Annotated in this window: 55 protein-coding genes, 1 tRNA gene, 1 pseudogene and 1 riboswitch (1 of these 58 only partly in view); of the genes and pseudogenes, 15 read left to right on the top strand and 42 right to left on the bottom strand. The window is 73.5% G+C overall.

The annotated features are described in order from the left end of the window. On the top strand, positions 1-1,101 hold the 3' portion of the coding sequence (locus ABLM29_RS14185; protein ID WP_349714767.1) for a glycosyltransferase family 2 protein. It extends 12 nt beyond the left edge of the window; the window shows 1,101 of its 1,113 coding nt (coding positions 13-1,113); the start codon falls outside the window, past its left edge; it ends in the stop codon at positions 1,099-1,101. 21 nt (positions 1,102-1,122) lie between these two features. Here ABLM29_RS14185 and ABLM29_RS14180 read toward each other — a convergent pair whose 3' ends face one another. From ABLM29_RS14180 to dacB, 11 genes are all read right to left on the bottom strand, one after another. Next, entirely contained in the window at positions 1,123-1,725 is a 603-nt protein-coding gene (locus ABLM29_RS14180; protein ID WP_349714766.1) for a hypothetical protein, read from the bottom strand. 116 nt (positions 1,726-1,841) lie between these two features. After that, positions 1,842-2,330: a DUF3180 domain-containing protein gene (locus ABLM29_RS14175; RefSeq protein WP_349714765.1), complete on the bottom strand. Its 489-nt coding sequence runs from the start codon at positions 2,328-2,330 to the stop codon at positions 1,842-1,844. Further along, entirely contained in the window at positions 2,327-2,896 is a 570-nt protein-coding gene (folK, locus tag ABLM29_RS14170; RefSeq protein WP_349714764.1) for a 2-amino-4-hydroxy-6-hydroxymethyldihydropteridine diphosphokinase, read from the bottom strand. Before folK ends, ABLM29_RS14175 begins: the two co-directional genes overlap by 4 nt. Next, a complete protein-coding gene (gene folB, locus ABLM29_RS14165; RefSeq protein WP_349714763.1) occupies positions 2,893-3,300 on the bottom strand; it encodes a dihydroneopterin aldolase in 408 nt (135 codons plus the stop codon). Before folB ends, folK begins: the two co-directional genes overlap by 4 nt. A gap of 35 nt (positions 3,301-3,335) precedes the next feature. Continuing rightward, on the bottom strand, positions 3,336-4,181 hold the full coding sequence (gene folP / locus ABLM29_RS14160; RefSeq protein WP_349714762.1) for a dihydropteroate synthase: 846 nt from the start codon (positions 4,179-4,181) through the stop codon (positions 3,336-3,338). 138 nt (positions 4,182-4,319) lie between these two features. Continuing rightward, a complete protein-coding gene (folE, locus tag ABLM29_RS14155) occupies positions 4,320-4,919 on the bottom strand; it encodes a GTP cyclohydrolase I FolE (protein ID WP_349714774.1) in 600 nt (199 codons plus the stop codon). Between the two features lie 33 nt (positions 4,920-4,952). Beyond that, on the bottom strand, positions 4,953-7,067 hold the full coding sequence (gene ftsH, locus ABLM29_RS14150; protein WP_349714761.1) for an ATP-dependent zinc metalloprotease FtsH: 2,115 nt from the start codon (positions 7,065-7,067) through the stop codon (positions 4,953-4,955). 85 nt (positions 7,068-7,152) lie between these two features. Further along, positions 7,153-7,704 (bottom strand): hypoxanthine phosphoribosyltransferase, encoded by a 552-nt coding sequence (gene hpt / locus ABLM29_RS14145; protein WP_349714760.1) that lies wholly within the window; start codon positions 7,702-7,704, stop codon positions 7,153-7,155. A gap of 69 nt (positions 7,705-7,773) precedes the next feature. Beyond that, positions 7,774-8,820: a tRNA lysidine(34) synthetase TilS gene (gene tilS / locus ABLM29_RS14140; protein ID WP_349714759.1), complete on the bottom strand. Its 1,047-nt coding sequence runs from the start codon at positions 8,818-8,820 to the stop codon at positions 7,774-7,776. 23 nt (positions 8,821-8,843) lie between these two features. Continuing rightward, entirely contained in the window at positions 8,844-9,911 is a 1,068-nt protein-coding gene (locus ABLM29_RS14135) for an Rv3626c family coenzyme F420 biosynthesis-associated protein (RefSeq protein ID WP_349714758.1), read from the bottom strand. A gap of 58 nt (positions 9,912-9,969) precedes the next feature. Then, positions 9,970-11,421, bottom strand: coding sequence for a D-alanyl-D-alanine carboxypeptidase/D-alanyl-D-alanine endopeptidase (gene dacB, locus ABLM29_RS14130; protein WP_349714757.1), 1,452 nt, complete (start codon positions 11,419-11,421; stop codon positions 9,970-9,972). 169 nt (positions 11,422-11,590) lie between these two features. Here dacB and ABLM29_RS14125 point away from each other — a divergent pair, with 169 nt between their 5' ends. Beyond that, the gene (locus tag ABLM29_RS14125) at positions 11,591-12,079 is read left to right on the top strand and encodes an inorganic diphosphatase (protein WP_136592974.1); all 489 of its coding nucleotides are present in this window, start codon (positions 11,591-11,593) and stop codon (positions 12,077-12,079) included. A gap of 51 nt (positions 12,080-12,130) precedes the next feature. On the opposite strand, the gene ABLM29_RS14120 is transcribed toward ABLM29_RS14125, so the two are convergent. The 10 genes from ABLM29_RS14120 to ABLM29_RS14075 form a co-directional block, all read right to left on the bottom strand. After that, positions 12,131-14,089 (bottom strand): acyl-CoA dehydrogenase family protein, encoded by a 1,959-nt coding sequence (locus ABLM29_RS14120; RefSeq protein ID WP_349714756.1) that lies wholly within the window; start codon positions 14,087-14,089, stop codon positions 12,131-12,133. 131 nt (positions 14,090-14,220) lie between these two features. Continuing rightward, positions 14,221-15,570, bottom strand: a complete 1,350-nt coding sequence (locus ABLM29_RS14115; protein WP_349714755.1) for a C40 family peptidase — start codon at positions 15,568-15,570, stop codon at positions 14,221-14,223. 285 nt (positions 15,571-15,855) lie between these two features. After that, positions 15,856-17,058: a phosphatase PAP2 family protein gene (locus tag ABLM29_RS14110; protein ID WP_349714754.1), complete on the bottom strand. Its 1,203-nt coding sequence runs from the start codon at positions 17,056-17,058 to the stop codon at positions 15,856-15,858. A gap of 70 nt (positions 17,059-17,128) precedes the next feature. After that, positions 17,129-18,115, bottom strand: a complete 987-nt coding sequence (locus ABLM29_RS14105; RefSeq protein WP_349714753.1) for an ABC transporter ATP-binding protein — start codon at positions 18,113-18,115, stop codon at positions 17,129-17,131. Positions 18,116-18,174: 59 nt separating this feature from the next. Continuing rightward, positions 18,175-19,878 carry an ABC transporter permease gene (locus tag ABLM29_RS14100; RefSeq protein ID WP_349714752.1) on the bottom strand — a complete coding sequence of 568 codons (1,704 nt, stop codon included), beginning with the start codon at positions 19,876-19,878 and terminating at the stop codon, positions 18,175-18,177. Between the two features lie 32 nt (positions 19,879-19,910). After that, positions 19,911-20,927 (bottom strand): thiamine ABC transporter substrate-binding protein, encoded by a 1,017-nt coding sequence (locus ABLM29_RS14095; protein WP_349714751.1) that lies wholly within the window; start codon positions 20,925-20,927, stop codon positions 19,911-19,913. A gap of 134 nt (positions 20,928-21,061) precedes the next feature. Beyond that, positions 21,062-21,172: riboswitch (TPP riboswitch) on the bottom strand. Between the two features lie 347 nt (positions 21,173-21,519). Beyond that, the gene (locus ABLM29_RS14090) at positions 21,520-22,626 is read right to left on the bottom strand and encodes an MBL fold metallo-hydrolase (protein WP_349714750.1); all 1,107 of its coding nucleotides are present in this window, start codon (positions 22,624-22,626) and stop codon (positions 21,520-21,522) included. Further along, positions 22,623-23,432, bottom strand: a complete 810-nt coding sequence (locus ABLM29_RS14085) for an SDR family oxidoreductase (RefSeq protein ID WP_349714749.1) — start codon at positions 23,430-23,432, stop codon at positions 22,623-22,625. The genes ABLM29_RS14090 and ABLM29_RS14085 overlap by 4 nt, the downstream gene beginning before the upstream one ends. Beyond that, the gene (locus tag ABLM29_RS14080; protein WP_349714748.1) at positions 23,429-24,538 is read right to left on the bottom strand and encodes an NAD(P)H-dependent amine dehydrogenase family protein; all 1,110 of its coding nucleotides are present in this window, start codon (positions 24,536-24,538) and stop codon (positions 23,429-23,431) included. Before ABLM29_RS14080 ends, ABLM29_RS14085 begins: the two co-directional genes overlap by 4 nt. Before the next feature lie 171 nt (positions 24,539-24,709). After that, a complete protein-coding gene (locus tag ABLM29_RS14075) occupies positions 24,710-25,939 on the bottom strand; it encodes an oxidoreductase (protein ID WP_349714747.1) in 1,230 nt (409 codons plus the stop codon). Positions 25,940-25,992: 53 nt separating this feature from the next. Between ABLM29_RS14075 and ABLM29_RS14070 the strand changes: the two genes are divergently transcribed. Then, on the top strand, positions 25,993-26,913 hold the full coding sequence (locus tag ABLM29_RS14070; protein ID WP_349714746.1) for an oxygenase MpaB family protein: 921 nt from the start codon (positions 25,993-25,995) through the stop codon (positions 26,911-26,913). Here ABLM29_RS14070 and ABLM29_RS14065 read toward each other — a convergent pair. Further along, positions 26,814-27,941 (bottom strand): acyltransferase family protein, encoded by a 1,128-nt coding sequence (locus tag ABLM29_RS14065; RefSeq protein ID WP_349714745.1) that lies wholly within the window; start codon positions 27,939-27,941, stop codon positions 26,814-26,816. The two genes, ABLM29_RS14070 and ABLM29_RS14065, sit on opposite strands and share 100 nt — an antisense overlap. A gap of 124 nt (positions 27,942-28,065) precedes the next feature. Between ABLM29_RS14065 and ABLM29_RS14060 the strand changes: the two genes are divergently transcribed. Further along, positions 28,066-28,809, top strand: a complete 744-nt coding sequence (locus ABLM29_RS14060) for a hypothetical protein (RefSeq protein ID WP_349714744.1) — start codon at positions 28,066-28,068, stop codon at positions 28,807-28,809. Positions 28,810-28,999: 190 nt separating this feature from the next. On the opposite strand, the gene ABLM29_RS14055 is transcribed toward ABLM29_RS14060, so the two are convergent. The 5 genes from ABLM29_RS14055 to nth all read right to left on the bottom strand — a co-directional run bounded on the left by ABLM29_RS14055 (position 29,000) and on the right by nth (position 33,273). Continuing rightward, positions 29,000-29,782, bottom strand: a complete 783-nt coding sequence (locus ABLM29_RS14055) for an enoyl-CoA hydratase/isomerase family protein (RefSeq protein WP_349714743.1) — start codon at positions 29,780-29,782, stop codon at positions 29,000-29,002. Positions 29,783-29,955: 173 nt separating this feature from the next. After that, complete coding sequence (locus ABLM29_RS14050) at positions 29,956-31,143, bottom strand: MarP family serine protease (RefSeq protein WP_349714742.1); 1,188 nt, start codon at positions 31,141-31,143, stop codon at positions 29,956-29,958. Continuing rightward, the gene (locus ABLM29_RS14045) at positions 31,140-31,892 is read right to left on the bottom strand and encodes an NUDIX hydrolase (RefSeq protein ID WP_349714773.1); all 753 of its coding nucleotides are present in this window, start codon (positions 31,890-31,892) and stop codon (positions 31,140-31,142) included. The genes ABLM29_RS14050 and ABLM29_RS14045 overlap by 4 nt, the downstream gene beginning before the upstream one ends. Then, positions 31,892-32,557 (bottom strand): TlpA family protein disulfide reductase, encoded by a 666-nt coding sequence (locus tag ABLM29_RS14040; protein WP_349714741.1) that lies wholly within the window; start codon positions 32,555-32,557, stop codon positions 31,892-31,894. Before ABLM29_RS14040 ends, ABLM29_RS14045 begins: the two co-directional genes overlap by 1 nt. Beyond that, entirely contained in the window at positions 32,557-33,273 is a 717-nt protein-coding gene (gene nth / locus ABLM29_RS14035; RefSeq protein ID WP_349714740.1) for an endonuclease III, read from the bottom strand. The genes ABLM29_RS14040 and nth overlap by 1 nt, the downstream gene beginning before the upstream one ends. A 147-nt stretch (positions 33,274-33,420) precedes the next feature. Here nth and ABLM29_RS14030 point away from each other — a divergent pair, with 147 nt between their 5' ends. After that, complete coding sequence (locus ABLM29_RS14030) at positions 33,421-34,098, top strand: Crp/Fnr family transcriptional regulator (RefSeq protein ID WP_502889239.1); 678 nt, start codon at positions 33,421-33,423, stop codon at positions 34,096-34,098. 157 nt (positions 34,099-34,255) lie between these two features. Here ABLM29_RS14030 and ABLM29_RS14025 read toward each other — a convergent pair whose 3' ends face one another. The 4 genes from ABLM29_RS14025 to sp36 are packed head-to-tail and all read right to left on the bottom strand — an operon-like array spanning position 34,256 to position 36,633. Further along, the gene (locus ABLM29_RS14025; RefSeq protein WP_349714739.1) at positions 34,256-35,101 is read right to left on the bottom strand and encodes an MBL fold metallo-hydrolase; all 846 of its coding nucleotides are present in this window, start codon (positions 35,099-35,101) and stop codon (positions 34,256-34,258) included. After that, complete coding sequence (locus tag ABLM29_RS14020; RefSeq protein ID WP_349714738.1) at positions 35,098-35,988, bottom strand: NUDIX hydrolase; 891 nt, start codon at positions 35,986-35,988, stop codon at positions 35,098-35,100. Before ABLM29_RS14020 ends, ABLM29_RS14025 begins: the two co-directional genes overlap by 4 nt. Further along, positions 35,985-36,473, bottom strand: a complete 489-nt coding sequence (locus tag ABLM29_RS14015; RefSeq protein ID WP_349714737.1) for a RidA family protein — start codon at positions 36,471-36,473, stop codon at positions 35,985-35,987. Before ABLM29_RS14015 ends, ABLM29_RS14020 begins: the two co-directional genes overlap by 4 nt. 4 nt (positions 36,474-36,477) lie before the next feature. Beyond that, a complete protein-coding gene (gene sp36 / locus ABLM29_RS14010) occupies positions 36,478-36,633 on the bottom strand; it encodes a Sp36 family protein (protein WP_136592777.1) in 156 nt (51 codons plus the stop codon). A 133-nt stretch (positions 36,634-36,766) separates the two neighbouring features. On the opposite strand from sp36, the gene bagA reads away from it, so the two are divergent. Further along, the gene (gene bagA, locus ABLM29_RS14005; protein WP_349714736.1) at positions 36,767-37,765 is read left to right on the top strand and encodes an ATPase BagA; all 999 of its coding nucleotides are present in this window, start codon (positions 36,767-36,769) and stop codon (positions 37,763-37,765) included. Continuing rightward, positions 37,762-38,979: an ATPase BagB gene (gene bagB / locus ABLM29_RS14000; RefSeq protein WP_502889238.1), complete on the top strand. Its 1,218-nt coding sequence runs from the start codon at positions 37,762-37,764 to the stop codon at positions 38,977-38,979. The genes bagA and bagB overlap by 4 nt, the downstream gene beginning before the upstream one ends. Positions 38,980-39,061: 82 nt before the next feature. Here bagB and ABLM29_RS13995 read toward each other — a convergent pair whose 3' ends face one another. Continuing rightward, on the bottom strand, positions 39,062-39,343 hold the full coding sequence (locus ABLM29_RS13995; RefSeq protein ID WP_349714735.1) for a WhiB family transcriptional regulator: 282 nt from the start codon (positions 39,341-39,343) through the stop codon (positions 39,062-39,064). A 237-nt stretch (positions 39,344-39,580) separates the two neighbouring features. Between ABLM29_RS13995 and ABLM29_RS13990 the strand changes: the two genes are divergently transcribed. Then, entirely contained in the window at positions 39,581-41,956 is a 2,376-nt protein-coding gene (locus ABLM29_RS13990; protein ID WP_349714734.1) for a penicillin-binding protein, read from the top strand. Between the two features lie 80 nt (positions 41,957-42,036). Here ABLM29_RS13990 and ABLM29_RS13985 read toward each other — a convergent pair whose 3' ends face one another. Further along, positions 42,037-42,498: a GatB/YqeY domain-containing protein gene (locus ABLM29_RS13985; protein ID WP_349714733.1), complete on the bottom strand. Its 462-nt coding sequence runs from the start codon at positions 42,496-42,498 to the stop codon at positions 42,037-42,039. 36 nt (positions 42,499-42,534) lie between these two features. Here ABLM29_RS13985 and ABLM29_RS13980 point away from each other — a divergent pair, with 36 nt between their 5' ends. Beyond that, positions 42,535-43,470 (top strand): metallophosphoesterase, encoded by a 936-nt coding sequence (locus ABLM29_RS13980; protein WP_349714732.1) that lies wholly within the window; start codon positions 42,535-42,537, stop codon positions 43,468-43,470. A gap of 87 nt (positions 43,471-43,557) precedes the next feature. Continuing rightward, a tRNA-Pro gene (locus tag ABLM29_RS13975) sits at positions 43,558-43,631 on the top strand. Positions 43,632-43,707: 76 nt separating this feature from the next. Here ABLM29_RS13975 and ABLM29_RS13970 read toward each other — a convergent pair. Continuing rightward, positions 43,708-44,184 (bottom strand): META domain-containing protein, encoded by a 477-nt coding sequence (locus tag ABLM29_RS13970; protein ID WP_349714731.1) that lies wholly within the window; start codon positions 44,182-44,184, stop codon positions 43,708-43,710. Positions 44,185-44,353: 169 nt separating this feature from the next. Between ABLM29_RS13970 and ABLM29_RS13965 the strand changes: the two genes are divergently transcribed. Continuing rightward, complete coding sequence (locus ABLM29_RS13965) at positions 44,354-44,938, top strand: NAD-dependent epimerase/dehydratase family protein (RefSeq protein WP_349714730.1); 585 nt, start codon at positions 44,354-44,356, stop codon at positions 44,936-44,938. A gap of 19 nt (positions 44,939-44,957) precedes the next feature. Here ABLM29_RS13965 and ABLM29_RS13960 read toward each other — a convergent pair whose 3' ends face one another. Further along, positions 44,958-45,857: a sigma-70 family RNA polymerase sigma factor gene (locus tag ABLM29_RS13960; protein ID WP_349714729.1), complete on the bottom strand. Its 900-nt coding sequence runs from the start codon at positions 45,855-45,857 to the stop codon at positions 44,958-44,960. Between the two features lie 110 nt (positions 45,858-45,967). Between ABLM29_RS13960 and ABLM29_RS13955 the strand changes: the two genes are divergently transcribed. The 3 genes from ABLM29_RS13955 (at position 45,968) to ABLM29_RS13945 (ending at position 48,329) form a co-directional block, all read left to right on the top strand. Next, entirely contained in the window at positions 45,968-46,885 is a 918-nt protein-coding gene (locus tag ABLM29_RS13955) for an alpha/beta fold hydrolase (protein WP_349714728.1), read from the top strand. Between the two features lie 127 nt (positions 46,886-47,012). Continuing rightward, positions 47,013-48,050 (top strand): permease, encoded by a 1,038-nt coding sequence (locus tag ABLM29_RS13950; RefSeq protein WP_349714727.1) that lies wholly within the window; start codon positions 47,013-47,015, stop codon positions 48,048-48,050. Between the two features lie 36 nt (positions 48,051-48,086). Beyond that, positions 48,087-48,329, top strand: a complete 243-nt coding sequence (locus ABLM29_RS13945; RefSeq protein ID WP_349714726.1) for a thioredoxin family protein — start codon at positions 48,087-48,089, stop codon at positions 48,327-48,329. A 24-nt stretch (positions 48,330-48,353) separates the two neighbouring features. Here the strand turns inward: ABLM29_RS13945 and ABLM29_RS13940 are convergent, their stop codons facing one another. Further along, positions 48,354-48,719 (bottom strand): DUF1330 domain-containing protein, encoded by a 366-nt coding sequence (locus ABLM29_RS13940; protein WP_349714725.1) that lies wholly within the window; start codon positions 48,717-48,719, stop codon positions 48,354-48,356. Positions 48,720-48,819: 100 nt separating this feature from the next. On the opposite strand from ABLM29_RS13940, the gene ABLM29_RS13935 reads away from it, so the two are divergent. Continuing rightward, positions 48,820-49,647, top strand: a complete 828-nt coding sequence (locus ABLM29_RS13935) for a hypothetical protein (RefSeq protein ID WP_349714724.1) — start codon at positions 48,820-48,822, stop codon at positions 49,645-49,647. A gap of 213 nt (positions 49,648-49,860) precedes the next feature. Here ABLM29_RS13935 and ABLM29_RS13930 read toward each other — a convergent pair whose 3' ends face one another. The 6 genes and pseudogenes from ABLM29_RS13930 to ABLM29_RS13905 form a co-directional block, all read right to left on the bottom strand. Beyond that, positions 49,861-50,904, bottom strand: coding sequence for an aspartate-semialdehyde dehydrogenase (locus tag ABLM29_RS13930; protein ID WP_349714723.1), 1,044 nt, complete (start codon positions 50,902-50,904; stop codon positions 49,861-49,863). A 5-nt stretch (positions 50,905-50,909) separates the two neighbouring features. Beyond that, positions 50,910-52,187: an aspartate kinase gene (locus ABLM29_RS13925; RefSeq protein WP_349714722.1), complete on the bottom strand. Its 1,278-nt coding sequence runs from the start codon at positions 52,185-52,187 to the stop codon at positions 50,910-50,912. 75 nt (positions 52,188-52,262) lie between these two features. After that, positions 52,263-52,901 carry a DUF5063 domain-containing protein gene (locus ABLM29_RS13920; RefSeq protein ID WP_349714721.1) on the bottom strand — a complete coding sequence of 213 codons (639 nt, stop codon included), beginning with the start codon at positions 52,899-52,901 and terminating at the stop codon, positions 52,263-52,265. 67 nt (positions 52,902-52,968) lie between these two features. Continuing rightward, entirely contained in the window at positions 52,969-53,565 is a 597-nt protein-coding gene (gene recR, locus ABLM29_RS13915; protein WP_349714720.1) for a recombination mediator RecR, read from the bottom strand. A gap of 34 nt (positions 53,566-53,599) precedes the next feature. Continuing rightward, on the bottom strand, positions 53,600-54,028 hold the full coding sequence (locus ABLM29_RS13910) for a YbaB/EbfC family nucleoid-associated protein (RefSeq protein WP_349714719.1): 429 nt from the start codon (positions 54,026-54,028) through the stop codon (positions 53,600-53,602). A 57-nt stretch (positions 54,029-54,085) separates the two neighbouring features. After that, positions 54,086-54,438, bottom strand: a pseudogene (locus ABLM29_RS13905) (hypothetical protein); the annotation flags it as partial.

Below are 54,438 nucleotides of genomic sequence, written 5' to 3'. Positions count from 1 at the left end.
CGGCGGCCGCCGCTGCTCTCCGTGGTGGTCCCCGCGTACGGCGTCGAGGAGTGGCTTCCCGAGTGCCTCGCGTCGCTGGTCGGTCAGACCTTCCGGCGCTGGGAGGCGATCGTCGTCGACGACGGCTCCACGGACCGGTCGGGCGCGATCGCGGACGAGTGGGCCGCGCGGGACGCCCGGATCAGCGTGGTCCACACCCCGAACCGCGGCCTCAGCGTGGCCCGCAACCACGGCGCGACCCGCGCGAGGGGCGAGTACCTGGCGTTCCTCGACTCCGACGACGCCCTCCCGCCCGACGCCTACGAGCTCCTCGTCGGGTCGCTGGCCCGCACCGGCTCGGACTTCGCCGCGGGGTCGATGGCCCGCTGGGAGGGGGGCGGGCTCACCGAGCCGCGCTGGATGCGCCGGACGCACCGACCCGCCGAGGGCATCCGGATCGAGGACCGGCCCGAGCTGCTCGGCGACGTGTTCGCGTGGAACAAGGTGTGGCGTCGGTCCTTCTGGGAGTCCGCCGGGCTCACCTGGCCGGTGGGCCTGCGCTACGAGGACCAGCCGACGCTGACCCGCTCCTTCCTCCGCGGGCGGTTCGACGTCCTCGACCCCGTCGTCTACCACTGGCGGATCCGCTCCGACGGGTCCTCCGTCACCCAGCAGCGCGGCACCGTCCGGGACCTGCGCGACCGCTGGACCACCAAGCGGATGTCGCTCGACGAGGTGCGGGAGCACGGCTCGGCCGAGGTCGAGGAGGTCTTCCGGAGGCGGGTACTGCCGGGCGACATGGGGCGCTACTTCGAGGCGATCCCCGGCTGCGACGACGCCTGGTGGCGGCTGCTGCACGAGGGCGTCGCCGAGTTCTGGGGCGAGCGGTCGCTCACCGAGAGCGACATGCTGCCGACCCAGCGCCTGACCGGGTGGCTGGTGGAGCAGGATCGGCGCGCCGACGCCACCGCGCTCGTCACCTGGCTGGACGCGCTCCCCGGCCGACCGCCGCGGGAGTTCGACCCGGTCACGGGCGAGGCCCGCCTGGCGATCCCGGCCGACGTACTGGCGCCCGGGACGATCGCACCGCGCGCGCTGCACGTGCGCCCCGACGAGGTCTGACCCCGGTCGGGGCGGCGCTTCTCAGGCGGAGCGGTTGACCTTGCCGCCGCGCCAGGCGGCGAGCTCGCCGCGCAGGCCCTCGACCTCGGACTCGAGCTCGGCGACCCGGACGACGGCCTGGGCGGCGCGCTCCTCGGCCTCGGCGAGCCGGGCGGCCAGCGAGGACGACTCGTTCTCGGCGGTCATCGCGCGCTCGGCAGCCGCGGCGACGCGCTCGGAGGCGTCGGCCAGCCGGCGGCGCGCGTCGACCAGCTCGGCAGCGGCACCGGAGAGGCGCTTCTCCAGCCGGGTCACGGCAGCCTCGCGCTGGGCCACCTTCGCCTGCATGCCCGCGACGAACTCGAGGTTCTCCTGCGCCCGCTCGTCCGCGAGGCGGCGGTAGGCCTGCGCCTGGGTCGCGCGGTCCAGCGCGGCGTCGCGGCGCGTCGCGAGGAGCTCGGAGTGGGTGATCTTGGTGGCGGCGGCGCCGAGCACCACGGCGCCGGCCGCGGCCGCTGCCAGTGCCACCCAGGAACCGGACACCGCGGTGCCCGCCACTGCTGCGGCGGCCACCAGGAGGAGGACCACGGCGGCGGCGACCCGGGCCGACCGCTGGCGACGACGGGAACCGACAGAGGTAGTCATGCTCGCACCGTAAGCGGAGTTCGGTCGGGGGCGCCGCAGACTCGCCGCACTGGTCCAGAGATTAGTTGTCACCGCAGGTGGGGTGCGGGACAATACCGCGCGGTCAATCGTTCCCGTCAGTCATCCTGGGAGCGGACCCGGCAGGCCCGCTCCAGCAGGACGGCGGCCACCGACGCGAGAAAGCCGCAGGCCGCGGCCACCACCGAGCGCACCAGGCGCTCATCGGCCCACTCGGCCGGATCGCCCAGCCAGGTCAGCGCGTAGCCGAGGTAGCCCGCCCCGATGAAGGCGCCCACGATGGCCGAGGCGCGCGCGAGGAGCAGCCGGTTGACGGCCTGGTGCGGCAGGAGCCGCTCCCGCCGTACGTGCACCGCACGGTGCGTGGCCCAGGCGGTGTAGCCGAGGATCGCCGCGAGCAGCAGCAGGGCCAGCGGCTGCGCCCACGAGACGAGCGGCGGTACGACGCCCAGCCGCTCGAGCACGACGCGGAACGCCCAGCCGGCGGCCAGGCCGGCGGCCGCCCAGCCGAGCAGGGTCGGCACGGACGTCGGCGGGATCGCCCCCGGGCCGGGGCCCGGCTCGTCCTCCTGACCCTCAGGGGTCACTCGAACTCGAGCGCCAGGTCGTCGCGCCGGGTGATGCCCTCGGTGCCGATCTTGGCCAGCAGGTCGGCGACCGGGCCGTGGTCGAGCAGGAGGGCGTCGGGCTCGAGGTCGAGCCAGGGCTGGAGCACGAAGGCGCGCTCCGCGGCGCGCGGGTGCGGCAGGATCAGCGACGGCTTGTCACTGCGGCGGTCGCCGACGACGATCAGGTCCACGTCGAGGGTCCGCGGGGCGTTCTGCTCCTCGCCGCGCATCCGGTCGAAGGCGTCCTCGACGGCGAGCGCCCGGTCGAGCAGTCGGCTCGCGGACAGCGTCGTGTCGGCCAGCAGCACGGCGTTCAGGAAGGTGCCGGCACCGGCCGGGGAGTCCACCGGCTGGGTCTCGTAGACCGGGGAGACCGACGTCAGCCAGACGTCGGGGGTGTCCGCGAGCGCCTCCACGGCGCCCTGCAGGTTGCCGAAGCGGTCCCCGAGGTTGGACCCGAGCGCGATCACCACCCGCCGGATCGGCCTCATCTCGCCGGTCAGCGTGTCGGCGTCGATGATGTTCGGATTCGGGGTCTCGGTCATCGGTGGCCCTCTCCCTTTCCGCGTGCGCTCGCGTCTCGTGTTCGGGTGATGCAGAGTGTGACGTCGCCGAAAGGGTTCTCGATCGGAGCATCAGGCTTGTGCACGGTCACCCGCGCCCATTCAACACGGGTGTCCAAGAGGCACACCTCGGCGATCCGCGCGGCCAGTGTCTCGATCAGATCCACCGGGTCGCGGCCCACCGCGGCGGCCACTTCGGCGACGAGGCTTCCGTAATCGACGGTGTCGCGCAAGTCGTCCGAGGCCGCCGCTGGACGGGTGTCCACCGCGAGCGTGAGATCGACGACGAAGCGCTGGCCCTCGCGGCGCTCGTGCTCGAACACCCCGTGGTGACCCCAGCACTCGATGCCGGTGACCGACAGCTCGTCGAGGGGGCGGGACGTCATGGCCCGAAGCCTCCCATCCACCGCCCCCGGCGTGGTCACCGGGTCCGCTGGCCGGACCTCCAGTGGGCCGCCACCCGGACCGCGTCGGCGTGGCCCCGCACGTCGTGGACCCGCACGCACCACACCGGAGCGCCGCCCGCGCCGGCGGCCAGCATGGTGGTCAGCGCCAGCCCGGCGGCCTCCCGCTCGTCGACCGGCCGTGGCGTGCCGTCGGGGCCGGCCAGCAGCCGCCCCAGGAACGTCTTCCTGCTGGCCCCGACCAGCAGCGGGAAACCGAGGTCGGCCAGCCGGTCCAGGCGGCGCAGCAGCTCCCAGTTGTGCTCGGGGCCCTTGGCGAAGCCCAGGCCGGGGTCGAGCACGATCCGGTCCTCGGCCACGCCCGCGGCGCGGATCGCGGCCACCCGGTCGGCCAGCTCGGCACGGACCGCCTCCACGACACCGCCCGGGCCGTCGTACTGGGCGAAGTCCTGCATCCGGTCGCTGTGCGCGCGCCAGTGCATCGCCACGTAGGTGGCCCCCGCGGCCGCGGCGACGTCCAGGATCGCGGGGTCGGCCAGCCCGCCGGAGACGTCGTTGACGATCGTCGCCCCGGCCCCGAGCGCGGCCGCGGCCACCTCGGCGCGCATGGTGTCGACCGAGACGGTCGCCCCGGCGTCGGCCAGCGCGGCGATCACCGGGACCACCCGGTCCAGCTCCTCGCCGACGAGCGGGCGCGTGGCCCCGGGCCGGGTCGACTCACCGCCGACGTCGAGGATGTCCGCGCCGTCGGCGAGCAGCCGCTTCCCGTGCGCGACGGCGCGGTCGACGTCGTCGTACCGGCCCCCGTCGGAGAAGGAGTCGGGGGTGACGTTGACGATCCCCATCACCGACGGCGCGCTCATGGCAGGAGGCTATCCACCGCCACCGGCGAACTGCCGGTTTCCGCCCCTCGACCTGCCGGTCCCTGACCAACCAACGGCCGGTTTCCACACCTCCGGACGAAGACCGGCAGGTCGGGGGTCAGGGACCGGCAGGTCGGGCTAGGAGCGGGGGCTGTGGATCAGCGCCATCGCCTCGGCGCGGGTGGCGGGGTCGCGCATCTGGCCGCGGACGGCGGAGGTCAGCGTCCGCGCGCCCGCCTTGCGGACCCCGCGCATCGTCATGCACAGGTGCTCGGCCTCGATCACCACGATCACGCCGCGCGCCTCGAGGATCTCCACCAGGGCGTCGGCGACCTGCGTGGTCAGCCGCTCCTGGACCTGCGGGCGCTTGGCGTAGACGTCGACCAGGCGGGCCAGCTTGGACAGCCCCGTGATCTTGCCGGACTCGGCCGGGATGTAGCCCACGTGGGCGACGCCCGTGAACGGCACCAGGTGGTGCTCGCACATCGACCACAGCTCGATGTCGCGGACCAGCACCATCTCGTCGTGGCCGAGGTCGAAGGTGGTGGTGAGGACGTCCTCGGGGTCCATCCGCAGGCCGGCGGTGAGCTCGGCGTACGCGCGGGCGACCCGGGCCGGGGTCTCCAGCAGGCCCTCCCGGTCGGGGTCCTCACCGATCGCGGCGAGGAGCTCGCGCACGGCGGCCTCGGCCCGGTCCTGGTCGAACGCCGCGACGTCGGTGCCGCGGCGCTGGGGCATGGCGATGGGGTCGGTCAATGCATCCGTCTCTGGTCAGGACGCCGACGGCGGTGTCGGGTCGCTCGGCGGCACCGGCGGCATGCCCCCCAGCACGTCGCCGCCGGGGCCCGGAGGGGTGAGCACCTGGCCCGCTTCGGCGACCGGCTTGGTGCCGTTCTGGGCCCGGCGGCGGATCTCCTCGGGGATCTCCACCGGCGGGATCGCCGACGGCACGCGGGTCGGGGAGCCGGTCCAGGCCGGGCGCTCCGGGCGCAGGCGCAGCGGCTCGAAGATCGAGGCCACCTCCGCCTTGTCCAGCGTCTCCCTGTCCAGGAGCGCGAGGACCAGGGCGTCGAGGACGTCCCGGTTCTCCTCCAGGATGTCGAAGGCCTCCTGGTGGGCGTGGGCCAGCAGCAGCTTGGTCTCCTCGTCGACCATCGCGGCGACGTCCTCGGAGTAGTTGCGGGAATGGCCCAGGTCGCGGCCCAGGAACGGCTCGGAGTTCGACTCGCCCAGCTTGATCGCGCCCAGGCGCTCGGTCATGCCGAACTGGGTGACCATCGCGCGGGCCACGTTGGTGGCCTTCTCGATGTCGTTGCCGGCGCCGGTGGTCGGGTCGTGGAAGACCATCTCCTCCGCGGCGCGGCCGCCCAGCATGTACGCGAGCTTGTCGAGCATCTCGCTGCGGGTCTGGGAGTACTTGTCCTCGTCGGGCAGCACCATCGTGTAGCCCAGCGCCCGGCCGCGCGGCAGGATCGTGATCTTGTGGACCGGGTCGGTGCCCGGCAGCGCCGCCGCGACGAGGGCGTGGCCGCCCTCGTGGTAGGCGGTGATCAGCTTCTCCTTCTCCGTCATCAGACGGGTACGCCGCTGCGGGCCCGCGATCACGCGGTCGATCGCCTCGTCGAGCAGGCCGGCGGTGATCACCTTCTGGTTGCTGCGCGCGGTGAGCAGCGCAGCCTCGTTGAGCACGTTGGCCAGGTCCGCGCCGCTGAACCCGGGGGTCCGGCGGGCGACCGACATCAGGTCGACCTCGGTCGCGATCGGCTTGCCGCGGGAGTGGACCTCCAGGATCCGCTTGCGGCCGGACAGGTCCGGCGCGTCGACCTGGATCTGGCGGTCGAAGCGGCCCGGGCGCAGCAGCGCCGGGTCGAGCACGTCGGGACGGTTGGTGGCAGCGATCAGGATGACCCCGCCGCGCACGTCGAAGCCGTCCATCTCGACCAGCAGCTGGTTCAGGGTCTGCTCGCGCTCGTCGTGACCGCCGCCCATGCCGGCGCCGCGGTGGCGGCCGACGGCGTCGATCTCGTCGATGAAGACGATCGCCGGGGCGTTCTCCTTGGCCTGCTCGAACAGGTCGCGGACCCGGGAGGCGCCGACGCCGACGAACATCTCGACGAAGTCCGAGCCGGAGATCGAGTAGAAGGGGACGCCCGCCTCGCCGGCCACGGCCCGCGCCAGCAGGGTCTTGCCGGTGCCCGGCGGGCCGTACAGCAGCACACCCTTGGGGATCTTGGCGCCGACGGCCTGGAACTTGGCGGGCTCGGAGAGGAACTCCTTGATCTCGCCGAGCTCCTCGATCGCCTCGTCGCAGCCGGCGACGTCGGCGAAGGTCGACTTGGGCATGTCCTTGGAGATCAGCTTCGCCTTGGACTTGCCGAACTGCATCACGCCGCGGCCGCCGCCCTGCACGTTGTTCATCAGGAAGATGAAGAGCAGGATGATCAGCGCGAACGGCAGCAGGGTGGCCAGGATCGAGCCGAGCAGGCTGGGCTGCGGGTTCTCCGAGTTGAACTTCTCGATGGTGCCGTCGGCGTACTGCTTGTCGACCTGGTCGAGCAGGCGCTCCTGCTGGCCCTGGATGTAGTACGTCGACACCTGGTCGCCGGCGTCACGGGTGCCGTCGTCGAGGGTGGCCTCGATCTTCTGGTCACCGTCGATGAAGGTGATCTCCTTGACCTCGCCCTTGGTGATGTAGGACGACATCTGGGAGGTCGAGACCTCGTCGTACCCCCCACCGGGCGCGAGGAACTCCAGGGCGAGGAGAACGGCCAGCACCGCCACCACGATCCACAGCCAGGGTCCCCTGAACACGCGCTTCACAGACTTTCCGCTCCCGCCGACGACACATTGGTCCCGATGACGGTACACGCCACCGGGGCTCTCCATTGTTCCCGGTCCATGGTGACCGGGTACTGCGAAAACGCGCCGGGTTCGCCCAGGGTTCCGGTGCGGGGCCCGTTACCTCAGGTGATCAGGAGTACACGTGGGGCGCGAGGGTGCCGATGTCACGCATGTTGCGGTAGCGCTCGCGGTAGTCGAGGCCGTAGCCGACCACGAACTCGTTGGGGATGTCCCAGCCGACGTACTTGGCCTGGACCGCCATGGTCAGCGCCTCCGGCTTGCGGAGCAGGGTGAGGATCTCGACGCTCGCCGGGTTGCGCGAGGCCAGGTTCTTGGTGAGCCACGACAGGGTCAGCCCGGTGTCGATGATCTCGTCGACGATCAGCACGTGCCGGCCGGCGATGTCGGCGTCGAGGTCCTTGAGGATCCGCACCACGCCCGAGGACTTCGTGCCCGAGCCGTAGGAGGAGACGGCCATCCAGTCCATCTCGACGTGGCGGTTCAGCGACCGGGCCAGGTCCGCCATCACCATCACCGCGCCGCGCAGCACGCCGACGATCACCAGGTCCTTGCCCGCGTAGTCGCGCTCGACCTCCCCGGCCATCTCCGCCAGCCGATCCTGGATCTGCTTCTCAGTGAAGAGAATGTCGGTGAGGTCCTTCTCGACGTGCGAGGAATCCATGGGGGCAATCGTGGCACACCCACTGGGCCCGCACCGGATCGCCGACGCCTCGCCGCGGGGTGCTCCGGGTCACGTGCCGGCGTCGTCCCCGGACCGGCCCGCGGTCCCGTCCCCGGGCCCACCGACGACGCCGGTACGACGGAAGCGGACCGCCCCGCCGGCGCGGACCGCGCTGAGGTGGCCGGGCAGCTGCACCTCACCCGAGATCGCGGCGGTCGCGAGGTCGAGCAGCGCGGTGACGTGGACGTGGAACAGCTCGCCGTCGATCGCCCCGGCCTCGACCGCGGCGCGGCGCAGCACGCGGGTGGCGACGGCGCGGTGCTCGGCCCGCAGCCCCGGCACCGGGAGGGCCAGCTCGTCCGCCTCGTCCCCGGCCTCGCGCAGCCGGGCGAACGCGGCGTCGGCGAGGGCGTCCAGCGCCTCGACGTCGTCGCGGACCTGGTCGGCGGTGCGGGCCAGGGTCGCCGCGACGCCCGGACCGAGCTCCTCCTCCAGCACCGGCAGCACCCGCTGCCGGACCCGGACCCGGGTGTAGCCGGGGTCGCTGTTGTGGGGGTCGTCCCAGAACCGGATGCCCTCGACGTGGCAGGCGGTGACGGTGTCGTCGCGGGCCACGTCGAGCAGCGGCCGCCGGTAGTGGTCGAACCCGCGCCGCATCCCGGCCAGCGACCGCGCGCCCGAGCCGCGGGTCAGGCCCAGCAGCACCGTCTCGGCCTGGTCGTCCCGGGTGTGGCCGAGCAGCACCAGCGCCGCGCCGAAGTGCTCGCGCATCTGCTCGAGCACCGCGTAGCGGGCGCGCCGCGCGGCGGCCTCCGGGCCGATCCCGGCGGGGTCCACCTGCACCCGGGCCGCGGCGGTCTCGTCGACCCCGAGGCCGGCCATCTGCACCACCACGGCGTCGGCGTGGGCCGCCGAGCCCTCCTGCAGGCCGTGGTCGACCGTCGCCCCGACCACCCGCACCCTGCGCTTGCGGGCCTCGAACAGGGTCGCCGAGAGGAGCGCGAGCGAGTCGGGGCCGCCGGAGCAGGCGACCAGGACGGTCTCCCCCGCGCCCAGCTCCTCCAGGCTGCGCCGCACGCCGCGGCGCACCGCGGCGAGCGACGGGTGCAACGCCATCGGGGCGCGTCCCGCGCCCGGGCTCAGCCGAGGACCCGGCGCACCCAGGCGTCGGGGTCGGCGAGCTCGTCCTTGCCGGGCAGGTGCTCCGGCGACTCCCAGACGGCGTTGAACTCGGTCATGCCGACCTTGTCCACCACGGCGCGGACGAACCCGGCGCCGTCGCGGTACTGGGCCATCTTCGCCTCGAGGCCGAGCAGGCGGCGCAGCATCCGGTCCAGCGTGCCCACGCCCTGGCGGCGCTTGGTGAACTTGCGGCGGATCTCGGCGACCGACGGGATCACGGTCGGGCCCACGTCGTCCATCACCACGTCCGCGTGGCCCTCCAGCAGCGACATCATGCCGGTCACCCGGTCCAGGACGACCCGCTGCTCGGGGGTGCTGAACATCTCCACGATGCTGCCGCCGTTGCGGCCCGCGGCCATCGCCTCGCGGACCCGCTCCAGGCCGCCCTCGAGGAACGACGCGGGCTCGACGGTGTCGCTGATCTCCTGGATCGTCGACTGCAGGTGCTCGCGCATCCAGGGCACCGCGGTGAACTGCACCCGGTGCGTCTCCTCGTGGAGGCAGACCCAGAGCCGGAAGTCGTCGGGGTCGACGCCGAGCTCGCGCTCGACGTGGACGATGTTGGGGGCCACCAGCAGCAGCCGGCCGTGCGGCGCGGTCTCCGGCTGGCCGAACGGGTCGAACTGGCCGAGCACCTTGCCGGCCAGGAAGCCGAGCAGCCCGCCGACCTCGGCGCCGGTCACCTTCGAGCCGATCGTGCGGCCCATGCCGCTGGGCGTGTTGGCCGCGATCTTGTCGACCAGCGGCCGGGTGGCGACCGCGAAGCCCTCGGCGTTGGCCCGCACCCAGCCGGAGCGGTCCACGACCAGCACCGGGGCCGTGTCGTCGGGGGCGTCCAGGCCGGTGAACTCGCGGACCAGTCCGGTCGAGCGGCGGGCGCCGGCGCGCAGCTCCGCGACCGCGCGGTCCGCCTCCTCCCGGGTGACCTGCGGGCCCTCGCCGGCCAGCCGGGTGCCGAGCGCGACGGCGACCTTCCAGTCGATCATCGCGGGCACGCTGGCGGAGACGGTGGCGGGCACGCTCATGGGTGAAGCCTAGGGTGTGCCACCCAGCCGGGCCGGTTGATCGCGACCCGCGCGCGACTCACGCGGCGCAGCGGCAGGCGCCGAGCGCGGCGGCGGCGTTGTCCATCGCCACCCGCGCCAGCAGGTCCTTCTCCTTCGGCACCCGGTCGGCCATCAGCGCGAAGACCATCAGGTCGCCGTTGCGGTCCACCGCGATCCCGGCCAGCGAGGTGACCCCGGTCAGCGTGCCGGTCTTGGCGCGGACCCGGCCCAGCCCGTCGGGGTCGGCGCGGTCCATGCGGTCGGTCAGCGAGCCGGTGTAGCCGGCCACCGGCAGGCCCGAGAGCACCGGCCACAGGTCCGGCTGGTCGTCGCGGCCGGCGAGCCGCAGCACCCCGAGCAGCGTCATCGGCGACATCCGGTTCTGCCGGGAGAGCCCGCTGCCGTCGTACAGGACCGTGCCGGCGAGCGGTACGTCGTGGGCGCGCAGCAGGCCGGAGACGCCGGCCCGGCCGCCGTCGAAGGAGCCCTCGCCGCCCTCGGCGAGGCCGACGTGGCGCAGCAGCACCTCGGCCGCCTCGTTGTCGCTGACCTCGAGCACCCGGGCCACGACCTGGGCCAGCGGGGCACCGGAGACGGCGGCGACGCGGCGGGCGCCCCGCGGCGCGGCCTGCGCCGCGGGGGTGCCGGCGACCTTGATCCCCCGCTCGCGCAGGGCGGCGGCGAAGACCTCGGCGGCACGCGCGGACGGGTCGGCGACCCGGCCGTAGCCGGAGGGTCCGCGGCCCTCGTCGACCCAGAGCGCGGTGATCGGGGCGACGATCCCGTCGGGGAGGTAGTCCGGCTCCCAGGTCGGGTTCTCGGCCGGCCCGGAGAAGAGGGTGTCGTCGTACGCGAGCCGGACCCTGGCGACGCCGTCGCGGTCGAGGCGCCGCGCGGTGCGCGCCGCGAGGGTGGCCAGGTCGGCCTTCTCGGGGGTGACCGTCGCCGACACCGTGGCGGTCGTCGCGGGCACCGGCGCGGCCGTCAGGAACGGGTCGCCGCCGCCGACGAGGGTCAGGGTGGGGACGCCACCGCCGTTGCCGCCGTCGCCGCCGGAGCGCACGGTGCGGGTGGTGAAGGTGTGGTCGGCGCCGAGCGCCAGCAGGGCCGCGGCGGAGGTCACCACCTTGGTGGTGGAGGCGGGGATCGCGACGTCCTTGCGGCCGCCGCTGCGGTAGGCGACGCCGGTGCCGTCCATCGGCCCGACGGCGGCCAGCACGTGGCGACCGAGATCCTGGTTCGCGAGCGGGCGCCGTACGGCGTCGGCGATCGCGGCGCGGCTCAGCTCCGCCGCGGCGTCGGCCGGCGGGGCCAGCGCGGCCGGGACCGCGACCTCGGGCAGGTCGACCTCCGGCGGCGGGGCGACGGCGGCCGGGTCGGTGCTCGCCGCGGTCTCGTCGGCGGTCCACTCGTGCCAGGCGTCCTCGGCCCAGCCGGTGCGCCAGGCGGCCACGCCACCGCCCGCGACGGCGGCGACCAGGAGCAGCACGAGAAGGGTGCGCAGGGGTCGCCGGCGGGGCTCCCCACGTCGACGTGACACTGGCCCACCCCTTGAGAAGACCGCCTCGATAGCGATGTCTGGCCCATTGTGCGCGACAATGGCCGCGCCCCGCGCAGGTGGGTGCCCGCTGATCTTGAGTGTGTGGAGGAAGCACGTGCTGGAATTCGATGTCCTTGTGGAGATCCCGAAGGGGAGCCGCAACAAGTACGAGGTCGACCACGAGACCGGCCGGATGCGCCTGGACCGGTTCCTCTTCACCTCGACGATGTACCCGGCCGACTACGGCTACATCGAGGACACCCTGGGCCAGGACGGCGACCCGCTGGACGCTCTCGTCCTGCTGCAGGAGCCGACCTTCCCGGGCTGCCTGATCAAGTGCCGCGCGATCGGCATGTTCCGGATGACCGACGAGGCCGGCGGCGACGACAAGGTCCTGTGCGTGCCTGCGGGCGACCCGCGGATGGAGCACCTGCGCGACATCAACCACGTGCCGAACTTCGACCGCCTGGAGATCCAGCACTTCTTCGAGGTCTACAAGGACCTCGAGCCGGGCAAGTCCGTCGAGGGCGCCGACTGGGTCGGCCGCACCGAGGCCGAGGACGAGATCGCGGCCTCCTTCGAGCGCTTCAAGACCTCGGGTCACTGAGTCACTGACCCGCGAGTCGGCAGAAACTCTCTGCCGACTCGCGGTCGTTTTTCAGCCGATCAGGGCCTCGGCGCGCAGCAGCGGGCGCGGTACGCCGAAGGCGGCCACGAGGTCGCCGGCCAGCGGGCGGGTACGCCGGCACAGGGCCGCGACCTCGCGGGTGATCGCCTTCGAGCGCTGGACCGACAGCCGGCCGTGCTCGATGAACCAGGCCCGGTCCGCCTCGATGCCGGCCAGCGCGTGCAGGTCGCAGAGCAGGTTGAGTGCGTCGCGGACCGGACCCTCCGGCTGCGCCTCGACCTTCTCCACGAACGCCTCGAGCACCAGCCGCTCGACGTGCGCGCGGGCCGCGGCGATGACGTGGTCCTGGACCCGGGAGAAGACCTGTCCGGGCTCCAGGCCGGCGTCGACGCCGCGCTTGAGCCGCCGCGCGACGCCGCCGATCAGGTGCTCCTCGCGGAACCGGTAGAGCGCCAGGTGGTAGACGGGGTCGAGCAGTCCCGCGTCGTCCGCCTTGCCGGGCTCGGGGTCGCCGCCCGGCAGCGCGTCCCTGATCTGCTCCAGGAGCCGGTGCACCCGGGTCCGCTCCAGCACGGTCTCCACGGCCAGGCCCGCCACGAACCGGACGGTGCCGAGCTGGTCGAGGTCGGAGAAGTCGCTGGCGTAGTCGGTGAGCAGCCCCTTGGCGACCAGCTGCAGCAGCACGTGGTTGTCGCCCTCGAAGGTGGTGAACACGTCCGTGTCGGCCTTGAGCGCCGCGAACCGGTTCTCCGCCAGGTAGCCGGCGCCGCCGCAGGCCTCGCGGCACTCCTGGATGGTGCGGGTGGCGTGCCAGGTGGCGAGCGCCTTGGTGCCGGCCGCCCGGGACTCGAGCAGCCGGCGCGACTCCTCGTCGTCCCCCTTCTCGCTCGCGGTACCGGAGAAGACGTCGTCGAGCCGGGAGACCAGCACCTCCTGGGCGCAGTGGAAGGCGTAGGTCCGCGCCAGCAGCGGGAACAGCCGCCGCTGGTGCATGCCGTAGTCGAGGAGCAGCTCCTCGGGGGCGCCCTCGCCGGCCTGGAACTGGCGGCGCCGCAGCCCGTACTCGACGGCGATCGTGAGCGCGACCTTCGACGCCGACGTGGCCGCGCCGCCCACGCTGACCCGCCCCTGGACCAGGGTGCCGAGCATCGTGAAGAAGCGCCGGCCGGGGTTCTCGATCTCGCTGCGGTAGACGCCGTCGGCGTCGACGTCGGCGAACCGGTTGAGCAGCGCCGTGCGCGGCACCCGGACGCCGTCGAAGGAGATCCGGCCGTTGTCGACGCCGTTGAGGCCCATCTTGGGGCCGTCGTCGGTGATCGTCACGCCGGGCAGTACCGCGCCGGCGTCGTCGCGGATCGGGACCAGCAGCGCGTGCACCCCGTGCCGCTCGCCGGCGACCTCGAGCTGGGCGAAGACCACCGCCATCCGGCCGTGGGCGGCGGCATTGCCGATGTAGTCCTTCGTCGCCGCCGGCGTCGGCGTGGTGACCACGAACTCGGCCGCGGCCGGGTCGTAGGTGGCGGTCGTGCCGAGCGCCTGGACGTCGCTGCCGTGGCCGGTCTCGGTCATCGCGAAGCAGCCGAGCAGCCGGCCCGCGACGACGTCGGCCAGGTGGGCCTCGTGGTGGCGCCGGGTGCCGAGCTGCAGGATCGCCCCGCCGAAGAGCCCGAACTGGACGCCGACCTTGGTCATCACCGACAGGTCCCCGAACGCGAGAGTCTCGAACGAGGCGATCGAGGCGCCGATGTCGTCCGCGCCGCCGTACTCGGCCGGGAAGCCGAGCCCGGACAGCCCGGTGCCGGCGATCTCCAGCACCACGTCGCGCACCCGTTCGCGGAACTCCGCGCGCGGCAGCTCCTCGGCGTCCTCCAGCACGGAGGCGTACGGCGCCAGCGACTCGCGCACCCGGCGGCGGACCTCGGCGTGCTCCCCGTCGAGCACCGCGGCCAGCGCGGCGACGTCGAGGCCGGGGGTGTCGGTGTCGGTCATGCGCGCATCCTGCCCGGGCGGGGCAAGGCCGAACCTCCCGTCCGGCCGCGTCACATGGATTTTCGTCGGGTCCGACGGCCGGAACCGACCAGAATCCATGTGACGCGGGGCCGCCCCGGCACCGAGGGCGGTCAGGGGCGGGCGTAGAAGTCCGGGGTGCGCCAGTAGTACATGGACTCCTCGGTGACCGGGCGGCCGGTGCGGGGCGCGTGGATGATCACCCCCGAGCCCGCGTAGAGCGCCACGTGGTAGATCGAGGAGGGCGAGCCGCCGGAGCCCCAGAAGACCAGGTCGCCGGGGCGCAGCGCGGCGGCCGGGATCGGGGTGGAGGCCTCGTACTGGGCGACCGAGTAGTGCGGCAGGTACTTCCCGCCGGCCCGCCAGGCGCCCGCGGTCAGGCCCGAGCAGTCCCACGCGTCCGGCCCGGCCGCGCCCCACCGGTAGGGCTCGCCGATCTGCGCCCGGGCGAAGGCGATCGCGGCGGAGGCGCCGCCGGACGGCGCGGGCGGGTCGGCCGGCGTCGGCGTGGCCGGCTCCGGGTCCTCCGCGACGGGCTGCGGGTCGGGCTGCGGGTCGGGCTGCGGGTCCTGGGCGACCGGCTGGGGGTCGGGCTGCTGCCCGGGGTCCTGGGCGACCGGCTGCGGGTCGGCCTGTGCTGGCTGCCGCTCCGCCGCCTGCGCCTCCCGCTCGGCCCGTGCCTGCTCCCGGGCCGCCTCGGCGGCCCGGTCCCGGCGCTCCTGGACCAGCGCGGCGGTGACGCCCTGCAGGCTGGCGAGGCGTCGTACCAGGCGAGTACGGGTGACCTCGACGGCCCGCGCGGTGTCCGCGGCGTCCGCCTCGGCGGCGAGCGCGGCGTCCCGGGCGGCGAGTGCCTCCGACGCGGCGTCGGTGGCCCGGGCTGCGGCCCGGTCCGCCGCCTGCTCGGCCTCCTCGGCCTCGTCGGACGCCACCAGGTAGGCCTCGCGCTGGACCTGCAGCGCCGCCTGGACGCGGTCGACCGCGCTGGAGTCGGCCAGCAGCGACGCGACGCCGTCGGCCTCGACGAGGGCGGTGAAGGCGCTGAGGTCGAGGTCGGTGCCGACCGTTGAGATCAGGGTCCGGCGGTAGGTCTCGCGCTGCGCCTCCAGGGTGGCGGCCGCGCGCCGCGACTTGGCCTCCGCGGTGCGCAGCTCGGCCCGCGCCTTCTGCGCGCGCCAGCGAGCGCCGTTGTAGGCCTCCGCCGCCCGTCCGGCGGCCTCGGCCGCGGCGTCGAGCTCGGCGTACGCCGCCGCCAGCGCGTCCTGGATGCGGGTGACCTGGTCCGCGGCGCCGGCCTCGGCCGCCCGCGCGTCGCGGACGTCCTGGCGGCTGGGCCCCTCGTCGGGGTCGGCCTGGGCCGGCGCCACCAGCGAGGCCGCGAGGGCGCACACGAGCAGGGGCGCGCACAGGCGCGCCAGCCGCGCTCGGCGGGCGAGCGGGCGAGTGCGATCGGGGCGGCGCACCGGGGCTCCTGTTCGTCGCGGACGTCGGGCGTCGTCCCGGTGGATCCGGTGATTCACGCGAGACAACTCGCGGAACGCTAATCAACTTTCGTCACAGAAGGAACCTTTTGCCCCAGAAATCTCTGAATCGTCGGCGTGTCGGCTTGACTAACTACACCGTTGTAATTCTCGGTCGAACGACGAAGCCCGCCCCGCCGGCAGGGCGGAGCGGGCGCGGCGAGGGCGCGGGGCGGGCGCGGCGAGGGCGCGCGGGACGTGCGCACCGGGGCGTCGTACGGACCCGGCTCAATCGACGTTGATGGGGACCTTCGACGTGGTCGTCGTCGGGTGGGCGTGCATGCCGCGATCGAACTTCTGCCCGCTAGCGACGCCGCCCAGGTAGAAGGAGACGATCGCGATCGCGATGCCGGCGATGTCGTCGGCCACGTAGTGCCAGCCGAAGTAGATGGTGGCGATGACCGTCAGGCCGAAGTTGACCCAGAAGACGATCTGCAGCCAGCGGCTGCGGATCGTGTACTGCACCATCAGCGCCCACAGCAGGGTGATCCCGCAGTGCAGGCTGGCGAAGCCCGCCACCGAGTTCAGCGAGTCGGTCACCGTCGGGTCGTAGAGCACCGCGCTGCGGCCGTTGGTGATGGACTCCATCAGGTCCGTCGTGGCGGTACTCGCCAGGTCGGTGTACTCCGACGGGTACTGGATGCCCGGGCCCAGCGTCGGCAGCAGGTAGTAGGAGAGCGTGCCCAGTGTCCAGGCCAGCGCCTGGGAGGTCACGAACCAGTACCCGTAGGAGACGTTGCGCGACCAGACCAGCCAGAAGATCACCATCAGGATCACCAGCGGCAGGAAGGTCACGTAGACCTGCGAGAGCACGTGCGCGCTGTAGTTGGTGCCGAAGACGGCGTGCAGCACATCGGACGGGTCGTGCCCGAAGAAGAGCACCCGGTCCATCACGTGCAGCTCACGGTCGAAGAGCAGCGCCTTCACCTCGCCCACCGCTCGATCGGGATCCGGGCGCACGAACGGCAGGTTCGACTTCAGGTTCCGGTAGCAGACGTAGGTGATGTAGAAGCAGACCGTGCCGAGGACGACCAGCGTCATCCGCTCGCGCGTCCAGTGCGTGCTCCAGCGCTCGCGCACCAGCTCGCGCAACGGCTCCGGCCCCTCCGCGTCCGCGTCGTCCCCCGCACGCTGGGCGCGCACCGAGCCGACCACCCGCAGCACCAGCGAGCGGACCACGAGATCGACGGCCAGCGCGGCGATCAGGATCGTCACCGCCCGGAAGAGCATGTCGATCAGCAGGACGATCGCCAGGACCGTCTGGTTCGTCGGCGTCACGCCGACCAGCTCCAGCAGCCAGCTCAGCGACGGGCCGAGGAGCTTGCCCTCCGGCTCGACCAGCGGACGGTCGTAGCGGAGCGCGACGACGTAGGCGCAGACGAAGATGGTCGCGGCCGTGCCGATGAGGAGCGTATAGGCGCGGCGGTACACCCGACGGATTCTAGGGTGTTGCCCCAGCGTCTCAGCCCCGTTACCCACCAGACCTCCGTCCGGCAGTGGCTCAGGTCTCAGGGAGCCGGGCGACGCCGGCCGCCTCGATGCGGAGCCGGATCTCGTCTCCGGGCGCCGGCGACCAACCCGCCGGGCCCGTCGCGTCGAGCTCGCCGACGCCCTCGACATCGACCACCAGCCGCGCCCCGTCCGGGGTCCCGACCACGCCCCGCACGGACCCCGCGAGCTCGCCGTCGACGCCCGCCCGCAGCGCCGAGGGCCGTACGGCGACGCGCGCCGCCCCGCCCCCGGTCAGCAGCGCCGCGGCCGACCCCGTCAGCACGCGCGTGAATCCGAGGAACCGGGCCGTCTCCTCGTCGGCGGGCGCGGACCACACCTGGCGGGTGCTGCCCTCCTGCACGATCCGGCCGTCCCGCATCACCGCCAGCCGGTCCGCGATCCCGAACGCCTCCTCCTGGTCGTGGGTGACCAGCAGCGCCGTGGTGCCGGCCGCGGTCAGGATCCGCCGCAGGTCGCCCGCCAGCCGGGCGCGGAGCGAGGCGTCGAGGGCGCTGAGCGGCTCGTCCAGCAGGAGCAGCCGCGGCCGCGCGGCCAGCGACCGGGCCAGGGCGACCCGCTGCCGCTCGCCGCCCGAGAGCGTGCGCGGCAACCGGTCGTCGTACCCCTCCAGGCCGACGAGCGCGAGCAGCTCGGCGACCCGCTCCCGGCGCGGCCCGCGCGGCAGCCGGTTCCGGCGCTGGCGCAGCGCGTAGTCGACGTTCCGGGCGACCGTGAGGTGGTCGAAGAGCTGGCCGTCCTGGAACATGAGCGCGAAGCCGCGGCGGTGCGTCGGCACCCGGGCCAGGTCGCGGCCCTCCCACGAGACGCGGCCGCCGGTGAGCGGCTGCACGCCCGCGACCGCCCGCAGCAGCGTCGACTTGCCGCAGCCCGACGGGCCCAGCACGGCGAGCACGTGCCCCGGCTCCAGCGCCAGGTCGACGCCGTCGACGGCCGGGTGGCCGTCGAGGTCGACCCGCGCCCCACTGACCTCCAGCACCGGCGTGCCCACCTCGCTCCCCGTGTCCCTATCTGTCCCTGCGTGTCCCTCGGTGACCGTCACAGCGCCCCCACCCCCGGCACCCGCAGCCGCTCCACCACCAGGATCACCCCGGCGGTCACCGTGGCCAGCACCACCGAGGCGGCCATCGCGACCCCGTAGTTGGCCGGGTCCGGCGTGCCGATCAGGCGGAAGATGACCACCGGCAGCGTCGGGGTGTCCGGCCGCACCAGGAACGACGTCGCGCCGAACTCGCCCAGCGAGACCGCGAAGGCGAACCCCGCGGCCGCGAGCAGCGGCCGCCACAGCACCGGCGCCTCCGCGGTCAGCGCCGTCCGCACGGCGCCCGCGCCGAGGGTCGCAGCCGCCTGGCGCTGGCGGTCGTCGATCCCGTTGAGGACCGGCACCAGGACCCGCACCACCAACGGCAGCGCCACCAGCGCCTGCGCCACCGGTACCAGGAGCGGGCTCGACCTCAGGTCCAGCGGCGGGGAGTCCAGGGTGATCAGGAAGCCGAAGCCCAGCGTCACCGCCGAGACCCCGAGCGGGAGCATGAAGAGTCCGTCGAAGAGCCCGCGCAGCCGCCGGCCCGCTCGCGAGCGGGTACGCCGGGTAACCACGACCGCGACCAGCAGGCCGAGCAGCACCGCCATCCAGGTGGCGTCGACCGCGATCCGCAGCGAGTTCGCCAGCGCCTCGGTGACCGGCACCCGGAGCAGGCCCTGGGCGAACGCCCCGCCCGCGTCGGTGCCCGTCCCGGCCAGCCCGCGGTAGCCCGCCAGCGTCCAGCCCGCGTCGGCCCCCTGGCCCCGGAACGAGGAGACCACCAGCGTGACGATCGGCGCCGCGATCGCGGCGAGCACGACGGCGGTGGCCGCCAGCAACGGCAGGTCCCGGGCTCGCGGCCGCGCCGGCACGGCCGGCACCCGCCGTACCGTCGGGTCGGCGGTGCGCCGCAGCCGCCCGGCCAGCGCGAGCAGCACGATCACGGTGACCAGCTGGACCAGGCTCAGGGCCGCGGCCGCGCTCAGCTCCGGGGAGCCCGTGATCGCGCCGGTGGTCAGCAGGTAGATCTCGGTCTCCACCGACGAGTAGCGGACCCCGCCGAGGGTGAGCACCACGCCGAAGCCGGTGGCGCAGAACAGGAAGACGACCGAGGCCGCGGAGACCACCGCGGGGCGCAGCGCCGGCACCGTCACCGTCCACCAGACCCGCCACGGCGTCGCACCCAGCGCCGCGGCCGCCTCGGCCGGGCGCCGGTCGAGGGACTCCCAGGCGCTGCCGACCGTCCGGATCACCACCGCGACGTTGAAGAAGGCGAGGCCGGCGACGATCGCGACCGCGGTGCCGTCGAGGTCGAGGAAGCCCAGCGGCCCCGACGGGCGGAGCAGCTGGCGGATCGCGATGCCGACCACGACCGTGGGCAGCACGAACGGCACCAGCAGCGCCGCGCGGACGACGCCGCGGCCGGGGAACCGCAGCCGGTAGAGCACGTACGCCGCCGGCAGGCCGCCCACGAGCGCGACCGCCGTCGCGGAGAGCGAGGTCCAGACGGTGAACCACACCACCCGGCCGGTGCGCGGCCAGCCGAGCACCTCCAGCACCGCGCCGGGGTCGAAGGTGCCGTCGGGCCAGAAGCCGCGCTGCACCATGCCGGCCACGGGCAGCACGAAGAAGACCGCGAGCACCGCGGTCGGCACCAGCGCCAGCCCGGCCAGCCCCAGCCGGCCGACCCAGGGACCCCCGGGCCGGCCGGCCGGCATCGGCGCCGGCCTCGGTGTCGTCCTCGCCGCGGTCAGCGGCTGGTGAGCTCGGTCCACGTCGTCAGCCAGTCCCGGCGGTTGTCGGCGATCTCCTCCGGGGAGACCTCCAGCGTCTCCGCGGGCTGCTCGGCGAAGCGCGCCCACTGCTTCGGCAGCGGCGCGGCCGGGTCGACCGGGAAGACGTACATGCTCGTGGGCAGCGCCGCCTGCACCTCGGGGCTGACCAGCCAGTCGACCAGCGCCTCGGCGCCGGCCGGGTTCTCGGCGCCGTCCAGCACGCCGGCGTACTCGACCTGGCGGAAGCAGGTGTCGAGCAGGGCCTTCGTGGAGGACTCGCCGTCCTTCACGGTGTAGGCCGGCGAGGTGTCGTAGGAGAGCACGATCGGCCGGTCGCCGCCGGAGTAGGTGAAGTCGACGAAGTAGGCGTCCTCCCAGCCCTTGACGACCTGGGCGTCGTTGGCGAGCAGGTCGCCCCAGTAGTCGGTCCAGCCGTCGCCGTACTCGCCGATCGTGGCCAGCAGGAACGCCATGCCCGGGGTGCTGGTCGTGGCGCCCGGGGTCACGAACAGGCCCTCGTACGCCGGGTCGGTCAGGTCGTCGAGCGAGGCCGGCGGGGCGAGGTCGTGGTCGGCGAACCAGGCCGTGTCCACGTTGACGCAGACGTTGCCGGTGTCGACCGGGGTGAGCGCGTGGTCGTCGTCGCCGGGCAGGCGGAAGTCCTCGACGCCGTCGGGCAGCGGGGCCTCGTACGGCGCGAAGACACCGGCGTCCAGTGCCGAGGCGGCGAAGGTGTTGTCGACGCCGAACGCGACGTCGCCCAGCGGCTCGCCCTGGGTCAGCTCGAGCTTGCTGGTCAGCTCCCCGCCGTCGCCGGCCGGCGTGTGCACGAGGGTGTAGCCGGTCTCCTGCTCGAAGGCCCGGACCAGCTTCTTGGGCAGGCTGAAGCTGTCGTGGGTGACCAGCACGACGTCCCCGCCGACGTCGGAGCCGTCGGCGTCGGCGGTGGCCGGATCGTCGCCGGAGGTCGCCGAGCAACCGGCCGCAACCACCGCCAGGGCGGTCAGGGCGGCGCCGGTGGCCAGCCGCGCCCGGGCGGGGCGGACGGGACCCGCGGGTGCAGGATCCGCAGGACCTGCGGGGCCGCGAAGGACCGGAACGAGGCGGGCAGGACTGAAAAGGTGGATGACCACGGAGGTGGACTCCCTTCGCCGGTGCTAACCGGATCAGGTTCGGAGGGTCTGCGGCTCTGTCCGCACTCTCAGCACGCTTGGGTCGTGCTCCCCTGTCTTTGCGGCGTCCAGCCTAGTCCGCACCCGATGGCGCCCCGCCCCGGGTCCACCGCAGCGCGAGCCGGGGCTCGGGGCACGCCGAGCCGGGGCTCCGGGCAGCGCGAGACGGGGCTCCGGGCAGCGCGAGACGGGGCTCCGGGCAGGCCGAGCCAGGGCTCGGGGCAGCGCGAGACGGTAGTTGGGTCGCTTCGGCGCGGCGCAAGCCCCGGTTCGGCGCGGCGCAAGTGCCGGTTCGGCGCAGCGCCAGCCCCGGTTCGGCATGGCCCAAGTGCCGGTTCGGCCTGCCCCAAGCCCCGGCTCGGCCTGCCCCAAGCCCCGGTTCGGCCTGCCCCAAGCCCCGGTTCGGCCTGCCCTAAGCCCCGGTTCGCGGGGTGGGGGTGAACGGGGTGGGGGTGAAGAGGACCCCGTCGGGGTGGTCCTCGCGGGTGGCCTGGCCGCGGGCGACGAGGAGGTCCAGGTGGGCCTTCGTCTCCATCGCGGCCATCCCCCGGCTGAACGGGTCGAGGGTGTCGTAGTGGTGCTCGTGGCGGGTCCAGCCCAGGTCGCCGGCGACCGTGTGCGCGGTGACCGCGCCGCGGGCGTGCAGGGAGGCCAGCGACGCCTCGAGCCGCTCCTCGTGGTGGGCGAGCAGCTCGTCGACCCGGGCATGCGAGGACGGCGCGACCGGGCCGTGGGCCGGCAGGATGCGCAGGTCGGGCAGCGAGCGGACCTTGGTCAGGGACGCCATGAAGTCGCCCAGCGGCCCCTCGGTGGCCGGGACGGTGAACCCGATCGACGGCGTGATGGTCGGCAGCACGTGGTCCCCGGCGAAGAGGACGCCGTCGGCCTTGTCGGCGTACACGTAGTGGCCCGGCGTGTGGCCGGGGGTGTGCACCGCGTCGATGGTGCGCGCGCCCACCTCGAACGTGCGGTCGCCCTCGATCCAGACGTCGGGGAAGCCCCAGTTGACCGGGTCCGGCAGCTCGCCGGGACCTCCGGCGGCCCACTGCTCGGCGATCTCCGCGGCGCCGGCCGTGCGGAGCACCTCGACGAACGGGCTCCCCTCGATCTCGCCGCGGCCGGCACGGTCCAGCAGCTCGAGCGCCGGCTTCTCGTCGATGCCGAGCGCCACCTCGGCGCCGGTCTCGGTCCCCAGGACCCGGGCCAGCGTGTAGTGGTCGCGGTGCACGTGGGTGACCAGGAACCGCTTGATGTCCCCGAAGCCGGAGCCGATGTCGCGCAGGCACTTGTCGAGCAGCTCGCGGGCGACCGGGATCGCCCAGCCGCCGTCGACGAGGGTGAGCCCGTCGTCGGTCTCGAGGACGTAGACGTTGATCGCCTTCAGCCCGTCCATCGGCAGTGGCAGCGGGATCCGCCAGAGGCCGTCGGCGACCCGCCACACCCCCTCCTCGGCCCAGTGCAGGCCGCTGTCGGGCGAGATCGCCTTGCCGGTGCTGACTCCGCTGTGCGTGGCTGTCACGGCTGCAAGTCTGGCAAACGAAGGTCGAGGTTCGGGTGCTGGATCCCACCGTCGACCTCCAGGAGCTTGCCGGTGAGGTACTTCCCGGCGGCCGAGGAGAGGTAGACGACGGCGGCCGCGATGTCCTCGGCCTCACCGATCCTGCCGAGCGGGGTCTTGGCCTCCATCTCGGCCCTGGTCTCCGGGTTCCCGGCCACGAACTCGAGCGCCGAGGTCATCACGGAGCCGACGTACACGCCGTTCACCCGCACGCTCGGGGCGAGGTCCGCGGCGGCCAGCCGCGACCAGTGCGCGAGCGCCGCCTTGGCGGTGCCGTAGGCCAGGTAGCCCCGGTCCGCGGTGCGCCCCATCATCGAGGAGATGCTGGTGATCGACTTCTGACGACCCTCGCCGAGCGAGGCCAGCATCAGCGGTACGGCGGCCCGGCTCAGCGCGTGCGCCGTGGCGACGTTGAAGTGGAACGCCTCCTCCAGGTACGCGACGTCGGTGTCGAGGAAGGCGTTGGGGATCGTCCCGCCCACGTTGTTGACGACGACGTCGAGGCGGCCGAACGCGTCGTACGCCCGCTGCGCCAGGCCCGCGACCGCGTCGGTGTCCGCCAGGTCCGCCGGTACGACGACCGCCCGGCGCCCCGCGCCGCGGATCCGCTCCGCGACCTCCTCGAGCTGCCCGGCGGTGCGGGCGGAGACCAGCACGTCCGCGCCGGCCTCGGCCAGGGCCACCGCGGTGGCGGCGCCGATGCCGCGGCCGGCGCCGGTGACGACCGCGGCGTGGTCGGTGAGCCGGAACCGGTCGAGGATGCTCATGCGGTTCCGGTGCCGGCCACCAGCCCGCGGCCGGTGACCAGCGGCAGGTCGATCGGCGAGACCAGCCCGGGCTCGGCGGCGACGACGGCGGGGACGGCGTTGATCAGCCGCTGCGCGGTGACGATCATCCCGGAGACGTTGTGGTCGCCGTGCTCGCCGTGGTGGCTGAACTCGACCTTCATCATCGGCTCTCCGGTGATCTCGATCCGGTAGCAGCCGTCGCCCTCGGCGGGGCGCGGCCAGTCGTCGTCGCTGGCGGCGTCGGTGCGGGTGACGTGCTCCAGCGTGATCCGCGGGACGCCGTCGACCTTGCCGATCACCCGGAACCGGACCGAGCCCATCGTCCCCTCGGCGATGTCGACGGAGAGGGTCTCGACGGCCCGGGTGGCCGGGCGGCGCTCGATCTCCTCGGTGAGCGGCTCGTCGAGGGTGACCCCGAGGCCGGCGGCGATCACCCGGACCACCGGGCCCCAGGCGGTGGAGAGCAGCCCGGGCTGCCAGAGCACCGCCTCGAAGTCCATCGGCTGCCCGAAGCCGAACAGCTCCTTCATCACCACCGGCTGGTAGTAGGTGGAGTAGTCCGCGACCTCGCTGACCTTCACGTGGTCGATGCGCTGGGAGAGCGAGGTCATCACCAGCGGCAGCACGTCGTTGGCGAAGCCGGGGTCGATGCCGTTGACGTGCAGGCTGGCGCCGCCCTGCACGCCGGCCGCGTCGAGGTCGGCGATCATCTCCGGCGGGAGCACGTGGTCGGGGTGGACCAGGATCACCGGGCCGGACGAGACCACGTTGACGCCGTCGCGGATGAAGCCGGTGAGGTCCTCGATCGCCTCGAAGATCCGGTCGTCGGTCATCGCGCCGTGCACGATGCAGTCGGGGCGCAGCGCGACGAGCTCGTCGCGGTCGGTGGTGGCCTTGACGCCCAGCTCGCGGCCGAGCCCGGCGAGCTCGCCGGCGTCCCTGCCCGCCTTGGCGGGGGTGGAGGTCCACACCCCGACGAGCTCGAGATCGGGGTGGGCGTCGACGCCGGCGATGGCGTGCCGGCCGATGGTGCCGGTGGACCAGACGACGACACGGAGGGGCTTCTCGGGGATCACCTGGGACATGACCGCACCGTAGAACAGGTTCTAGTTCCTGGGTAGGGGTTCATGTGACGACGAACACCATCGGTGGTTGAGGTGCGAGCGAAGCGAGCCTCGAAACCACCACCGTCGAGGGCGCCTTGGTTTCGAGGCTCGGCGCCGGGGCGCCTCGCACCTCAACCAGCGGCTCGCACCTCAACCACCGGCGGGGGCGAGCGGAACGCCCTCCCCCGGACCCCACTCGGTGCACCGGGTGCCGGAGTAGATGGTCGGCATGCACCGGTTGCAGTGGATGCAGACCCCGGCGTCCGCCTCCCCCGACGCCAGCCGGTCGACCAGGTCGGGCTCGCGCAGGAGCGCGCGCCCCATCGCGACCAGCTCGAACCCGTCGGCCATCGCCCGGCGCATCGCCGCCAGCGAGGAGATCCCGCCGAGCAGCATCAGGGGCATCGAGACCGCGGAGCGGAAGCGCAGCGCCTTCTCGCGGAAGTACGCCTCCTCGAACGGGTAGGACTTGAGGAAGGAGCGACCCATCGGCGTCCGCATCCCCCAGCGCACCAGCGGCGGCATCGACGCCGCGAACTCGGCGGCCGGGACGTCGCCGCGGAACAGGTACATCGGGTTCATCAGCGACGAGCCGCCCGAGAGCTGGAGCCCGTCCAGGTGGCCGTCCGCCTCCAGCAGCAGCGCCAGGTCGACCCCGATGTCCGTCGTCACCCCGCCGGCGAAGCCGTCGCCGACCGACACCTTGGCCGTCACCGCGACCGAGGAGCCGACCTCCTCGCGGACCACCCGGGCCACCTGCCGGGCGAGCCGCGCGCGGCGCTCCAGCGGGCCGCCCCAGCGGTCGCGGCGCCGGTTCAGGCCGGGCGCCAGGAAGGAGGAGATCAGGTAGCTGTGCGCCATGTGCAGCTCGAGCACGTCGAAGCCGGCGTCCACCAGCGTCCGCGCCGCCGCCACGTAGGCCCGGGTGATCCGGGTCAGGTCCTTCTCCGACGCGGCGCGGACCATCTGCATCGACAGGGGGCTCGGCATCGGACTGGCGGCCAGCGCCGGTATCCCGTTGGAGCGGCCGTTGGCGACCGGACCCGCGTGCCCGACCTGGCCGGCGATCGCGGCACCGGCCCCGTGCACGGCGTCGGCGAGCCGCGCCAGCCCGGCCGCGGTCGAGGGCCCGACCACGACCTGCTCGCGGTGGGTGCGACCCTCGGGCGCCACGGCCAGGTAGGCGACGGTGGTCAGCCCGACGCCGCCGCGCGCGGGAGCCAGGTGGTAGGCGATCAGCTCGTCGGTGACCTGGCCCTCCGGCGTACGGCCCTCGAAGGTCGCCGCCTTCACCGTCCGGTTGCGCAGCCGCACCGGCCCGAGGTCGTAGGGCGCGAACACGTCCGGCACGGCGCCCGGCGCATCAGGGGGAGCGAGCACCGGCCGACTGTAACCCGTTCTAGTCGGGCCCGATCGGGGATACGCTCGGCGCCATGGCGACGACCCTGCGCAAGACCCTGTGGCGGGACCGCAACGAGGCACTGGACCCGGAGACCGACTTCGTCGAGATCTACCAGAACCTCGCGCTCTACGAGTTCACCTGGGACATCACCCAGGCGCTCTCCTTCGCGCTGTTCCGCACCTACGCGGTGCCCAGCATCGGCCGGCTGCTGCACGAGACCCAGCAGTTCGAGCAGGCCTGCCAGAAGCGGTACGACGACACCTCGCTGCTGCTCGAGGCGCCGTTCGTGCACGGCTTCGACTCCGAGGAGGGCAGGACCGCCCTGCGCCGGGTCAACCAGATGCACAAGATGTACGACATCAGCAACGACGACATGCGCTACGTGCTGTCGACGTTCGTCGTGGTACCCAAGCGCTGGCTGGACGACTACGGCTGGCGCACGCTCACCCCCACGGAGCTGCGGGCGAGCGTGAACTACTACAGGACGCTCGGCCGGCACATGGGCATCACGGACGTCCCCGAGACCTACGAGGGGTTCGAGGCCCTGCTGGACGGCTACGAGGCCGAGCACTTCGCCTACGACGAGGGCGGGCGCAAGGTCGCCGACGCGACGCTGGACCTGATGACGACCTTCTACCCGAGGGGCGTGCGCAAGCCCGTCGAGGTGTTCAGCCGGGCGCTCATGGACGACCCGCTCCTCGAGGCCTTCCGGTACGACGCCCCGCACCCCACGATCACCCGGCTCAGCCGGGGCGCGATGCGGCTGCGGGCGCGCCTGCTCCGGCACACCCCGTCCAACCGGAAGCCGACCTACACGGCCGACCTGCCGCGGATCAAGAGCTACCCGGGCGGCTACGCGCTGGCCGACCTCGGCACGTTCGCGCCGACCGGCGCCAAGGCGGCACCGGGGACAGACGGGGCCGCCGGCTGCCCGGTCCCCCACCGCGCCTGAGCGGCCCGCTCCAGGCGGGCGAGCGCCCGCTCGGCGGGGCGCGGCAGCCGGAACAGCACCGCGCCGCCGTACCGCACCGCGAGGTCGTGCAGCGCCAGGCAGGCGCCGACCACCGCGGCCGTGAGGACGATCGGCGCGGCCGCGACGAGGAGTGCGCCGTCGGCGCCGGTGCTGGCCAGCCGCAGCGGCAGCGCGGCGAGCACGCCGATCACGGCGAAGTGGAGGGCGTAGATCCGCAGGGTGCGCTGGCCGAGCCAGCCCAGGCCGGCGCCGACCCCCGCGACGCGCGCGACGCGCGAGGCCAGGCCGAGCCCCAGCGGGATCCCGACGACGCTGCAGGCCACCAGCGTGACGCTCCACGGCAGGGGGCTCTGCTGGAGCGCCCAGAAGCCGGCCGCGTACGCCGCGGCGAGCCCGCCCAGCGCGCGCCCGGAGAGCGCGGCGCTGCGCCGCAGCAGCGCCGGGAAGTAGGCGCCGAGCGCGAAGAAGCAGAAGTGCGCGAGCACCGAGACCTTGTTGTTGGCCTCGATCCCCGACCAGCCGGTGGCCAGCGCGACGGCCGCGGCGACGCCGACCACGAGCCGCGGGTCGAGCCCGCGCAGCGCCTTGGCCAGCACGAAGTACGCCGCCAGCGCGAACAGGAACCACATGCTCGTCTCGGCCCACAGCAGGTCGCCGATGAGGTCGGGCAGGTCGTCGACCCGGTTCGCCGGGGTCCGGGTCTCGAACCGGTAGAAGACCGCGTAGGCGCCGAGCCAGACCAGGTAGAGGTAGTACGGGCTGGCGATCCGGCGCAGCGAGGCCGACCACGGTCGGGCCACCGCGCCGGCGGCCAGGAAGCCGCTGACCACGAAGAAGACCGGCATCCGCACCGGCTTCAGCGCCAGGCTGACCTCCGACCAGGCCTCCGCGACCGGGTGCAGCGCGGGCGGCACCACCAGCGGCAGGAGCTTGCCCGTGACGTGGTGCAGCACCACGAGGAGGATGCACGCGCCCTTGGCGACGTCGAGCCAGGCCAGTCGGTGCACCGCGGCATCGTCGCGCGCACGCGCGCGGACACCCCAATCGTTGGGCACCGCGACGCTGTGGCATTGGTCACCCCGGCACCACGGGCCCCGTAGCGTTGCCGCAGTCGCCCGAGAGGAGCCGCCGATGTCCGCCACCCCGCCCGCCCGGGCCGCCGCCGGCCTGGCCGGGCTGGCCGGACTCGCCCTGGTCGCCGGGCTGGCGACGGCCTGCGGCGACGACGCCCCGGAGAGCGACGGCGCCCCCACTCCCGTGGCCGCGCTGACCGCCGACCAGATCGCCACCGCACTGATCGCGCCGGAGAACCTCGGCGACGGCTGGCGGCAGACCCCCAGCGACCACGAGGACGACCCCGGCCCCGGCTGCGTGGGCGAGGTCTCCGCGATCACCGACGAGCTCGAGGAGACCGACAAGGCCGGCTACGACTACACCTATGGCCCCGGCGTACCGATCGTCTCCAGCCAGGTCACGGCCTACCCGGACGCCGACGACGTCGCCGCGACCTTCGACCGCGTCCAGGAGGTGCTCGGCGCCTGCAGCACGGTGACCGGAACCGACGGCGACGGAGCGGTCTACGACCTGACGGTCACGTACGACGACGCGCCGGTCGACGGCGTGGACGGGGTCGACGACCAGGCGACCCTCCGGATGACCGGCACCGTGGTCACCGAGCGGCATCGGACCGAGATCAGCCAGGCGATCGCCATGTACCGGATCGGCGCGAACGTGGTGCAGGTCGGCATGGTCGACCTGGGCGGCCCCGGCGGCATCGCCGAGCACCCGACCTACGCCCGGATCGGGCTGGACCGGGCGCTCGCGGTCGTGGACGGCGAGGAGCCGCCGGAGACAACCGCGCCGGCCCCTGAGTGAGCCCTGCCGGTGGTTGAGGTGCGAGCGGAGCGAGCCCTGCCGGTGGTTGAGGTGCGAGCGGAGCGAGCCCTGCCGGTGGTTGAGGTGCGAGCGGAGCCAGCCCTGCCGGTGGTTGAGGTGCGAGCGGAGCCAGCCCTGCCGGTGGTTGAGGTGCGAGCGGAGCGAGCCTCGAAACCACCACCCGCGGCGCTCAGGCGTTGAACGCCGCCGACCGCTTCCCGAGGAACGCCGCGATCCCCTCGCGGCCGTCCGCGCCCACCGCCAGCTCGCGGATCGAGAGCAGCTCGCGGCGCAGCGCGACCTCGGGCGCCGCGACCGCCTGCTCGCGCAGCAGCCGCTTGGCGGCCGCCTGGGCCGCTCCGGAACCGGCCAGCAGCTGGGCGACGACCGCCTCGGCGGCGTCGGCCAGCTCGGCGGCCGGTACGACGCGGGCGACCAGCCCTGCGTCGTACGCCTCCTGCGCGGTGAGCAGGTCGCCGAGCAGGGCGAGTCGCAGCACCCGGTGCAGGCCGAGGGTGTGCACCAGCAGCGAGCTGCCGCCGTCGGGCGAGAGCCCGACCTTGGTGTAGGCGAGGCTGAACTTCGCGGTGTCCGCGGCCAGCACGACGTCGGCCGTCGCGGCCAGCGGGAAGCCGGCGCCCGCCGCGGTGCCGTGCACCACGCTGACCACGATCGCGTCGGAGCGGATCAGCTCGCTGACCACGCGGTGCAGGCCGTCGGCCAGGTCGTCGATGAACGCAGCCGTGTCCTCCGCGCCGTGGAACGCGCCCAGGTCGCCGCCGACGGAGAAGAACCGGCCCTCGGCGTCGAGCACGATCACCCGCGCGCCGTCGCGGCCGGCCCGGCGGACCGCCGCGAAGAGCTGGTCGATCTGGTCCGGCTCGACGGGGTTGCCGCGGTCGCCGCCGGTCAGGGTGATCCGGGCGGCGCCGTCGGCGAAGGAGTAGCGGACGAGGTCGGGAGCGTCGGTCATGGGGCCAGCATGCCGGACCTCGGCGGGCCGTCGGGGCGGGGTCCATGCGCGGGCCGGCCGGCGTCGCGTCGTCACAACCCGATTGGCCCCATTCTTCGCCGATGAGGGGCCAATCGGGTTGTGACGACGGTCTGCCGGCGGTGCCCCGCAGGCACCGGCCGAACGTGCGACGCTCAGGCCGCGCAGTTGCCGGTGTTGACCTCGGCGTCGCTCGCCCGGCCGGCGGCGGCCGCCTCGGCCACCTGGCCGGCGGTCAGCGCGTAGCCCGTCTCCGGGTCCGTCACGGAGGCCGCGAAGACGACGCCGGAGACCTCGCCGGCCGGGGTGAGCACCGGGCCGCCGGAGTTGCCGGGCCGGACCAGGGCGCGCAGGGAGTAGACCTCGCGGATCACGGTGCCGTCGCCGTAGATGTCCGGGGAGCGCAGCCGCTGCTCGGAGCGGATCCGCCCGGGCTGTACGTCGAAGGGCCCGTCCTGCGGGTACCCGACGACGGCGATCGGGTCGTTGGGGCTGCCCGGTGCGCCGGCGTCGATGTCGAAGGGCAGCACCGGGGCGTCGCCGGTGTCGACCTGGATCACCGCGATGTCGAGCCCGGGGTCGTAGAGGACGACCCGGCCCAGCGCGGTGCCCTCGCCGATCTGGACCTCGGGGTCCGGGACGCCGGCGACCACGTGCGCGTTGGTCATCACCCGGTCCGCGGCGAAGACGAAGCCGGTGCCCTCCACGCCGCGCCCGCAGATGTTGGCGCCGCGGATCTTCACGACACTCGCCTGGGAGCCGGTGATGTCCGGGTCGGAGAGCAGCCGCTTCGGGCCGGGGCCGACCTCGACGATCCGCTCCGGCGCGAACGGCTCCAGGTAGCGGGGGAAGAATCCCGTGCCGACGACGTTGTTGAACGCCTGCAGCACCTTCGGCGCGGCGTTCGGCAGCGCGCCGTCGACCTTGGCCAGGACGGTGGACTCGCGCACCATCGAGGTGATCGGTCCGAGCCGCGTGCCCGAGATCGCGACGCCCAGGGCCCAGGCCACCAGCAGCACCGCGACCGCGCTGAGCGCCGCGCCGCCCACCGCGTCGAGGACCCGGGCCGGCTGCCAGGTGACCCGCTCGCGCACCTTGGCGCCGAGGAACTGCAGCACCGCCTGGCCGAGCGAGGCGCAGAGGATCACGATGAACAGCGCACCCAGCGAGACGCCGAGGGAGGGGTTGGCGCCGCCGAGCACGATCGGCGCGAGCCAGATGCCGAAGACGCCGCCGAGCAGCAGGCCGACGGTGGCGAAGGCGCCGGTGATGAACCCCTGCCAGTACCCGGACAGCGCGTAGGCAGCGACGAGCAGCAGGAGCAGTACGTCGAGGAAGTTCATCGATCCTTCCGCGGTGCGGGGTTGGGCTCGGCCAGGTCGAGGCCGTCGTCGGCGTCCTCGCCGGCCTCGCTCGCCTCCTCCGCACGGCGCACGTACTCGGCAAGCATGTAGTCGGGTAGATCATGCACGGGCGGGTCCGCCACCGCGGGGAGCCACCCCAGGAAGTCGAAGAACCGGGTCACGATCCCGCCGGTGAAGCCCCACAGCACGACGTCCTTGTCGGGGCCGATGAGGAACCCCGGCCCGGTCCAGCCGCCGGGGTGGCGGACCTCGATCCGGTGCTCGGGGGCGAGCAGCTCGTCCAGGCTGACCCGGTGGATCGCGTGCACCTCGGCGGGCGAGGCGACGCGGATCGGGCTGGGCTCGTGCCACCAGCCGATCACGGTGGTGACGGCGAAGTTCGACGGCGGCAGCCAGAGCTCGGGCAGCGTCGCGAAGGCCTGTACGCCGGCCGGGTCGACGCCGATCTCCTCCTCGGCCTCGCGCAGCGCCGCCTCGACGATCGTCTCCCCGGGGTCGATCGAGCCGCCGGGGAAGGAGACCTGGCCGGGGTGCGAGCGCATGTCGTGGGCGCGCTCGGTGAGCAGCAGCTCCGGTCCCTCGTCGCCCTCGCCGAGGAGCATCAGCACCGCGCCGCGCCGCGGGTTGCCACCCTCGGGCGGCAGGAACCGGGTCAGGTCGCTGCCGAGGATCCGGTCAGCGGCGCCGGCGACCTCGTTCAGCCAGTCGGGCAGGCCGGTGCGGTCCATCACGAGTCCGCCCCCTTCGCCCCGTCCTGCGCCGCGTTCCCGGCGTCCGGCGCGTCGAGCTCGAGGCCGAGCTCGGCCTCGACCAGCGCCACGACCTCCTTCTCGGTCTCGACGCCGCCCACCCGCTGGGTGACGCTGCCGTCGGCGCCCACGAAGAAGAACTGGGGCAGCCCGGCGTTGAGCGCCAGCTCGGTCTGCTGCAGGTCGCCGCAGGCGTCGGCGAGCGACGGGTAGGTGACGCCGGTGCGGGCGGCGAAGTCGATCGCCGCGGACGGGTAGGTGTCCAGGAAGTTGAGCCCGAGCACCGTCACGTGGTCGCCGTAGTCCTCGGCGAAGGCCTGCAGCGCGGGCATCTCGTCGCGGCAGGGGCCGCAGTTGGAGGACCACAGGTTGATCAGCGCGGGGCCGTGGACGTCCGCCAGGGCCGCCGTCGCCTCGCTGCCCAGGCAGTCCAGGGTGATGTCCGGCAGCTCCGCCGCGGCGCCGTCGGCCCGGGTCGTCCACTCGGCCGGGTCGCAGTCGGCGATGCCCGCGGCCTCCCGGTCGGCGACCAGGTCGGGCGTGGTCACGTCGACCCGGCACGCCGCCGCCGGGGCGCCGCCGTCGCACCCGGTGAGCAGCACGCCGATGGCCAGCGCCGCCGTCGCGGCGATCCCGAGGCGCATCAGTTCGGGCCCTCCGTGCGGACCAGCGCCTCGGCCTCGACCGCGCCGGTCGGACCGGCCCCGTACGACGGGCACCAGCGCGCCACGGGGCACGCCCCGCACGCCGGCTTCTTGGCGTGGCAGCGACGGCGCCCGTGCCAGATCAGGTGGTGGGAGAGCATCGTCCAGTCCCGCTTCGGGAAGAGCGCGCCGACCGCGTGCTCCACCTTGACCGGGTCGGTCTCGGTGGTCCAGCCCAGCCGGCGGGCCAGCCGGCCGAAGTGGGTGTCGACGGTGATCCCGGGGACGTCGAAGGCGTTGCCGAGCACCACGTTGGCGGTCTTGCGCCCGACGCCGGGCAGCGTGACCAGGTCGTCCAGCCGGCCGGGCACCTGGCCGTCGTACCGCTCGACGAGGGCGGCGCTGAGCTTGAGCAGCGCGTCGGTCTTGGCCCGGAAGAAGCCGAGCGGGCCGACGATCCCCTCGAGGTGGTCGCGGTCGGCGGCGGCCATCGCGGCCGGGTCCGGGTAGGCGGCGAACAGGATCGGCCGCACCGCGTTGACCCGCTTGTCGGTGGTCTGGGCCGACAGGACGGTGACCACGAGCAGCTGGAACGGGTTGTCGAAGTCCAGCTCGGCGTGGGCGTCGGGGTAGGTCTCGGCGAGCACCCTGTTGATCTTGCGGGCCCGGCGCACCAGCTGGGTCGGGGTCTCCCCGGTGATGTCGATCGGACGCACGTGCGCAGCCTACGGCGTGCCAGCGACAGGCCCGGAGTCGACGCATGTTAGGTGTGAACCTGCCCACTGGCTAGGATTCTCGGGACGCGTGTCGACTGCCGGCGCCTCACCAGGGGGCCCGCACGACACTCTGGACCAGGAGGAGAAGTGGACAACGACGTACTCCGTCAGGCGCCGCTGTTCAGTGCCCTCGATGACGAGGCGATGACCGCGCTGCGCACGTCGATGGCCGAGACCCGGCTGCGCCGCGGCGAGGTGCTGTTCCACGAGGGCGACACCGGCGACAAGCTGTACGTCGTTCTCGACGGCAAGGTGAAGCTCGGCCGGACCTCGTCCGACGGCCGCGAGAACCTGCTCGCGATCATGGGCCCCGGCCAGATGTTCGGCGAGCTGTCGCTGTTCGACCCGGGCCCGCGCTCGGCGACCGTGACCGCGGTGACCGATGCCGGCTTCGCCTCGCTCTCCCACGAGGACCTGCTGCGCTGGCTCGAGGGCCGCCCCGCCGTGGCGCGCGGCCTGCTCGCCCAGCTCGCCGGCCGCCTGCGCAAGGCCAACGACGTCGTCGCCGACCTCGTATTCTCGGACGTGCCCGGCCGCGTCGCCAAGGCGCTGCTCGACCTCGCCGACCGCTTCGGCCGCAGCTCCGACGACGGGGTGCACGTCCACCACGACCTCACCCAGGAGGAGCTGGCCCAGCTGGTCGGCGCCTCCCGCGAGACCGTGAACAAGGCGCTCGCCGACTTCGCCTCGCGCGGCTGGCTGCGCCTCGAGCCCCGCTCCGTCGTCATCCTCGACATGGAGCGGATGTCGCGCCGGGCGCGCTGACGTCAGTCGCTGAGCCCCGGCGCTCAACCAGTACCGCAGATCTCCGGCCGCCCGACCTGGGCGGCCGGAGATCTCTTTGCCGCGAGTCGGCACAAAGTTTCTGCCGGCTCGGCGCACCGTTCCCCGAGTCGGCAGAGAGTTTCTGCCGACTCGCGCCTCAGCGGGCGGCCAGGTAGGCCAGCTGCGCCCGCACCGACCACTCGGCGGCGCCCCACAGCGACTCGTCGACGTCGGCGTACACGACCTCGACGACCCGCCGCGGCAGGTCCGGGTCCTCGGCCGCGTCGGCCGGCAAGGAGGAGCCGCCCAGCCCCAGCGCGGACAGCGCCGCCTCCACCTGGGCGAGCCGCTCCCGACGGTGCACCCGGTAGTGGTCGAGGACGCCGGCGGCGTCGGCCAGCACCGGCCCGTGGGCGGGCCAGAGCGTCTCGACGCGGCCCTCGGTGACCAGCGCGCGCATCCGAGCGAGCGAGTCGAAGTAGCCGCCCAGGTCGCCGTCGGGGTGGACGATCACGGTGGTGCCGCGGCCGAGCACCATGTCCCCGGTCAGCAGGGAGCGGTCGGCGCCGACCAGCAGCGAGATCGAGTCGCGGGTGTGGCCGGGGGTGGTCAGCACCTCGACGTCCAGCCCGCCGACCGACAGCACCTCCTCGTCGACCAGGGGATCCGAGCGCCAGCACTGCGCCGGATCCAGCGCCCGCACCCCGCAGCCCATCCGCTCCGCGAACGAGCGGGCCGCCTCGGTGTGGTCGAGGTGGTGGTGGGTGACCACGACGGCCTCCACCTGCCCGGCGACCTCCGCGACGGCGTCGAGGTGCTCGTCGGCGAGCGGGCCGGGGTCGACCACGACCGAGCGCTCGGCGCCCGGCTCGCGCAGCACCCAGGTGTTGGTGCCATCCAGCGTCATCAGGCCGGGGTTCGGGGCGAGCACGCACCGCCCGCGGTCGCCGAACGGTCCGCCGTGCCACTCGCCCGGCGGCGGGACCTGCGGGCCGGCGCTCATGCCCGCCGGTCGGCGACCAGCGGGCGCAGCCGCTCGGGCATCGAGAGCGTGTACCCGTCGCCGAGCCGTTCGACCTCGGGCATGAACATCTCCACCGACCGGCCGTCGCCGGCCGCGACCACGTCGGCGACCGAGCCGTGCTGGCCCACCTCCAGGCAGGTCAGGTACGTCGGCGGCAGCATCGCCAGGGTGCCCGCGTCGGCCGCGTCCGCGGCGTCGGCGGCACCGAGCCAGACCACGTGGTCGGACTCGGTGGAGACGTCCCGGGTCACCTGGCCCTCGGGCAGCAGCGCCACGAAGAACCAGGTCCGGTAGCGCTTCGGCTCGAAGACCGGCGTCAGCCAGCCGTCCCACACCCCGAGCAGGTCGGTGCGCAGCACCAGCCCGCGGCGGGCCAGGAAGTCGGTCAGCGACAATTGCCGGGACTCCAGCGCGACCCGGTCGGCCTCCCAGTCCTCGCCGGTGGTGTCGGCGACGACGGAGTCGGCCGACGGGCCGGCGAGCAGCACGCCGGACTCCTCGAAGGTCTCCCGCACCGCGGCGCAGACCAGCGCCCGGGCGAGGTCGGGCTCGACGCCGAGCCGGGTGGCCCACTCCTCGGGGCTGGGGCCGGCCCAGCCGGAGGCGTGGATCTCGGCGTCGAAGTCACGGGGGTCCACCCCGCCGCCGGGGAAGACGCACATGCCGCCGGCGAAGTCCATCGAGACCTGGCGGCGCAGCAGGTAGACCTCCGGCCCGGGCCGGCCACCGTGGACGTCGCCGTCGCGCATCAGCACCACGGTCGCCGCGTTGCGCGGGTCCGCCGGGGTGCGCTCTCCCTCGCTGAACTGGCGGACGACGTCGGCCACCTCGGCCGGCAGCGGGACCGGCGGCAGCGGGATCCTCACGCGTCGCCCTCGGCCGCGGGCAGGACCTCGGCGATCACCTCGACCTCGACCGGCGCGTCCAGCGGCAGCACGGGGACGCCGACCGCGGACCGCGCGTGCACGCCGGCGTCGCCGAAGACCGCGCCGAAGAAGTCCGACGCGCCGTTGGCGACCTTCGGCTGGCCGGTGAAGTCCGGGGTGGAGGCCACGAAGGCGACGACCTTGACGATCCGGATCCGGGACAGGTCGTCGACCAGCGACCGGATCGCGGCGATCGCGTTGAGCGCGCACTGGCGGGCGCACTCGGCGGCCACCTCGGGCGTCACGGTGCCGCCTACCTTGCCGGTGGCGATCAGCGCGCCGTCGCGCATCGGGAGCTGGCCGGCGGTGTAGATCCGGTCGGCGGACCGCACGGCCGGCACGTACGTCGCCACCGGCGGCACCACCGCCGGGACGGTCAGGCCGAGCTCGGCCAGGCGCTCCTCCGGCGTACCCTGCGCGGCCATCGGGTCAGCCCTCGACCGGGCGCTTGAAGTACGCCACGTCGTTGCCGGTCGGGCTGGGGATCAGCGTCACCAGCTCCCAGCCGTCCTGGCCGAAGTTGTTGAGGATCTGCGCCGCGGCGTGGTTGAGGACGGGCGCCACCTGGTACTCCCACTTGGTCATACCTCGCACCCTACTCAGGCGGAGCCACCGCCGGGCCGGCGGTGGTTTCGAGGCTCGCTGCGCTCGCACCTCAACCACCGGCTGCCCTCGAAACCACCGGACCGTCTCCCAGTCGTTCACTACTGTGGGCGGCGTGACTGATTGGCCACGCGTCCGCCTGCACGTCGTCACCGGCAAGGGCGGCACCGGCAAGTCGACCGTCGCCTCCGCGCTCGCGCTCGCCCTCGCCACCCGCGGCAGGAACGTGCTGCTCTGCGAGGTCGAGGGCCGCCAGGGCATCGCCCGGATGTTCGACGTGGACCCGCTGCCCTACGAGGAGCGGCGGCTGACCACCGGCCTGCCCGACGAGGACGGCGGCCGCGGCGTGGTGCACGCGCTGCACATCGACGCCGAGGCGGCGCTGCTGGAGTACCTGGCGATGTACTACCGGCTCGGCCGCGCCGGCCGCGCGCTGGACCGCTTCGGGGTGATCGAGTTCGCGACCACGATCGCGCCGGGCGTCCGGGACGTGCTGCTGACCGGCAAGGTCTACGAGGCGGTGCAGCGCAACTCGCGCAACAAGAACGCGATCCGGTACGACGCCGTGGTGCTCGACGCGCCCCCGACGGGTCGGATCACCCAGTTCCTCAACGTCAGCAACGAGCTCGCCGGGCTGGCGAAGGTCGGCCCGATCAAGGCCCAGTCGGACACGATGATGACGCTGTTCCGCTCGCCGCGGACCGCGGTGCACCTGGTCACCGTGCTGGAGGAGATGCCGGTCCAGGAGACCGCCGACGGCATCGCCGAGCTGCGCGAGGCGGCGCTCCCGGTCGGCGGGGTGATCGTCAACCAGATCCGCCCGCGGGACCTGACCGCGCCCGAGCTGGCCGCGGCGCGCGTGGGCCGCCTGGACCGGTCCCGGATCGAGGGCGACCTGGAGCGGGCCGGCGTCCCGCACGACGCCACGCTGGTGGACGGCCTGCTCACCGAGGCCCACGACCACGCGGAGCGGCGGGCGCTGGAGGACTCCCAGCGCGAGGTCGTGGCCGGCCTCGACGTGCCGACCTACGAGCTCCCCCGCTTCGCCGGCGGCATCGACCTGGGCGCGCTCTACGAGATGGCGGGCGTGATCCGAGAGCAGGGCCTGGCATGAGCGGCGGTTCCCCGCGCCGTACCCGCGCCCGGGTCGGCCCCGGCTCCTCGCACCGCGCGGAGCCGCTCGACGTGGACGCGATGCTCGACGACCCGGCCACCGAGATCATCGTCTGCTGCGGTTCGGGCGGGGTCGGCAAGACCACCACGGCGGCGTCGCTGGCGCTGCGGGCGGCGGAGCGCGGGCGGCGGGTGGTGGTGCTGACCATCGACCCGGCACGGCGCCTGGCCCAGTCGATGGGCATCGAGGCGCTGGACAACACGCCGCGCCCGGTGGCCGGCGTCGGCGAGGAGGCCGGCGGCTCGCTGGACGCGATGATGCTGGACATGAAGCGGACCTTCGACGAGGTCGTGCTCTCCCAGGCCAGCCCCGAGAAGGCGGAGCAGATCCTGGCCAACCCGTTCTACATCGCGCTCTCCAGCTCCTTCGCGGGCACGCAGGAGTACATGGCGATGGAGAAGCTGGGCCAGCTCTACCGGGAGCACGTCACCGGCGAGGACCACCCCGAGGGCGCGACGGCCTACGACCTGATCGTGGTGGACACGCCGCCGTCGCGCTCCGCGCTGGACTTCCTCGACGCCCCCGAGCGGCTCTCCAGCTTCCTGGACGGCCGCTTCGTCCGGCTGATGCTCGCCCCGGCGCGCGGGCCGGCGAAGCTGATGGCCGCCGGCTTCAGCGTGGTCACCAACGCGCTGATGAAGATCCTGGGCGCGCAGTTCCTCAAGGACCTGCAGACCTTCGTGGCGGCGCTGGACACCGTCTTCGGCGGCTTCCGGCAGCGCGCCCAGCAGACCTACTCGCTGCTGCAGGCCGACGGCACGGCGTTCCTGGTGGTCGCGGCACCGGAGCCCGACGCGCTCCGCGAGGCGGCGTACTTCGTCGAGCGGCTCAGCGAGGACGCGATGCCGCTGGCCGGCCTGATCGTCAACCGCGCCAGCCCCGAGCCGGAGGGCCAGCTCTCCGCCGACGAGGCGATGGCCGGCGCGGAGCGGCTGCGGGCGGAGGAGCCGGGGTCGCTGACCGCGGGGCTCCTGCGCCTGCACGCGGACCGGGTCCGGCTGGTCGAGCGCGAGCGCACGCTGCGGGACCGGTTCGCCACGGCGCACCCGCAGGTGGCGACCGCGGTGGTGCCGGCGCTCGCGGGCGACGTGCACGACCTCGACGGGCTGCGCCGGGTCGGCGAGCTCCTCGCCGGCGACGCGGCGGCCGGGTGACCCGGGCGGGCCGACACGGGCAGCACGACGGCCGACCCCCGGGGTCACGGCCCCGGGGGTCAGTACCGTTCGTGAACGGGCGTCAGTGACCGTTCGCGAGCTGCGCGTCACGCGCAGACTCGAGGACCTTGCGCCAGGAGGCGCCCGGGCGGCGGCGCAGCAGCGCGCGACGTTCCCGCTCGGTCATACCGCCCCAGACACCCCATTCGATCTGGTTGTCCAGAGCCTCGGCCAGGCACTCGGTCCGCACGGTGCATCCCGCGCAGACCTGCTTGACCTTGTTCTGCTCCGCACCTCGAACGAAGAGCTGGTCCGGCTTCTCGTCACGGCAGGCGGCGCGGAGCGCCCAATCCTCAACCCACATGTGAATCGTCCCCGTCTGGAGCCGGGACGACGCCCCCACAGCGCCTTGGTTCCCAGCCCCGTGCAGACAAAGTAAAGGAATACGTCAAGTCCCGATAGGCCTCATTGGGCCCAAGATTGCTAGTCACTAATGACTAGGCGGTTGTTTCGAGGGGATGTCGTTGCAGGTCATAGCAGAGCCCGACCCGCTCCGTGGCTTCAACTCTGACAGTAAGGGCTGTTCCCGTACCCTTTCCGCATGCCTCGACCCAGGATGGACCGCCTCCCGCCGCTCAAGGTGCTCTCGCACCTGGGCGTGATGGTCGCCGTCGCGGCCGTCCTCGGAGTGGTCGTCTCCGGCCTGGCGATCCCGTTCGCCGGCGTGCTCGGATTCAGCGCCCGCAACGTCGCCGAGACGATCGACGAGCTGCCCAAGGAGCTGGCCACGGAGCGGCTCCCGCAGCGCACCGAGATCCTGGACAAGGACGGCCAGGTCATCGCGACGCTCTACGACCAGAACCGGGTCAACGTCCCGCTCGACCAGATCTCGCGGACCATGGTCAAGGCGATCGTCGCGATCGAGGACTACCGCTTCTACCAGCACGGCGCCCTGGACATCAAGGGCACGCTGCGCGCGCTGCTGACCAACCAGGCCGCCAACGGCGTGGTCCAGGGCGGCTCGTCGATCACCCAGCAGCTGGTCAAGCAGACGCTGATCACCCAGGCCAACGGCAACAAGAAGGAGATCCGTCGCGCCACCGACGACTCCTACGCCCGCAAGATCCGGGAGCTGCGCTACGCGATCGCGCTGGAGAAGCACCACTCCAAGGACTGGATCCTCGAGCAGTACCTCAACACCGTCTACTTCGGCGACGGCGCCTACGGCATCCAGGCGGCCGCCCAGCACTTCTTCGGCGTCAACGCCAAGGACCTCGACCTCGCCCAGTCCGCGATGCTGGCCGGCCTGGTCCGCAGCCCCGAGGCGCTCAACCCGACCAACAACCCCGAGGGCGCCAAGGGCCGCCGCAACGTCGTGCTGGGGCGGATGGCCGAGCTGAGCGTGATCAAGGACAAGCGCGCCCGGAAGGTGGGCCGGCAGTCGCTCGGGCTCGACGTGCAGCCCAAGCCGCGTGGCTGCGTGAACTCCCCGGCGCAGTTCTTCTGCGACTACGTCGTGCGCTACCTGATGACCGACAAGGCGCTCGGCAACACCAAGAAGGCCCGCGAGCGGCTGCTGTGGAACGGCGGCCTGACCATCAAGACCACCATCGACATGAAGATGCAGACCGCCGCGCAGGACGCGGTCTCCAGCCACGTCTTCAACACCGACTCCGCGGTGGGCGCGATGACGCTGGTGGTGCCCCGCACCGGCGAGGTCCGGGCACTGGCGCAGTCCAAGCCGATGGGCTCCGGCCCGGGCCAGAGCTACCTCAACTACACCGTGCCCAAGGAGTACGGCGACGCCAACGGCTTCCAGCCGGGCTCGAACTTCAAGACCTTCGTGCTCGCCGCCGCCATCGACCAGGGCGTGCCGCTCAACACGACCATCAACTCCCCGGCCCAGATGTTCGCCCAGGAGTCGAAGTACCGGATGTGCGACGGCTCGCCGTACGGCCCGAACGTGTGGGACGTGAAGAACTTCGACGGCCAGGCGCACAACCCGAACCTCTACACGGGCACCCAGCAGTCGGTGAACACCTTCTTCGCCCAGCTCGAGATGCGCACCGGGCTGTGCCAGCCGTTCAACCTGGCGAAGAAGATGGGCGTGCGGCTGACCGACCGGGCCAACGAGATGCGGCCCGCGTTCACCCTCGGCTTCCCCGACGCCAGCCCGCTGGAGATGGCCGAGGCCTACGCGACGTTCGCCGGCCGCGGCCTGCACTGCGACTCCCGGCCGGTGACCAGCATCGAGGACGCCGACGGCAACGTGCTGAAGAAGTACGAGTCCAAGTGCAACCAGGTGATCCCGAGCGCGGTCGCCGACGCCGTCAACGACGTCCTCAAGGGCGTGACCGCCCCCGGCGGCTTCGGCGCGGCGCTCAGCCCGGGCATCCCCTCGGGCGGCAAGACCGGAACCTCCAGCGGCAACAAGTCGGTCTGGTTCACCGGCTACACGCCCAACCTCGCCGGCTCCGCCGTCGTCGCCGGCGTGAACTCGGTCGGCTCGCCGATCTCGCTGGACGGGGTCACGATCGCCGGGTACTACCGGTCGACCTCGGGTTCGACCACGGCCGGCCCGATCTGGGGCGACACGTTCAAGGCGGTCGCGCAGTACCTGCCCGGCGACTCCTTCACCAAGCCCTCGGCCACCGAGATCAAGGGCGTCCTGGTGCCGGTCCCGTCCGTGGCCGGCCAGTCCGTGGAGTCGGCGACCGCCACGCTGGAGGAGGCCGGCTTCCTGGTCACCAACGGCGGGTACGTCGACTCCGGCCTCGCCGAGGGCACCGTCGCCTACTCCGAGCCCGGCGCCGGGACCATGCTCGGCACCGGCAGCACCGTCACGCTGAAGGTCTCCGACGGCACCCCGTACGTCCCGCCGAAGAAGCCCAAGAACAACAACGGCGGGAACAACGGCAACAACGGGAACAACGGCGGGAACAACGGCGGCGGCCGGGGCCCCGGACGCGGACGCTGACCCGCAGCCGCTGAGCGGCGGCGCCGCACCGCCCGGACGGGCGGGGCGGCGCCCCTCGCGGGATCGGGGCGGGGCGGGCCCTAGGCGCCCAGCGCGCGGCGTACCTCGGCGGCGACCGCGGCGCCGTCGGCCCGGCCCTTGACCTGCGGCTGGACGACGCCCATCACGCGGCCCATCGCCTTGGGGCCCTCGCCGGCCACGCCGAGCTGCTCGACGGCGGCCCGGACGACGTCCGCGATCTCCTCCGGGGAGAGCTGCGCGGGCAGGTAGTCGGCGATCACCGCGGCCTCGGCGCGCTCCTTGGCCGCGCTCTCGGTGCGGCCGCCGTCCTCGAAGGCGACCGCGGCCTCGCGCCGCTTCTTCGCCTCGCTGGAGAGCACCGAGACGATCTCCTCGTCGGTGAGCTCCTTCTCGACCTTGCCGGCCTTCTCCGCGTTGGTGATCGCGGCCTGGACCATCCGCAGGGTCGAGGTGCGGACCTCGTCGCGGGCCTTCATGGCGGCGGTGAGGTCAGTGTGGAGACGGTCCTTCAGGGTGCTCATGCGCCCGATTGTGCCGTGATGTGCCAGCCTTGCCGAATGCGATTCCTCCCCGGCCTCCTCGGCGCCGTCGCCGCCGGCGGCGCGGCGGGGGCCGCGCTGACCGCGTACGGCGTGTGGGAGACCCGCCGGTTCGTCCTCCGCCGCTACGACGTGCGCACGCTGCCGGCCGGCATGAAGCCGCTCCGGGTGCTGCACCTCAGCGACATCCACATGACGCCCGGCCAGGCGCGCAAGCAGGAGTGGATCCGCGACCTGGCCGCCCTGGAGCCCGACCTGGTCGTCGACACCGGCGACAACCTGGCCCACCACGGCGCGGTGCCGGTCGTGCTGGACACGCTGGCCGGCCTGCTGGACCGGCCGGGTGTCTTCGTGCACGGCTCGAACGACTACTTCGAGCCGAGCCTGCGCAACCCCTTCGGCTACCTGCTCCCCGACAACGGCAAGCGCCACATCGACAAGCCGCAGCTGCCCTGGCGCGACCTCACGGCCGGCCTGACCGACGCCGGCTGGCTCGACCTCACCAACCGCCGCACCACGCTCACCGTCGGCGAGACCACGTTCGCGTTCGCCGGCGTCGACGACCCGCACCTGTCCTACGACGACCTCGCGGCCGTCGCCGGGCCCGCCGAGGCCGGCGCCGACCTCCGCCTGGGCATCACCCACGCGCCGTACCTGCGGGTGCTGGACCAGTTCGCCCGGGACGGCTACGACGGCATCATCGCCGGGCACACCCACGGCGGGCAGGTCTGCCTCCCCGGCGGCCGGTCGCTGACCACCAACTGCGACCTCGACCCCGCGCGGGCACGCGGCCTGCACCGCCACCCCGCGGACTCCGCACCCGGTGACCCCGGGTCGAGCTGGATGCACGTCTCCGCCGGGCTCGGCACCAGCCCGTACGCGCAGGTCAGGATCGCCTGCCGTCCCGAGGCGATCGTCCTCACGCTGCTCCCGGCCGACCACCCCGCGACCTGACGCACGTCCGATGGGCGGCCTCGATTGCGTCCTCGCTGAACCCCTCCGGTATGGTTGCGCCGGTCGCAGGGAGACCTGAGACCGCAGCGGGCTGTGGCGCAGCTTGGTAGCGCGCCTCGTTCGGGACGAGGAGGCCGCAGGTTCAAATCCTGTCAGCCCGACGCTGTGCAAGGGCCCGGCGCCACCGATGGTGGCGCCGGGCCCTTCGCCGGTCCCGGGGCGTCGCCGCCGGCCGGGTCAGCCCCGCTCCAGGTCGATCACGACCTCCTCGCCCGCCGCGTCGCCGGAGAGCGTGAGCGCGTCGCCGTCGAGCGTCGCGGCCACCCCGTCGAAGAGCAGGTCGGAGAGCCACCGGTCCTGCGCGGCGAGGGCCGAGGGGCAGCCCTTCATCGTCGACACCGGAGCGTCGGTCCACCGGAGCGTGCCGGCGTCGTCGACCTCGTAGGCCGCCGACATCGTGTTGCAGCCGGCCCGCACCGCCATCCGGCCGTCCTCGAAGTGCAGCGTGACCTGCGTCCGGCGTACCAGCTCGCGGCCCTGGACCGCGGTGGAGGTGAAGGTGCCGTCGAGGTCGTCGGTGCTCGGGGCCGCCGCGGTCGCCGGGTCGTCACCCGAGGCCGCGCCCCCGGACTCCTCGCCGCACGCCGCGAGCAGCGCGGCCGGGAGCACGACCAGGACCAGGGCGAGGACGGGTACGACGGCGGCTCGGCGCATCGGGCACCTCCGGGGGCGGGCGGGTGACGCTCCGATCTTCGCCGTCCGGGCGCCCCGGCGGAAGGTGCGGCCACCCGTCGGATGCGGATCACCGCCGTTGGGGACGCGCGGGCCCGCCGTCCTCGGTAGCATCCGGTCCCCCGGATCCGACCGCCGTGGAAGGGGCTCAGTGGCGCACACCTCGACCTTGGTCACCGGCGGCGCGGGCTTCGTCGGGTCCCACCTGTGCGAGCGGCTGCTGGCGCTCGGCCACCGCGTGACCTGCCTGGACAACTTCGCGACGGGCCGCACCGAGAACGTCGCCCACCTGCTCGACACCGACGGCTTCGAGCTCGTCGAGGCCGACGTGACCGAGCCCCTCCCGGCCGCCGACCGGGTGGACCTGGTCCTGCACCTGGCCTCGCCGGCGTCCCCGCTGGACTATGCCGCCCTGCCGATCGAGACGCTGCGGGCGGGCTCCCTGGGCACCCTGAACGCGCTCGGCGTCGCGCGCGACCACGGGGCGCGGTTCGTGCTCGCCTCGACCTCGGAGGTGTACGGCGACCCCCTGGTGCACCCGCAGCCGGAGACCTACTGGGGCAACACCAACCCCATCGGCCCGCGCTCGGTCTACGACGAGGCGAAGCGGTTCGCCGAGGCGGCGACCGTGGCGCACCGGCGGACCCACGGCCTCCGGACCGGGATCGCCCGGATCTTCAACACCTTCGGCCCGCGGATGCGGCCCGGGGACGGCCTGCTGCGAACCATCGAGTGATGCCGCAGGCGGCTCGAGTTCACCTGACCCGGTCGAGTCGCGCCAGCTTCTCCGGGTTCCCGATCGCCCGGATCGCCGCCACCCGCTCCCCGTCGGTCTCCAGGCAGATCACCGCCATCACCCGCCCGTGCAGGCTGACCACCACGCCGGGCTGGCCGTTGACCGGCACCGTGGCGAAGGAGGCGCCGGCGCCCGCCAGCGTGCGGACCAGCACGCCGGCCACCACCTCCGCACCCACCAGCGGGCCCTGCGGGGCCCCGGCCACGCGGCCTCCCGAGTCGAACTCCCCGACCACCTCCGGGTCCAGGAGCGCCATCAGGCCCGCGAGGTCACCGGTCGCGCACGCGGCGGCGAACGCCTCGGCGACCGCCCGCGCGTCCGCGTCCGGCACCTCGAACCGCGGCTCCGGGTCCTCGCGGATCGTCGCCCGCGCCCGGCTCGCCAGCTTGCGGGCGGCCGCCGGGGTGCGGCCGGCGATCGACGCCACCTGCTCGAACGGCAGCCCGAAGACGTCGTGCAGCACGAACGCCAGCCGCTCGGCCGGGGTGAGCAGCTCCAGCGTCGCGAGCAGGGCGATCCGGACCGTGTCGTCCAGCGTCACCCGGTCGGCCGGGTCCGGCTCCGAGCCGGGGAGCTCCAGCAGCGGCTCCGGCAGCCACGGGCCGACGTACCGGGCCCGGACGGTGTCGGCGCGCAGCCGGTCCAGGCAGACCCGGCCGGCGACGGTGACCAGCCACCCCTCGACGTCGTCGATCCCCTCGGCGCCGTGGCGGACCAGCCGGGCGTAGGTCTCCTGCAGCGCGTCCTCGGCGTCCGCGAGCGTGCCGAGCATCCGGTAGCCGATGTCGAGCACCCGGCGCCGGTGCTCGCGCCAGGCGCGCTCGGTCCGCGGGTCCGCGTCCGCCGCCGGCTCGTCCATGGTGCTCCCGTCTCGTGCTCCCACCCTGCCCGTCAGGACGGGCGAGCGGCCAGCGATGTGACATCGCCCCCCGAGGTCACACTCCCGGCACCCGGGCCGTCCTGTGGGGCATGAGCGAGAAGACGACGAGGACGACACGTACGACGACCCCCACCGCGGTGGCGCCACGACCCGACTGGCTGCCCGAGGAGGTCTGGCCGACGCCGCTGCGGACGCTGCGGGTCGACGGCAGGACGATGGTCTACTCCGACACCGGCGGCGACGGTCCCGTGCTGCTGATGGTGCACGTGGGCCTGTGGTCGATGGTGTGGGGCGGCCTGATCGAGGAGCTGCGCGGCGACTTCCGCTGCGTCACCCTCGACGTCCCCGGGGCGGGCCTCTCCGAGCGCACCCCGCCCGCGGAGCAGACGCTGTCCCGGGCCTCCGCGGCGATCGGCGCGCTGGTCGACGCCCTCGACCTGCGCGAGGTGACGCTGGCGTTCCACGACACCGGCGGCCTGGCCGCGCTGGCCGCCGTGGCGAGCCGGACCGAGCGGATCGCCGGGCTGGTCGGCGTCGCCACCTTCGCGTGGCCGCCGCGGGGCCGGGTGCGCTGGGCGCTGCGGGTGATGGGCTCCGCGGTGGTCCGCGAGGTCACGGCGCTGACCGGGTTCCTGGCGTGGGGCAGCGCGGGCCGGTTCGGGGTGGGCCGGTCGATGACCCGGGCCCAACGCCGCGCCTGCCGGCGCGGGATGCGGGACCGCTCCGCACGCCGGTTCACCCACCGGATGTTCCGGGGTGCGGTCACCGAGCCGGAGGTCGGTGCGGCCGCCGCCGTCGCCGTGGAACGGCTGGCCGACCGGCCGGTGCTGACCGTCTTCGGCCGGCTCGGCGACTACTTCGGCTTCCAGCGCCGGTGGCGCCGGCTGCGCCCCGACGCCACCACGTGCGTGGTGCCCTGGGGGATGCACTTCCCGATGTGCGACGACCCGGCGCTGGTCGGCGACGCGATCCGCACCTGGCACGCGGCGCCCCTGCCCGACCGGTGACCGGGCCGGCCACCGCGGCGGCCGGCGTCTCTTTTCTCACACCGCCCGCGGGTCGCGCCGGAACTAGAGTTGGAGGTGCCTGAACGGAGCGCTGCCGGTGCCCGGAGGGAGGCAAGGGATGGCGGTGATGGAGCACCTGCCGACCTCGACCCGAGGCCGGGGTGCCGTGATGCTCGCGATCGTGGCCGTCTGGGCCGCGGCGTACTGGGTCAACGGCTGGGTGTGGGACCGCCTCCTCGACGCGGCCGGGATGGATCCGGAGGCCCGCCTGACCGAGTCGCTGCACTTCTTCCTCTACGACACCGTCAAGATCGCGCTGCTGCTGACCGGGATCATCTTCGTCATCACGATCCTGCGCTCCTACATGAGCGTGGAGCGCACCCGTGCCCTGCTCGGCGGCCGGCGCGAGGGGGTCGGCAACGTGATGGCCGCCGGCCTGGGCGTGATCACCCCGTTCTGCTCGTGCAGCGCCGTCCCCGCGTTCATCGGGTTCGTCGCCGCGGGGGTCCCCCTCGGCGTGACGATGAGCTTCCTGATCGCCAGCCCGCTGGTCAACGAGGTGGCCGTCGGGCTGCTCCTCACCCTGTTCGGGTGGCGGGTGACCCTGGCCTACGTCGGCGCCGGGCTGGCGATCGCCATCACCGCCGGGTGGGTGATCGGCCGGCTGCGACTCGAGCGCCACGTCGAGCCGTTCGTCTTCGAGACCAGGCTCGGCGGGCAGGTCATCGACTCCACCGCCGGCCTCACCTTCGACCAGCGCATCCAGATGGCCGCCGAGGAGGTGGGCAGCATCCTGCGCCGGATCTGGCCCTACCTGCTGGTCGGCATCGGCGTCGGCGCCGTCATCCACGGCTGGGCGCCCGAGGACCTCTTCACCCGGTACGCCGGCCCCGGCGCGGCCTTCGGCGTCATCGTCGCCGTCCTGATCGGCGTCCCGCTGTACTCCAACGCCGCCGGGATCCTGCCCCTGGTCGAGGCCCTGTACGACAAGGGCCTTCCGATGGGCACGCTGCTCGCCTTCATGATGGCCGTCGTCGCCCTCTCGGTGCCCGAGATGATCCTGCTGCGGCGCGTGCTCAGGCCGCCGCTCCTGGCCGTCTTCATCGGGGTCGTCGCCACCGGGATCGTCGCCGTCGGCTACCTGTTCAACCTGCTGCTCGCCTGACCCGACGTGCCCCGAACCTCAGAGAAAGGAACCACCATGATCGTCAAGATCCTCGGACCCGGGTGCACCAACTGCAAGAACCTCGAGAAGGCCACCCGCGAGGCCCTGGACTCCCTCGGCCTCGAGGCGGAGGTCGAGGAGGTCCGGGACTACGCCGCCATCGCCGGCTACGGGGTCATGGCGACCCCGGGCCTCGTCGTGGACGACCAGGTCCTCGTCTCCGGGCGCGTCCCGAAGGCCGCCGAGATCCGGGAGCTCCTCGCCGCGGCCGCGTCCTGACCGGCGGGCCGGTGACCCGCGCCGTCAGAGGGTCGGCGTGGTCGGCTGCAGCACGGCCTCCACCAGCGCCTCGGTGCGCAGGTGGGTCACCGCCTGGTAGTCGGGGTCGGCGATCATCGAGGCGAACGCCCGGCGCGAGGGGTAGCGGACCAGCATCACCGCGTCCCACTCCTGGCCGGCCTCGGCCACCAGCGGGGAGTCGCCCTTGCCGGCGTACAGCACCTCGGCGCCGTACCGCGGCAGCAGGGTGGTCATCACGGTCTCGCCGTACTGCCCGTAGCTCCGGCCGCCGCCCTCGGCGAACCGGAGCAGGTTGAGCATCACGACGGGTGCGTCGGGGTCGGCCTCGAGGAACGCCTTCAGGTCCGCACCGGTGGGGTTGATCGCCATGTCCGCGATCCTGTCACGCCGGCGGGCGCCGCCGAGATGGTCCGGACCCGTCCGTCTCGACTGCTGATGTTTCCTGCGACAGCGTGACACACTGCACACCATGTCTGACGAGCAGGACAAGCTCAGGCTCACCCTGGAGCCGCCCCGGCTGTTCGGGCGGAAGAAGAAGGACGCCGCCCCGGCGCCCGCAGCGGAGCCCGCCGTCGAGGCGGCGCCGGCACCCGCGGAGCCGGCGGTCGAGGGGGTCGAGGCCGTGCGGGCCAGCGACGAGCCGATGACCGAGTCGCCGGCGGCCGAGTCGCCGGCCGTCGAGTCCCCGGTCGAGCCCGAGCCCGCGGCGGTGGTCGAGCCCGCCGAGCCCGCGGCGGTCGTCGACGCGGAGCCGACCGCGGTTCTCACGGTCGCGCCCCCGGAGGCGCGGGCCGAGGTCGTGGCGGCCGCGGAGCCCACGCCGGCGCCGCCGGCCCCGAGCTGGCGGACCAGGCTCCAGGGGTTCGCCCGGGAGACCCTCTCCCCGCCGCCCGAGCGGGCCGAGGACGAGGAGCCGCTGCTCGGCGTCTACCGGGCGGCGGCGCTCACCGGCGTCGTCGTCGGCGCGGCACTGGTGCTGCTGACCTGGCTCTCGCTGCGCGGCTGCGAGGCCGTCCGCGGCACCGCGAGCTGCGGCGGCGGGCCGGGCTTCCTGCTGCTGCTCGCGACCTTCGTGGTCTGCGTGTACCTGGGCAGCGCCCTGCTGCGCACCTTCCAGGTCCCCGACCCGGGCAGCAGCAGCCTGCTCGCCGTCGGGCTCGTCGCCGTGGTCTCACTGCTGTTCCTGGTCGACGTGATGGACCACTGGTCGATGATCCTGGTCGTGCCGGCCCTCAGCGTCGGCGCCTTCCTGGCCTCGGCGTGGGTCACCCGGACGTTCGTGGACCCAGCCGCCTAGCCGAACCGGGGCTCGGGGCAGCCCGAACCGGGGGTGAGGGCAGCCCGAACCGGGGCTCGCGCCGCGCCGAACCGGGGCTCGCGCCAGGTTCGCGGTGCCCTATGCCCCGGTTGGGCGCGCCCTCAGGCCCGGTTCGCGCTGCCCCGAGTGCCTGTTCGGCGCGCCCCAACCCCCGGTTCGCGCTGCCCCGAGTGCCTGTTCGCGGGTCGGGGGTCAGCGGGAGGCGGCGATGAGCTCCGCGATCTGCACCGTGTTGAGCGCGGCGCCCTTGCGCAGGTTGTCGTTGGAGACGAACAGGGCGAGGCCCCGGTCGCCGTCGACGCCCGGGTCCTGGCGGATCCGGCCGACGTACGACGGGTCCTTGCCGGCCGCCTGCAGCGGCGTCGGGATGTCGGCCAGCTCGACGCCCGGGGCGGCGGCCAGCAGCTCGGTCGCCCGCTCCGGGGTCATCGGGCGCTCGAACTCGACGTTGATCGCCAGCGAGTGGCCGGTGAAGACCGGCACCCGCACGCAGATGCCGGAGACCCGCAGCTCGGGGATGCCGAGGATCTTGCGGGACTCGTTGCGGAGCTTCTGCTCCTCGTCGGTCTCGTTCAGGCCGTCGTCGACCAGGTTCCCGGCGAACGGCAGCACGTTGTAGGCGATCGGCCGCCGGTAGACGCCCGGCTCGGGGAAGGCGACGGCCTCCCCGTCGTACGCCAGCTCGCGGGCCTTCTCGCCGACCCCGGCGACGCCGGTGGCCAGCTCCTCGACGCCGGCGATGCCGGAGCCGGAGACGGCCTGGTACGTGGACGCGATCAGCCGGACCAGGCCGGCCTCGTCGTGCAGCGGCTTGAGGACCGGCATCGCGGCCATCGTGGTGCAGTTCGGGTTGGCGATGATGCCGCGCCCGGCGGCGATCACGTCGGCGGCCGCCTCGGGGTTGACCTCGGAGACGACGAGCGGGATCGACGGGTCCTTGCGGAAGGCCGAGGAGTTGTCGACGACGATCACGCCGGCGTCGACGAACCGCTGGGCGAACGCCCGCGACGCGGTCGCGCCGGCCGAGAAGAGCGCGACGTCCAGCCCGGTCGGGTCGGCGGTCTCGGCGTCCTCCACGACAACCTCGCGGTCACCGAAGGCGAGCACCTTGCCGGCCGAGCGGGCCGAGGAGAAGAAGCGGACCTGGTCGACCGGGAAGTCCCGCTCGAGCAGGATCTGGCGCATCGCGACGCCGACCTGGCCGGTCGCGCCGACGACGCCGATGTTGATACCCATGCCGATCAGCGTCCCGTCCCGCCGTACACGACGGCCTCGATCTCGTCCGAGCCCAGGTCGAAGGCGGCGTGCGCGGCGTTGACCGCGTCCACGACCTGCGACTCCGCCACGACGACGGAGACCCGGATCTCGGAGGTGGAGATCATCTCGATGTTGACCCCGGCGTCCGAGAGCGCCTCGAAGAAGCGGGCCGAGATGCCCGGCGCCGAGCTCATGCCGGCACCGACGATGGAGACCTTGCCGACGCTGTCGTCGTACTGCAGGCTCTCGAACCCGATCGCGTCCTGCAGGCCGGCCAGCGCCGTCATCGCGGTCTGGCCCTCGCCGCGGGGCAGGGTGAAGGAGATGTCGGTCAGGCTGGTCGCCGCGGCGGAGACGTTCTGCACGATCATGTCGATGTTGATCTGCGCGTCCGCGACGGCGCGGAACAGCGCCGCGGCCTCACCGGGCTTGTCGGGCACGCCGACCACGGTGATCTTGGCCTGGCTGCGGTCGTGGGCGACGCCGGTGATGATCGCGGCTTCCATGTGGTCCTCCTGTGCGACGTCCTCGGCCTTGACGACCCAGGTGCCCTCCTTCTCCGAGAAGGACGAGCGGACGTGAATCGGCATGTCGTAGCGGCGCGCGTACTCGACGCAGCGCAGGTGCAGGATCTTGGCGCCCTGCGCGGCCATCTCCAGGGTCTCCTCGTAGGAGATCCGGGGGACCTTGCGGGCGGTCGGCTCGATCCGGGGGTCGGCGGTGAAGATGCCGTCGACGTCGGAGTAGATCTCGCAGACCTCGGCGCCGAGCGCCACCGCGAGCGCGACGGCGGTCGTGTCGGAGCCGCCGCGGCCCAGCGTGGTGATGTCCTTGGTCGTCTGCGAGACGCCCTGGAACCCCGCGACGATGGCGATCGCGCCCTCGTCGACGGCGGCCTGGATCCGGCCGGGGGTGACGTCGATGATCTTGGCCTTGCCGTGGGCGTCGTCGGTGATCACGCCGGCCTGGGAGCCGGTGAACGACCGCGCCTCGTGGCCGAGGTTCTGGATGGCCATCGCGAGGACCGCCATCGAGATCCGCTCACCGGCGGTGAGCAGCATGTCGAGCTCCCGCGCGGGCGGGAGCGGCGAGACCTCGTTGGCCAGGTCGATCAGCTCGTCGGTGGTGTCCCCCATCGCCGAGACCACGACCACGACCTCGTGACCGAGCTTCTTGGTGTTGATGATGCGCTGTGCGACGCGCTTGACGCCGGCGGCGTCGGCGACCGACGAGCCGCCGTACTTCTGCACGACAATGCCCACTGGCGGACTCACTCCTGGCTCTGCGGGGAAGGGACTCGTCCCGCGACGGGGACGGCCTGATTCTACCGACGCGGCTCAGTCGGCCCCGCCGCTGTCCAGCGCCGCGGACGCCGCCTCGATCTGCTCGCGCTCCAGCGGCAGGTCGACGTCGACGTCGAGGCGGTCGTGGGCGACCACCGAGAGCAGCGCCTTCATCGCCGCGCCCGCCAGCGCGCCCCACGAGGAGACGTAGGAGAACTGCCACCACCACAGCGCCTCCTCGACGTCGCCGGCGGCGTGGTGGCGCAGGCCGACCTCCAGGTCGGCGGCGATGCTGGCCAGGTCGTCGGAGAGCTGTCCCTCGACGAGCTCCGGCTGGTACGGGTCGAAGACGTAGCTGTAGGTGTCGACGTTGCCGAGGATCCCCGCCAGCTGCATCCGCAGGTCGTCGGGGTCCGGGTCGGGGCCGTCGTCGGGCTGGAACTCCTCGCGCGGCTCGAAGTCGCGGTAGACCCCCAGGCGCGCCCCGGTCAGGGAGATCTGGCCGATCTGGAGCAGCAGCAGCGCCACCGCCTGGCCGCCGGTCGCCTCGGCGGCGATGGTGCGCAGGCCGTCGAGGAACGAGCGGATCGAGGCCGCGATGTCGTCGGCCAGCCGCACCGTCTCGGTCTCCGCGGCGATCAGCGCGTTGAGCGCCGCCAGCCCCGGCAGCTGCTCGGTCCCGTTCTCGGTCATCCGCGTTCCTCCTCCCGTCCGCGTGCTGTGCTCGGTGCTGTGCTCGGTGCTGTGCTCCGTGCTGTGCTCAGGTGGCCGACTGGCGGCCGACGAACGCCCGGCCGAGGGTGACCTCGTCGGCGTACTCCAGGTCGCCACCCACCGGCAGTCCACTCGCCAAACGGGTCACGCGCAACCCCAACGGGCCCAGCATCCGCGTGAGGTACGTCGCCGTCGCCTCGCCCTCGAGGTTCGGATCGGTCGCCAGGATCACCTCGGTGACGGTGCCGTCGCCGAGGCGGGTGAGCAGCTCGCGGATGTGCAGCTGCTCGGGACCGATGCCGTCGATCGGCGAGATCGCGCCGCCTAGCACGTGGTAGCGGCCGCGGAACTCACGGGTGCGCTCGATCGCGACGACGTCCTTGTACTCCTCGACCACGCACAGCACCGTCGGGTCGCGCCGCGGGTCGCGGCAGATCCGGCACTGGTCGTCCTCGGCGACGTTGAAGCAGATCGAGCAGAACTTCACCTTGTCCTTGACCTCGATCAGCACGTCGGCGAGGCGCCGTACGTCGGCCGGGTCGGCCTGGAGCAGGTGGAACGCGATCCGCTGGGCGCTCTTCGGTCCGACGCCGGGCAGCCTGCCGAGCTCGTCGATGAGGTCCTGGACGACGCCTTCGTACATGCGGGGTGGTTCCGATCCTTCTGGTGGGCGGCGCTCAGAACCCGAGCTGGCCCGGCGTGCCGGGCTCCCCGGGCAGGCCGGGCATGCCGGGCATCTCGGGCATGCCGCCGGACAGCGGCCCCAGGGTGTCCTCGGCCAGCTTGTCGATCTGGGCGCGCGCGTCGCGGTAGGCGGCGACGATCAGGTCGCCGAGGTCGTCCAGGGCATCCTCGAGGCCGCCCTCCAGCGCGTCGTCCGGCCGGTCGACGGCGTCCGGGCTGATCGAGACGCCGATCAGCTCACCGCTGCCGTTGACGGTCGCTTTGACGATGCCGCCGGCCACGCTGCCCTCGACCGTCGTCTCGGCGAGGCGCTGCTGCGCGGCCATCAGGTCCTCCTGCATCTGCTGCGCCTGCTGCAGCAGCGCGCCGAGGTCGAGGCCGCCGGGGCCGCCGCCGAGCGCGTCGAAGGGGTTGTTGCTCATGTCAGGTCACCTCGAGGTGGGATGGGAAGTAGGTGGGTGGGGGTGGGCCGGATGGCCTCACTCGTTGGGGATCTCCTCGATCATGCGCGCACCGAGCTCGCGGGCCAGCAGGTCCGCACCCGACTCGGCGTCGACCTCGGCGTCGTCCATCGCGACGGCGGCGTCCGGGTCCACCGGTGCCGCCTGCGCAGCCTGCGCCTCGGCCTGGATCTCGGCGACCATGGCGCGCCGCGAGCCGGCCTGCTGCGGCGCCTGCGGCGCGGCCTGCTCGGCCTGCGGCGCGTGGGCCTGGGGGCCCTCGAGGCGCCTGCACGTCGGGAGCTGGCCGAGCTGCTGACCGCGGTCACCGTCTCCAGCTCGACACGGCTGATGGACCGCGACGACGTAGCTCGTCGCGGGAGCCCGCGCGC

The sequence above is a fragment of the Nocardioides sp. YIM 152588 genome (assembly GCF_040191335.1).
Lineage (GTDB): Bacteria > Actinomycetota > Actinomycetes > Propionibacteriales > Nocardioidaceae > Nocardioides.
The sequence above is the reverse complement of the archived record's forward strand: the minus strand, read 5'-3'. Positions and strand labels throughout refer to the sequence as shown.

Excerpts from the sequence above, each read along its gene's own strand:
- ABLM29_RS14180 (WP_349714766.1), bottom strand. The coding sequence starts at position 1,725 with ATGACTACCTCTGTCGGTTCCCGTCGTCGCCAGCGGTCGGCCCGGGTC.
- folK (WP_349714764.1), bottom strand. The coding sequence starts at position 2,896 with ATGACCGAGACCCCGAATCCGAACATCATCGACGCCGACACGCTGACC.
- folB (WP_349714763.1), bottom strand. The coding sequence starts at position 3,300 with ATGACGTCCCGCCCCCTCGACGAGCTGTCGGTCACCGGCATCGAGTGC.
- folP (WP_349714762.1), bottom strand. The coding sequence starts at position 4,181 with ATGAGCGCGCCGTCGGTGATGGGGATCGTCAACGTCACCCCCGACTCC.
- folE (WP_349714774.1), bottom strand. The coding sequence starts at position 4,919 with ATGCCCCAGCGCCGCGGCACCGACGTCGCGGCGTTCGACCAGGACCGG.
- ftsH (WP_349714761.1), bottom strand. The coding sequence starts at position 7,067 with ATGGAGAGCCCCGGTGGCGTGTACCGTCATCGGGACCAATGTGTCGTC.
- hpt (WP_349714760.1), bottom strand. The coding sequence starts at position 7,704 with ATGGATTCCTCGCACGTCGAGAAGGACCTCACCGACATTCTCTTCACT.
- tilS (WP_349714759.1), bottom strand. The coding sequence starts at position 8,820 with ATGGCGTTGCACCCGTCGCTCGCCGCGGTGCGCCGCGGCGTGCGGCGC.
- ABLM29_RS14135 (WP_349714758.1), bottom strand. The coding sequence starts at position 9,911 with ATGAGCGTGCCCGCCACCGTCTCCGCCAGCGTGCCCGCGATGATCGAC.
- ABLM29_RS14120 (WP_349714756.1), bottom strand. The coding sequence starts at position 14,089 with ATGACCGACACCGACACCCCCGGCCTCGACGTCGCCGCGCTGGCCGCG.
- ABLM29_RS14100 (WP_349714752.1), bottom strand. The coding sequence starts at position 19,878 with ATGCCGGCCGGCCGGCCCGGGGGTCCCTGGGTCGGCCGGCTGGGGCTG.
- ABLM29_RS14085 (WP_349714749.1), bottom strand. The coding sequence starts at position 23,432 with ATGAGCATCCTCGACCGGTTCCGGCTCACCGACCACGCCGCGGTCGTC.
- ABLM29_RS14080 (WP_349714748.1), bottom strand. The coding sequence starts at position 24,538 with ATGTCCCAGGTGATCCCCGAGAAGCCCCTCCGTGTCGTCGTCTGGTCC.
- ABLM29_RS14070 (WP_349714746.1), top strand. The coding sequence starts at position 25,993 with ATGGCGACGACCCTGCGCAAGACCCTGTGGCGGGACCGCAACGAGGCA.
- ABLM29_RS14060 (WP_349714744.1), top strand. The coding sequence starts at position 28,066 with ATGTCCGCCACCCCGCCCGCCCGGGCCGCCGCCGGCCTGGCCGGGCTG.
- ABLM29_RS14055 (WP_349714743.1), bottom strand. The coding sequence starts at position 29,782 with ATGACCGACGCTCCCGACCTCGTCCGCTACTCCTTCGCCGACGGCGCC.
- ABLM29_RS14050 (WP_349714742.1), bottom strand. The coding sequence starts at position 31,143 with ATGAACTTCCTCGACGTACTGCTCCTGCTGCTCGTCGCTGCCTACGCG.
- ABLM29_RS14045 (WP_349714773.1), bottom strand. The coding sequence starts at position 31,892 with ATGGACCGCACCGGCCTGCCCGACTGGCTGAACGAGGTCGCCGGCGCC.
- ABLM29_RS14040 (WP_349714741.1), bottom strand. The coding sequence starts at position 32,557 with ATGCGCCTCGGGATCGCCGCGACGGCGGCGCTGGCCATCGGCGTGCTG.
- ABLM29_RS14025 (WP_349714739.1), bottom strand. The coding sequence starts at position 35,101 with ATGAGCGCCGGCCCGCAGGTCCCGCCGCCGGGCGAGTGGCACGGCGGA.
- ABLM29_RS14015 (WP_349714737.1), bottom strand. The coding sequence starts at position 36,473 with ATGGCCGCGCAGGGTACGCCGGAGGAGCGCCTGGCCGAGCTCGGCCTG.
- sp36 (WP_136592777.1), bottom strand. The coding sequence starts at position 36,633 with ATGACCAAGTGGGAGTACCAGGTGGCGCCCGTCCTCAACCACGCCGCG.
- bagB (WP_502889238.1), top strand. The coding sequence starts at position 37,762 with ATGAGCGGCGGTTCCCCGCGCCGTACCCGCGCCCGGGTCGGCCCCGGC.
- ABLM29_RS13995 (WP_349714735.1), bottom strand. The coding sequence starts at position 39,343 with ATGTGGGTTGAGGATTGGGCGCTCCGCGCCGCCTGCCGTGACGAGAAG.
- ABLM29_RS13990 (WP_349714734.1), top strand. The coding sequence starts at position 39,581 with ATGCCTCGACCCAGGATGGACCGCCTCCCGCCGCTCAAGGTGCTCTCG.
- ABLM29_RS13985 (WP_349714733.1), bottom strand. The coding sequence starts at position 42,498 with ATGAGCACCCTGAAGGACCGTCTCCACACTGACCTCACCGCCGCCATG.
- ABLM29_RS13980 (WP_349714732.1), top strand. The coding sequence starts at position 42,535 with ATGCGATTCCTCCCCGGCCTCCTCGGCGCCGTCGCCGCCGGCGGCGCG.
- ABLM29_RS13970 (WP_349714731.1), bottom strand. The coding sequence starts at position 44,184 with ATGCGCCGAGCCGCCGTCGTACCCGTCCTCGCCCTGGTCCTGGTCGTG.
- ABLM29_RS13960 (WP_349714729.1), bottom strand. The coding sequence starts at position 45,857 with ATGGACGAGCCGGCGGCGGACGCGGACCCGCGGACCGAGCGCGCCTGG.
- ABLM29_RS13955 (WP_349714728.1), top strand. The coding sequence starts at position 45,968 with ATGAGCGAGAAGACGACGAGGACGACACGTACGACGACCCCCACCGCG.
- ABLM29_RS13950 (WP_349714727.1), top strand. The coding sequence starts at position 47,013 with ATGGAGCACCTGCCGACCTCGACCCGAGGCCGGGGTGCCGTGATGCTC.
- ABLM29_RS13945 (WP_349714726.1), top strand. The coding sequence starts at position 48,087 with ATGATCGTCAAGATCCTCGGACCCGGGTGCACCAACTGCAAGAACCTC.
- ABLM29_RS13940 (WP_349714725.1), bottom strand. The coding sequence starts at position 48,719 with ATGGCGATCAACCCCACCGGTGCGGACCTGAAGGCGTTCCTCGAGGCC.
- ABLM29_RS13935 (WP_349714724.1), top strand. The coding sequence starts at position 48,820 with ATGTCTGACGAGCAGGACAAGCTCAGGCTCACCCTGGAGCCGCCCCGG.
- ABLM29_RS13930 (WP_349714723.1), bottom strand. The coding sequence starts at position 50,904 with ATGGGTATCAACATCGGCGTCGTCGGCGCGACCGGCCAGGTCGGCGTC.
- ABLM29_RS13920 (WP_349714721.1), bottom strand. The coding sequence starts at position 52,901 with ATGACCGAGAACGGGACCGAGCAGCTGCCGGGGCTGGCGGCGCTCAAC.
- recR (WP_349714720.1), bottom strand. The coding sequence starts at position 53,565 with ATGTACGAAGGCGTCGTCCAGGACCTCATCGACGAGCTCGGCAGGCTG.
- ABLM29_RS13910 (WP_349714719.1), bottom strand. The coding sequence starts at position 54,028 with ATGAGCAACAACCCCTTCGACGCGCTCGGCGGCGGCCCCGGCGGCCTC.